Origin of the sequence: Parabacteroides caeci, assembly GCF_023656795.1 — a bacterium.
GTDB classification, from domain to species: Bacteria; Bacteroidota; Bacteroidia; order Bacteroidales; family Tannerellaceae; genus Parabacteroides; species Parabacteroides segnis.
In genome coordinates, this window is the sequence record NZ_JAMOKT010000003.1 from 57,672 (window position 1) to 115,342 (window position 57,671).

Consider the following 57,671-nt stretch of genomic DNA (forward strand, 5'->3'; position numbering starts at 1 on the left):
CCGTCTTTCACCCGCATCAGTTCCTGGTGGTCTTTACTGATCAGCCCTTTGAAATCATCACGCATTTTTTCCTTTATGCTGTTGTTCTCGGTGGTGAGGATTTGCAGGCCTTCTATTTTCCCTTTCAGGTTCATCAGGTTGAGGCCGTTCGTTTCAATCTTGGGCATCATCTGGAACATGGCTTTTGAGATATAGACGGAGGTGACGTTATCCATTTCGGAATATTTGTCGAAAAGTTTGTTCTGTGCAAAGCAAATGCTTGTGCAGCACAGAAAGAGAATGAGCAATATATTTTTAGTTTTCATCTTGTTAATCTTTTAAATGTTTATTCAGTATTTCGTTTACTTTATTCATTTCCTGCTGGGCTTCGTTCACCTGTTCGATTCCCTTATTCAGGTTTACAGACATGAAAGCGAGTGCTTTCTGGGCGGCAATGGCGGCTTCTTGTGGATTGGTATACGTATCTGCCAGTTGATGTTCCTCATTGGGGATAGTAAACTGGAAGATGCCTATGCATAACAGTGCTACGGCAGCGGCTCCGCTGAGCCAATAGAGAGAACGGCGGCGGAAAGATGAACGGAGCGTCTTCTTCTTTTCGGCGGCGGCCCAGGCATCTATCTGCTGCTCCAACCGTTCGGAAAGTCCTTCCGGTAACGTTTGATCCTCCCGGAGGACCTTGTTGATTAATTCATCTATCTGTTTATCGTTCATATTCGTATAATTTTTCGAATTGTTCCCTGATAACTTTTCGTGCCCGGGAAAGCAGCACGCGTATGTTTACGGCATTCAGGCCGGTTATCTGTTCTATTTCATCCATCGAGCAATCGTTGATTCCCCTGAGGCGGAGTACCTGCCGCTGGTTTTCGGGTAAACGGTTGATCAGCTGCCGGATTTGTTGTTCCTTGTCTTTCGTTTCCAGTTCCTTTTCCGGTGAAGAATCGGTTGCCAGCATAAATACACTTTCTATTTCTTCTTCCCGCCGGTTGGCACGTGGGGAACGGAGGAAATCGAGAGAGAGGTTCTTGACCAGGGTGACACAGAAGGCTTCGGGATTCTCTATGTCGGGCAGTTCGTCCCGTTTGTTCCATAATTTGAAGTAAGCATCCTGAAGGATATCTTCTGCATCGGCTTTATTCTCAACAAGTGCGTAGGCGATCCGGAAAAGCTTGGGGTGGAAGGAGAGGAACTTTCGTTTGAAGTTCTCAGCATCCATTCCCATGATCTTTCATCACTTTTTCTATATCGGATGGTTTGATCTTGCCTTTGATGCGTACCAGGGCATTGCTGTTGCCGGTGGTGAGGACTACCATTTCGCGGATCATGTCTTTTTCGATACGTACCATGACCTTTGTGCGACTACCTTTTTCGTTGGAGGTGACCATTGTCTCGAAGTCGGGGTCTTTCAGTTCCTTGATCGCTTTCTCGAAACGTTGTTTTACATCGCTGTTACAACTGCCGAACTCGAGGACTTCGATGCCGTTTACCCCCATCGTTTCAGTGAACAGGCTGGCAAGTTTCATAGTGATATTGCCTATTTTGACATGGTTGATCTGTTCTATTTTCGAGAATTCGTTGAACAATTGGTTCATTGTCTGGCTGTTTCCTGCCTGGCAGATCAAGATCAGCGCCAGGATAACAAAGTATCGTTTCATCTTTCTATTGTATTAAATGATTACTAATTCTGTTTGTTCCGGCCTTTCCTCGTGCGCACTTCGGAGAGGCTTCATAAGGTAGACGGGAATCAAGAATAAGTTGTTACAAAGAAAGAGAAAAAAATTATCTTTTATCCTTGCTTTCCGCTATTTCAACGAAATAGACGCTCGAACAGATCAGTGCGATGGCGATCATCTGATACCAGCTGAAACGGTCCTGCCCGATGGAAAGGGAGACGATGGTGGCAACAATCAATATAATGTAGCCGTAGAGGGCAACCAGCGTAGTACTCAGATATTTCAGGCCTATCGGAATGAGTAGATAACTGATTGTGGTGGGGAAGATAAGGACAAACATCAGGACAAGGAAAGGCGTCCATTCGAAATGACTGAACAGATGGCCGTCGAAACCGGTAAAAGCCATCACGATCAGAGAGGAAACAGCTGCTCCGAGGAAACTATAGCGTAACATATTGAGTGAACTGACTTTTCCCAATACTACATTGCTTACGATCAGATAAGCAGCATAGGCTATAGAACTGATCAAACAGAGCATATTACCCGTAAAAGCATCGGAAGCCAAATCGTCGCTTTTCTGCGTCAGGATGCAGAGCAGTGCGCCGCCCAAGCCGATCGCGATACCGATTATCTTCATCGTCGTAATACGTTCCCGTAGGAAAATGACGGAAAGGATGAATACCCAAATCGGTTGCAGGCTGCTGAACAGCGAACTGGAGACCGGTGTTGTTTTGCTGACTCCAAGCAAATAAAAGAACATGAAACCATATAATCCGATCGCTCCCAGCAGGAACAGGGTTATCTTCTCCCGCCGGGTTGTTTTGTCCTGTTTCCAGAATATACTGATGATCCAGAACACAATGGCAGCGAATACACAACGAAACATAACTCCTGTCAGCGGAGCAATCCATAAGGGTAGGAGATATTTGAGGGCATTCGCATTCAAACCGCTGAAGGTTTTGGATACGATCATACTCAGGTTGGCTTCTGTCTTTTTATTCTTCATAAGCTTAGCGTTCTTTTATATTTTATCGTTAAACAGGAACGAATCCTGTTTGATATAAGCCCAAACAGCAGCAGCCAGTGCAATGATCATATTGAATATGAAGGCAAACTGTTGTGTTTCTATGTGGAGTATATCTTTGAATACATTTATAATAAACGGGCATAACAGGATAGCTAGATAATTCATAGCCATCACGAAAGCTAACGCCAGCGTTACTTTCGATGGAATAGCCGTGCGGGTCGTCTTGTCGTAAGCGATTGGCTGGATAACGCCATAGGCAAATCCGGTAAAGATACAGCCTAAGCCGATCAGCCATTCCGTTCTTGAAATCAGGATCAGTAGCATACCTAGAGCGATCGAGAGCAAACAATAGAATTTCGTCTTTTTGCCCAGGAGGTCGACGATCTGGTTCAAGATAAATCCCGGAGCCATGATAGCCAGGAAAAACAGCGAGATCATGATACCTGAATTACCGCTGGTGAAATGGTATTCTTTCATCAGGAAGGGCAGGTTGAAGCTGACTATGATGACCAAATAAGTTGCCAGCCCGTAGAACCCCATGATCTGCATCAGGTGTTTAACCTGTATGCCCAGTTTTCCGAATGCGGGATCAGCAGTAACAGTTTTGTCTTTTTCCGAAACTGTTGCATGGACGGGTAGGGGATCGATATTCTTTTTCAGATAGAACGACAGTACGATCGAGATCAACGGAAATAGATAAACCAGGAACGGCAGATGCCAGTTCACCTCCGCCAAATAACCGGTCAGGATGGTTGCCAGCACCAGTGTAACGTTGGTGATGGCAGAACTCAGACCGAACTGCTTTGTCCGGTATGCCCCGACGAAAAACCGTGAAATTAAGCCGGTCGATAGCGGAACAATCAATCCCGAACCGACGCCCAGCAAGGCGCTCACTGCAATCAGCTGCCACATCTTGGTTGACAGCAGATACAATACCCCGCTGACGGCGAAGATGCTCAATCCGATTTGTAACAACCAGATATTGTTGACCTTTTCCGTCAGCTTCCCCGATAATATAATAAAAGGTATAATCAGCAGCGAAGGCAGGGATGATAACATTTGTATATCCAGCTCCGTCGAGTGGGGGAATATGGCGGACAATTTTCCCAGGATAGGAGAGACTGCCAATCCCGGCAGCGCATTCAGCGCCGAAATCGACCATATACCTATTAATGTAATAAGGGGTATCGTCCCCTGTCCGGTTTTTATTCTCATAATTAAATAGCTGTTTTATAAGACAAAAAACAATTCTTATGGCTGAATGTTCATTTTAACAGAATTGTCATCTGCGTGCCATTAACGAACTTATTACTGTTTTCTCTCATTTTAAATAACATTGTTTTAATAAACCCCAAATATTCCCTCATTAACCAAAATCGAAGAACAATTCTTTTCAGAGGCTGTTTTTGCACTACAAATCGACGCACGAATGTCGGTTGCGCCAATTCTTAATAATTTAAAAACAAAAAGACATGAAAGATTCAAGTTTTAGAGAAGGTGATGCCAAAACCGCGATTTTTGGCTCGAATGCAATGTTGCATCCCGCTCCAGTAGATGTAATCCCTGATGGTCCGACCACTCCGGAGATTGCTTATCAGATGGTAAAAGACGAAACTTTCGCCCAGACACAGCCCCGTCTGAACCTGGCTACATTCGTTACCACCTGGATGGATGATTATGCAACAAAGTTGATGAACGAAGCAATCAACATCAACTATATCGACGAAACTGAGTATCCGCGTATTGCTGTGATGAATGCTAAATGTATCAACATCATGGCTAACCTGTGGAACAGCCCCGAACAGGCACAGTGGAAAGCCGGAGCCTTGGCTATCGGTTCTTCCGAAGCATGTATGTTGGGTGGTGTTGCAGCCTGGTTGCGTTGGCGTGAAAGAAGATTGGCTCAAGGCAAACCGACCGACAAACCTAACTTCGTTATTTCTGCCGGTTTTCAGGTAGTATGGGAAAAGTTCGCCCAGCTGTGGCAGATCGAAATGCGCCAGGTGCCCCTGACACAGGAACACATCACGCTCGACCCGCAGGAAGCCCTGAAGTATTGTGATGAAAACACCATCTGTATCGTCCCCATCCAGGGTGTTACCTGGACAGGTCTGAACGACGACGTGGAAGCATTGGACGCTGCACTCGACGCATATAATGCAAAGACAGGCTACGACATTCCTATCCATGTGGATGCCGCTTCCGGTGGTTTCATCCTGCCGTTCCTGAAACCGGAACTGAAATGGGACTTCCGCTTGAAATGGGTACTTTCCATCAGTACTTCCGGCCATAAATTCGGTCTGGTATATCCGGGTCTGGGTTGGGTTGTCTGGAAAGATAAAAAATACTTGCCGGGCTCCATGTCTTTCAGTGTAAATTATTTAGGTGCAAACATCACTCAGGTTGGTTTGAACTTCTCCCGTCCTGCCGCTCAGATTTTGGGACAATACTATCAGTTCATCCGTCTCGGATTCCAGGGTTACAAGGAAGTACAGCAGAACAGTATGGCTGTAGCCGACTACCTGCATGCTGAAATCGGCAAGATGGCTCCGTTCCAGAACTACAGTAAAGATGTTGTGAACCCATTGTTTATCTGGTATCTGAAACCGGAATATGCTAAGACTGCCAAATGGACACTGTACGATTTGCAGGATAAACTGAAACAGAGCGGATGGATGGTTCCGGCTTATACATTGCCTGAAAACCTCGAAAACTGGGTAGTTATGCGTATCGTTGTCCGTCAGGGCTTCAGCCGCGACATGGCAGACCTGTTGCTGGGCGACATCAGCAATGCGATCACCGACCTGGAAAAACTGGAATATCCGACCCCTACCCGTATCGCACAGGACAGACAACAGGCTGTAAAAGGCTCTGTCTTCACTCATACCGGCTGTCCTAAATCAACTAAATAATTTGTTTGGGTATGGATAAAAAGATTTCCGTTTCACAAATAAAAGAAGTGGCCCAGGAAGCCTATGAAATGTTCAAGACGAACACAGGCGGTAAGAATGCCGATTACATTCCTTATCTGGCAAATATAGATAAGAACTTGTTCGGTATCAGTATCTGCCTGATGGATGGGACACTTATCCAGTTGGGCGATTCCGAATATCGTTTCGGTATAGAATCCGTCTCAAAGGTACATACCGCTGTGTTGGCATTGCGCCAGTACGGTGCACAGAAATTGTTGGAAATGATTGGTGCCGATGCAACCGGACTACCTTTCAACTCCATCATGGCTATCCTGCTGGAGAAAGACCATCCGTCTACTCCGTTGGTCAATGCCGGTGCAATCACTGCCTGTAGTATGGTTCAGCCAATAGGCGACTCGGCTAAGAAATGGGATGCCATCGTTGCCAATATTACCGACCTTTGCGGCAGTGCGCCTCAGCTGATCGACGAATTGTACAAATCGGAATCGGCTACCAACTTCAACAACCGCTCCATTGCCTGGTTGCTGAAGAACTACAACCGTATCTACGATGACCCGGATATGTCGCTCGACCTGTATACCCGCCAGTGTTCGTTGGGAATCACAGCTGCCCAATTGTCTGTCTGCGGAGCAACGATTGCCAACGACGGCCTGAACCCGGTATCCAAAAAGCAGATATTCGACGGTTCATTGTCACCGAAGATTACTTCGCTGATTGCCACCGTAGGTTTCTACGAACATACCGGCGATTGGTTGTACACTTCCGGTATCCCTGCAAAAACAGGTGTAGGCGGTGGTGTGATGGGAGTGATGCCCGGCCTGTTCGGTATCTCAGCCTTTGCCCCTCCAATTGACAGCGCGGGTAATTCTGTAAAAGCACAATTGGCCATCAAATATATAATGAATAAACTGGGTCTGTCCATTTTCAATGGCGACCGGGTTACAATAACTGAATAACAAACAGTTTATTCTTTTAATTGGCAAGCCTCTTCGCCCCTCGTTCAAAGGGCGGGAGGCTTGTTTTATATGAATAGAATGCGTTTTGTAGATTTCGTTATTTAGGTTTAATAAATCCTATCGGGTTACGGGGTTTATTGGACAGTTTGTTTTGTACCTGCAATTCTGCTAATGTTTTATTTATCAATTCCAGTTGTATACGGGTATCTTCGTTTATATCGTTGTAATCAATAAATACTTCTTCAATGTATTCTTTTAGTTCTTTCAATTCATGTTGAAGTTCCTGTACTTTATTTGCAGGAGTATCAATTATTAATTGTCGGATAGCAACAAAAGCACGTGTTATCAGAATACTTGTTTGTACAGCGATATTACTGCGAAGTACACTTGACAGCATTACTACACCATGTTCGGTAAAAACAAATGGAATAGCTGATTTTGGGCGTTTGGTATGTGATGTCATCACAATTTGTGATGACATATTCTCCCATTCCTGACTTGTTAATTGAAACATGAAATCTTCGGGAAATCGATCTATATTACGCTTTACTGCTTGATTTAATACGCGTGTTTCGACTTGATACAATTCAGCCAGGTCGCTATCGATCATGACTTTACGTCCTCTTATTTCATAAATCTTGTTTTGGATTAATTGGAATTCTTCTTTGTTTTTCATAATTAATATATTTTGATTATTAAACTATACCAACAAAGGTATAATTTTCAATTAATATACAATACGGTTTAATTCAGATTCTTTCTATAGTTACTATTATTATGCTTATGACAACAACCTTCTTCACCTACGCCGATGCGTTGGTGAAACGTAAACGCAAGGCGGGCAAATATTCGACCGCCGATCTTTACCGCGCTTCCTCCAACTGGTTGCTGCGGTTTTGGGGGACCGACAAACTTTCGTTTGACGCGATAACCCCTGGTATGATAGACCGGTTTTATGACTGGCTTCTGGCACTGGGACATCTGAAAACAAATTCGGTGAACAGTTACCTCAGCAGTTTCCGTGCTATCTATCACACTGCTGTCCGTGAGGAACTGGCGCCGGCCGACCGCCTCTCGCCTTTTGCCCACCTCAACCTGCGGCAGGAGGAAACGGCCAAACGCGCCCTCCGTATTCAGACAATGGAAGAAATTGCTCGGATGGACCTCTCTGCCGAACCGGAATTACAGGCAGCGAAGGACTTCGCTCTTTTCTCCTTCCTTGCCTGCGGGATGCCGTTCATCGATTTGGCACACCTTACCCGCGATAATATTGTCGATAATGAACTGGTCTACAACCGTTGCAAGACGGGGGTTCTGGTGCGTGTCGGTATTACTCCCGGCATGCAACGGCTATTTGATAAATATGTATTGTCCGACAGCCGCTATCTTTTTCCTGTGTTGCCCGAAAAGGCGGAAGGCGAACGGCTACATGAGGCCTATAAACAGGCATTGCACCATTACAACGGTTGTCTGGTGGAGATTGGATTGCGCCTTTCCGTCCCGGTTTGCCTCACCTCGTACGTCTTTCGGCATACCTGGGCGACGGCAGCTTTGTACAACGACACACCGGTAGCCATCATCAGCCAGGCACTCGGACATACATCGGAGCGGACGACACGTCACTATCTGGCTGCACTCGATCAGTCGAGACTCAATTCAGCCAATGAGATTATTACAAAAGGATTGGATGTCCTGGTAGGAGTGAGGGTGTAACCTTATTTGTGAAATAAGGGTGTTTTGTCCCGTTTGATACAAGCTGTGAAAAACAAAGTTTATACTAGTGTGGGGACGGGGCAAATATAGGGATTTTATTTAAACAAGGACAAACTTATCTGCTTATAATTAAGTGGGTGGGGGACAATTTAGGCAAAAAGGTGAGATTCAGGCAGTTTTTGGTGAGATATGGACATAGCGGGGCGGAGGGTATCTTTTCCCCTCTTGAGAGGGGGCAGGGGGTGTGTTAATACTCTAAATAAAGACTATCCAGATAGAAAATCACAGATAAAACAGTTAAATATCCGCGTCAATCTATGTAGTTCGTGCTTTAGTACAACAATTTACACACCCCCTACCCCCTCTCGAGAGGGGAGGAAGTTACTCTCTGTTATGATAATCATAAGATAAACTGATACCTTATTTCACAAATAAGGTTACTGATCACACAGGTAACGCCTTGTCCAACCAACAGGCTTAATTATTTATTATTATGGCTGAAAAAATCATTTTGACTGCCGATCTTTACGACAACGCCGTCACGGAGCGAAAAGGCGATTACACAGCGAAGCCCCGTATTACAGGAACAGTACGAAACCATCAGATTGCCGAACGCATCCTGGCAAGAGGTTCTGAATTGCGATTGGATACAATCGAGTATATCCTGGGCATGGGCGATCAGGAAAAGGTAACGGCTATTGCCGAAGGTAAAAGCGTTGTTGACGGTGTAGGCCAGTACATGGCGAACCTCACAGGTCCTTTCGAAGGTGAAAAAGCAGCTTTCGACCCTTCTAAAAACAAACTCACCGCCAGTTATGTACCCGGTAAATTACTGCGTGACACATTGAAAAACGTAGTGATTGAAACCCGCCCTGCTGTCACGGGCCCAATCATCAATTCGATTACCGATTCTACCACCGGCGAAATGAATACCCAACTCACTTCTTCCGCCCCTGCCGTTATCAGCGGCTCTAATATCAAAGTGGCAGGTGATGATGCCAGCATAGGTATTTTCTTTACAAAAACAGGCGGTACTGCACAGAAATGTCCGTTGCTAGTTCATAACAATCCTTCTGAACTAACCGTCATGATGCCAACCCTCGAAGATGGCGAATACACGTTGAGTATCGTTACCCAATACGGGTCAAGCAACAAGCTGGTGAAAGAACCTCGTACTTATCTATTTCCGGTATTGCTCTATGTTGGTAGTCAGCCATCAGGCGGTGGCGGCGATCGTCCTGAAATAGAATAACAATGTATCGGCTCGTCCTCTTTAGCGACTATGGCTAGCTAGCATTGGCGATACAATCTCGCTAACGGTAGCGACTTTCATTCGCCAACTCCAGCTAGCCTTACTCGCCAACGTTGGTGAGTCGATGCGCCTAAAATATGTTAAATGTAAATAAACATACACGTAGATTATGAATATGTACAAGAATTTGATTGGTTTCTTATTTATTCTTTTGGTCTCTTTTTTGGGGACATCATGTTCTGACGATGAGGATAACGATTATGGAAATGAAAAAGATGGATATGCTTTAAAAATAGCAGAAGGACATTCTTTTCAATTCTATAATAGTAAGTCTAAATTGATTTTTAAGGTAGCTATCTCACAAGGTGATATTATTGCTGTAATTAATAATGGTGCTATTCCTTATGGTGAATCGACGTTTGATTATACAAAAACAGGAGATAATAAGGCTGAATGTTGGGTTTCAATAAGGTATCAATTTCCTTTAGGTGATTATATCAGTTATGGTGGGTATATAGGACGTGTAGAAATGGTTTTTACAGGTCCTCAAAAAGGTACCTATCGTATATACGATATTACAACTGACGAATATAAATCATCAGGTGCATTCACGATTGATGATAACGCTATTTAATAATCTAATTTTTATTGTCATCACTGAGTAATCAAACGCTACAACATTTATATAAGTTGTAGCATAATAATTCTATAAAAATGAGAAAGTGTAAATTCTATTTTATTGCGTCGTTTTTTATGTCTTTAGTTATTTCTTTGCTATCATGTAGTAAAGATGATGAAGGTAATAATAAACATGAAAATACATATGACGAGTCTCTTTTAGTCGGTAATTGGGTTTTAACTCATGTTATTTATGAAGATGATGAAGAATATGAAGAAGATCATTACAGCACATCTGAAGAATACGATATTATAAATTTTCAGGAAGATGGTTATTGCCGTAATTTTTGTGACTCTTGGGATGATTCCGGTCGCTGGAAGTTGAGCGGAGATGCTTTAACCCTTTTCTATTATGGTGAAGGCAGAAGGACTGTAACTATAACAGAATTAAGTTCGTCTGTACTTTCTTTTGAAGACCATGGTATTTTTTCTGATGGCAGTATGGAATATACTTACATTATGACCTATCGAAAAGTCAAATCAGTATCCACTCCTGTAGATCCGGATAAACCTGTAGATCCGGATGATCCCGATACCCCCGATGATCCGGTTACTCCCGATGTGCCTAATATTCCATCTGCTACAATAAAATCAAAGATATATGAAGTTTATGAGGATAAAATTATTGTTGATTTTACTTTAGATAAGGAATATATTTCTAAAATGAGACAAATGGGATATTGTTGGAGTACAAAACCGAATCCGACAGTTTTTGATTCGACAGAAGGTAGTACCTTGAATCCAAATAAAGAATCTGGTAGAGTAACATGTGAACTTAAAGAGGCTGCTGGTACTACTTATTATATTCGTGCTTACGCTCTAGTGGGATCTGAATTTGTTTATTTTGATGAGATGAAGGTTCAGAGTGTGGGAAGAGATATAAAATTATCGGCTTATTATTCCAAAGATAAAGATAAGATAGCTGTGGATTATAATATAACGAGAAACGATGTTTTTACATTATACTTTTATGCTCCTCTTACTTCTGGTTTCGGACGAGTAGTAAATGATGATTTGGGTATATTAGGTAAAGAAAAGGGAACGAAATATGTTATTAATTATTCCTGTTACTATTATTATGCTTATTTGGAAGATGTTTTAACAGGGATAAGGTATTGCTCTAATATTGTATATAAACATGAATAAATGATACACAACCCTAGGTATCGTTTGTATTAATCATTGCTATAATAGGGTATAGCATAATAAATTTCAAACAAATGAAAAAGCATGTATTTACATTTATGACATTCTTTGTAGTGTGTATGACCTTAATGATGGTTTCTTGTAGTGATGATGATAAAGAACTGAGTGAGGAAATATTGGTTGGAAAATGGGTAATGATTCGTTATGAATGTGAGGACAATACTGGTGATAAAGAAATTAAGAAATATTCAATTTCTGATGAATATGATATTGTTGAACTATACGAAGATGGTACATGTCATAATTATTGTAAGCTAATTGATGAATCAATTTATCATTGGGATAATTATGGAAAATGGATATTGAAAGATGACAAACTTACTTTATTATATTGGGGATTTGGTGAAGAGTATGAAGTTCAAATAATTGAGCTATCATCATCGCTTTTTACGATTGAACACTCTTTTATTGATGATAAAGGACCGGAAACTCTTTTGGGAACGGAAACGTTCACTTACCAAAAAATTGATTAATATGAAACCCCGCTGGTTTTATATTATTAAACCAGCGGGTAAATTATCTCTTTTTAATCTGAAGTTAATTTAATGGCTTTCCCTTTCTCAGTAAGGTAATATCTCTGTTTGGGATGATTTGGCTTTGGATATTTAGGTGCAATTAGTTCGGCTTGCAATGCTGGGTTCAGATAATGTTTGCGGAAATAAGTGCGATGATTAAGTGAAAGTCTTTCCATTATTTCAGTAACCAATAATGTTTCTTGACCAATAATAGATAATAGTGATTTAACTTGGTCACTAACTTGGTCACTAACTTGGTCACTAACTTGGTTACTAACTTGGTCACTAACTTGGTTAGCATATCGGAATATAACCCACACGAAATTACCGTTTGTATGAAATTCAGGTTCCGGAAGTTCTACTCTTTTGCATTCGTTTATCATTAGTCCGATGCCACGTCCCCAACTTTCCAGTACTTTTCTTTTATATAGAACATCTGCGATCAATGGATTTTGAGGTTCGGAACGATGTTCGGATTTTAGATTCTCTATGCTTATATCTGTAGGGAAAGTACCTATGTTTTCTATTTCTATACGGTCATCATAAATAGCAATTCCGACAGATCCGCCCGGAGAATGGTATTGCCTGTGACAAAGAGCGTTGATAATACCTTCTCTTAAAGCTTTCACCGGAACATTTAATTCTTCTACCCGTTCTACACTATTTATCTTTCCGGATAAAGATAAATGTTTGAAAAAGAATGCCATTGCAGCATCTAGTAGTTTGAAAATATTACCGTATATGCGTTGATTGTCAATAAATTCATCTTTGTTTATACCTCTAAATCGAGCCATTCTCAATAGGCATTGTGGATAGTTGGAGGTATCATCAGCAAACAACACTGCTGCAGCGTTTTTTAGTTGCCCATTTTTAGACAGTTTTAATTTCTCCAAAATAATAGTTATATCTGTCAGTGCTGTAGATTCCGGTAATCGACCACTTTCAATGCCTAATCGTACAGTTTTTAAAATCTCGTCTTTATCAAGGTCTTCTTGTTTTAAGTCTTCATTTATTAACGCTTCCCAGCCAAAACGAACCTCATCGCGTTGCATGAGTAATTGATTGTATGTCGACTGGGACATTGTAGAAGTCGTACTTTCTATTCGTATATATGGACGACCTTTGTAGGTAAATGGGCGGGTATATCTTTGTTCTTCAACATGGATAACTATGATTTTCTTTTCAGAATTATCGGGTAGTGGAATATAACTTATTTCAACAGCTGCTAAAGGTTCAAGTCGTTGAAGCGCATCTGCAACTATGCGTTTAGTTTGATCGCTGACTTCCTGCCCGATAATTTTTCCTTTGTCTGTAACTCCGAATAGAATAGTTCCGCCTTTTCCATTTAAGAAGGCACATAAAGTCTCCATTGCCCGTTCTAATTGTCCGGTTGTTTCCTTAAACTCTATTTGCCCGGTTTCTGTTTGGCTAACTAATTCCCTGATATTCTCGAGTGTTAATATTTCCATGTTTGTGTATTTCATATTCTAATCATTATAAAATGATTGATTTAAGTTGATTACAAAGATAACTTTTATAGTGAAGCGGGCTTGTTTTCTATGATGTTATTTTCCCCCCTTCCGCAGGTTTCGATGCCGTCTGTTTTGCTGCTTCCGGTTGCGGCGTATTATCTTCATTATATAATTCATTCTTCCGTTTATTCGCGTTCTGTACGAGACTGGTTACATAAACGGTGAAGATCGGGAACATCATCATTCCCAGTGCAGCCAGCAGAACCGATAGTATCCGTCCTGTCGGTGTGACGGCGTAAATATTTGAGCCAACTGTCGTAACGTCCATAAAGGCCCACCAAAGAGCATCATCATAACCGGTGACCTGCGGATTTACCTTATGTTCGATCACGAAGAATATCAGGCTGGAGAAATAAACCGTTGCCAGCAACATGGTCAGGTAGGATACGAATAGTCCTGAAGCCTTGTTTGAAGATAGCCATCCTACTACGATAGCCAGTGCATATCCGCTGCGTGCCAACGGGATAAAACGCAGGAAATAGGTGATTTCCGGGGAGAATTCAATTCCGTAATAACTGATAATATTAAGATAAGGAATAGATACGATTAAGAAAATAAAGTGGGTTTGCAGATAATATAATTTACGTTTTGATAAGAAAAACTCCAAAACGAAATCGGCAATAAAGAACATGCAGATCCAGAACTGTATCTTCAGATAGGAACCCTGTGTCATGAAAGGGATGTTCTTAAATGTATCGACTGAGATGACTACAATAAGGAAAAGGGAGAGTAGCAAAATAATAACATGCAAGACTCCGTATATTCCTCTTTTCTCGTAAATAATGTCATTGAAAGCAGACTTCATTGCGTTTAATAATTAGGCGTTTAGACAGAAATATTTTAGATTATCTAACAAAGGATACCGCGATTTTGTTTTTAACACTATTCTGTTAATTAACCTAGTTTGACATCTTGTTGACAAACTAACACAATAACGATTTGTTTTACTGACATATTTAAAGCGAAACTAAACAATACAAAATTCACATTTAAACAGTAAAATTCATGGCAAATGTAGGAAAAGCAGTAAAACTTGGAGTTTTTACTCTTGCAATTATGAATGTTACGGCGGTAGTGTCTCTCCGCGGACTACCTGCCGAGGCTGTATACGGATTAAGTTCAGCCTTTTATTACTTATTCGCGGCAATCGTATTTTTGATCCCTACGTCGCTGGTGGCAGCCGAGTTGGCAGCTATGTTCCAGGATAAACAAGGTGGGGTTTTCCGATGGGTGGGGGAAGCCTACGGTAAGAAATGGGGGTTCCTCGCTATCTGGGTACAATGGATTGAAAGTACGATCTGGTATCCTACCGTGTTGACCTTCGGTGCTGTTTCCATCGCCTTTATCGGGATGAATGATGCGCATGATATGACACTGGCTTCAAACAAAATGTACACGCTGGCTGTGGTATTGATCATTTACTGGCTGGCTACTTTTATTTCGTTGAAGGGGTTAAGTTGGGTTGGTAAGGTTGCTAAAGTGGGTGGTATTGTCGGTACGATCCTTCCGGCTGCCCTGTTGATCATCCTCGGAATCGTTTACCTGTCTATGGGCGGTCATTCAAACATGGACTTCCATGGTGATTTCTTCCCTGATTTCTCTAAATTCGACAACCTGGTGCTGGCCTCCAGTATCTTCCTGTTTTATGCAGGTATGGAGATGGGAGGTATCCACGTAAAGGATGTGGAAAATCCCTCTAAGAACTATCCGAAAGCCGTATTTATCGGGGCGTTGATCACTGTTCTTATCTTCGTATTAGGTACTTTCTCTCTGGGTGTTATTATTCCTCAGAAAGATATCAACCTGACACAGAGTCTGCTGGTCGGTTTCGACAATTACTTTAAATTCTTATCAATTTGATGGATTAATTTGAAAGACAAACGCTTATGGAAGTTCTGAAAAGTCTAAGGTAACGATTTGGAGATTGTGCTAATTTCAGTACTTTACAGTCTCATACTTATGAACAACTTTTATAGGACAAAGATACTATTTTTTTTGAATAAGAGAATAATTTCACAGGAAAAATAGAAATTTTATGGGGAAGTGTTCTGATAGCATGTCGTTGTAGATTGTAGGGAGGGGATGTAAAACGGCAGGCACATAGAATTTCCGATATTCAGAAAGCCGTATTCCCAAAATAGAGATTATTTTTGAAAGAATCACATAATCCGCTAAGAATAAAAGTTTATGCGGATCATCAAAAAACGAGGTAACGAGTTGGCAACCGTTCTGGTTTCTACATACTTGCATCAATTGCGTTGATGTGCAACTCACTTTATGTAAAGGTACGATTTTTTACGGAACATGCAAAACACCTTTGATTTTTCTTTTTTAGCAACCGTCAAAAACAATCTTTCGGTTTCATATCCCGGTCACAAAGGCGGTACAGTCTCTTTATGGAAAGTAAACAAAGGTCAGGCAGGATTGAAACAGACTGTTACGAGAACAGTCAGAAAAGGATTGCATACAGGAATTACAGTCTGATACCGGGCAGGGGACGACTTTGTGCCAAAGTCCAAAAAGAGGTTCTTTTTCCAGACGGCAAACTCCCTCACCTCTAAAAAACAGTCTGTGGCTGGCGCACGCAAACGTCCAGCCTTTATGCGGACAGTCTTAATGCCCGCAGCCTGTACAAGTGCGTAAAAAACAGGTAAATGGAATCTTCATCCGCTTCCCCGCGCCTTGCCGACACTCCTATATTCCCGTTCCAACACCTGCTCGATCTCGCTCCTCTTGTACAAGACCTTGCCACCAAGTACATAGTAAGGCAGCGTGCCGTTGCTCCGATACTCGCCCAATGTCCTGCGGCTGACTTTCAGCATACACGCCACCTCACTGTCGCACAGGTACACGTCTTCTTTTGGCGGAACCGCGCCATCTCCGAAAATGCCGTCAATCATCGCCGACAGCCGGTCGATACGCTCGTGGATGGACTGCATCCACGCATCGTCTTTCGTTTTCAATTCATTAAACATTATATAGATTAATTTGTTATATGACTCATTTTGTGACTGATTCTGAAGTTGTGTAATCCACAAGCAATAAGAATCACCATATCTTCGAAACCGAATTTATGGCATCTGAATCGTTCTTTGACAATACGGCATTTTTTCATACCACCTATGGCATGCTCCACTTTAATCCTAACTCCGGAAATCCGCTTGTTCTCTTGTTTTTCAACACAAGTAAGCTCTTTCCCTTTAGGTTTCTTTTTGGGCATGCATATTTCAACTCCATCCGGTTTGTGTCCGATGAAACCTGTATCCTGCCAGAGCCTAATACCTTTGGGAAGTAGAAGAGGTTCTTCATCACAAATCTTTTTGTCATGGACATGACCTTTGTATGTGGAGCTCAACCATACAATCCGAAGATTGTTAGTACATAACAGGTTATTCTTTATGCTATGAGTTTTTTTTACCACTATAGCATGCAGACTGCCAGTCTTCATCCAAAGGACGCTGAATAGGTCGCTCGGTTCCGTCCAACAAGACTTCTTCGCACCCTTGAAGAATGTGTATCAGACGTTTGGAGTTACGGTCAGGCAATTCACCAAGCGTTTTCAATGTACGCCGGAGAATCTCAGAAAGAAGGTGAATCCATCTATTGGCCTGGGGCTGGGTCATCTCAAACTGAATAGCATGGAGTTCCTGAAGGGGATTGGTCTTCAGATATACCAATATGAAGAACATTTTGTCCTGAATCAGAGACAACACTGTTGTAAGATATACGTTGGCGCACTTTACCTTCCAAGGTAAAATGGCTGTAATATTCATCCCAATGGTACTTGAAAGTTATTAGCAAAGCGTCAAACTCAGCAGGAGTTAATCCTGTCGCAGCAAGCACTTGGCTATGACGGTGGCGAATCTTGTCGTAATACATCAATTGAACTTTTTAGATCACAAAGATAAATCAAAGAACGCTTTAATCAATTATTCGATATAAACTCTATTATACATACTGCTCATTTGTCTTTTGTTGATACTTCAGTTCAATTCCTTCAAATGGTGTGCCCCCTGTAGCGTGCATCCTTGCGTCTGTCCTCCACTTTCGTGACGATACGCTCCACGTCTTCCGGCAGGTAATAGGTACGGTTGCCTATCTTGGTATAGGCGAGCGTGCCGTTATCCCGCAAGGTCTGCAAGGTGCGCTTGCTGATTTTCAGCTTCAGGCAGACATCCTGGTGGTCGAGCCAGCCAGCCGTCCTCTTCACGCCTTTCAAATCCAGATGGGGATTCCCTCCACCCTATGTATGAACCGTTCGATTTTCATGGCAAATTCCTCGAACGCCTTCCTTTCAAAACATACGGTTTCCATAACAATCCGATTTTATGTTGATACTTCAAATTCATACCATCCGGAGAAACGGTCACTCGTGGTGCCGGTATAACAGCGCATGGAAGAATTTAATCTGAAAACTGACCGTGCAGATGTTATTGTTCCCGCCGCTGAGATATTTCTGATAATTGCAGGTATTGTCAAAGCTGAGTATATCCATGTTCCGGTCATTGGCTTAGCAGATGGTATTATTGACAATTTGTATGCCATATACCTGAAAACGGAATAAAAGGAATTGTGCATAGCTGTTTTAACTAGGGGATATTCAGTAAATCCTATAAAATTAGCCAACTAATTCATACTAAAAGTATTGCGAATTAGTTGGCTTTTTGTATCTTTAGGTATTTCCCCTAAAATTTTGAAGAACGATTGACAAATGCTTCAGCGGAGTCGTTCAATGCTAAAATCAAAGCTCTTCGAAGCCAGTTTAGAGGGGTGGCTGATCTGAAATTCTTCATGTTCAGACTGGCTAGGCTATACGCTTAAAGGAAAGCTTGCCAACCGGAAAAATCCGCTGCCCCTGGAAAAAGCAGCATAGCCAAAAGAAAATATAGCAGAACTGTAAAATATAAAAGAGTTTGTGCCAACGTTTTGACACAAACTTAGCAGATTACTATTCAGCTGATACCTATTCTGAAAGATGTAAACAACTTGTTTCTTAGATAGCCTTATAAATATTCTACTACTTATTACAGTTCATTTAGAAATGTTATTCTCACTTTTATTCCTCCGCTTTTTCACTTGCTCCACTGCTTCAGATATGATTCCCTTGTTTTCAAAACGCTGCGTGTAATTAGTGTAATCCGGGTGAATACGTTCGTAAGTTGGGTCAGTGAATAAGGGACTCGTAATAATGTGGTCCGCAGTCGAACGGTTACAGCAGAAAACAATATTTTCAACTCCAGCCAGTCTGGTCAATGCTTTCACATCCGTATCATGCGGCTGTAGTGTCATCGGATCTGTAAAAAAGAACAGATAGTCTATTTCTCCTTCTACGATCCGCGAACCAATTTGCTGGTCACCTCCTAAAGGACCAGATTTCAGGATTGTGATATCCCATTTGATTTCAGGATGTTTTTCTTCAAGGGCTTTTTTAATTAGTGTACCGGTTGTACCCGTACAATAGAATTTATGTCCTATCAGACGTTCCGAGTTCCAGAGAACCCACTCTATCATGTCTTTTTTCATTGCATCGTGTGCAACAAGTCCAATTCTACGAACAATTGTTTCCATAAAGCTAAATTATTTTATTTTTATATGATAATTATAATAACAAAAAAACTAATTCTATTGAAGGCCGGAGGATGACCGGATAAATCTGAGCAATTCTTTGTTTGCCTGGCTATCCATGACGGTTTCCCGTTTTTCTTCAAAAAGATTGAGTGTTGTGGAGCATTCCCCACAGATGTCAATGCCTACTACCTGTTCTTTCTGAAGAATAACAGCCAGCAGTTTCTCCAATTCCCATAAGCTGAGAGAACCTTGATCCCAGTTTGTTGCTGCCGAAGCCGGATTCAAGACATCCTTGTCTATGGAAATGTAAACCGGTCCGTTGATATGTCCGGAAGAAAAGTTCTGCCAACCCTCTTCGTGCATGAGCGTAGTTTCACTGTAAAACCGAACTTGTCTTTCATATCCTTTCGGCACAGCCTGTATCAGTTTGTCTGAAGAACCTACGATAATTACTTTCTTGCAGTTGTTGTTATGGTCCAATATATCCTTTACCCAACTTCCGCAAGAAAGTATGTTGTCAAACAACGGTGGCTGCATATCGGGATGGTGGTCGAACACAATCAGCGAAAACGGAGTTTCAAGTTTGTCTGTCCAGAATTTAGTCAAATAATGATAATTGCCTGAATCGATGAAATGGACTCCCTCCGCCGGATAATCAGCAATCATCCCCTTCAAAGCCAAAGCCCCCTCCCTGTCACAGTAGCCATCTGTACCATAAAGATGACGACAATCCAGCCATATAAATTTATTGTTCCGGGCAAACGCCTCGTAGTCATACACTCCCGTGAAGTTCATGATGATGATCGGCCATGCTATCCGTTTATCTGTTTTTTGATTTTGCCCGCTCATACGTTGTTTTTGCATATCCTTTTACTGTTCATTAAAACCATCGTACATAACAGAAATCTTGTCGGTGAGGTAACAAAGCATTCTTGGGATACATACGGAAGGCCTGCTTGAAGCTTCCAGCGTTGAAAATGCCGGATGTCGCCTTAAAGGTATATAAATTCCCATTCTTGGAAACCGGCAAAAGGGGAATAACCTCATATATGTGATCCTGACCGTCTTCACGCCTGATAATGACCGATTCTATTCCGATTGCGTCATCCAGGCCTTTCTCATCAACGACAACCGTCACCTCATATTCCTTTCCGGCTTCAACCGTGGCATTCAGCCCATTCCCTGCCTCTATGGATTTGATTTCTATGGCATCCCATCTGCTTCGGACGTTTGCTTTCCAGTCAGCCATCATTTTCGCCTTCGCAAAGTTGTCGGCTGCCAGAATGTGGAAATGCTCTGACAGTTTGTTATAGAACCTGTCATAGTAGTCGTCCAACTGTCTTTTCATGGTAAAATGGGGAGCGATTTGTGCGATTGAGTTCTTGATATACTTGACCCAGTCTTCCGAATAGTTCTTCCCCCCATGCTCGTAATACAGTGGCAGGATGTCATGCTCCAACAAATAATAGATGGCTTCGGCATCCAGCTGGTTTTGGTACTGTTCATTCTGATAAGTCCTTTTATCAGTCAGTGCCCATCCAGCATCCTTACGGTATCCTTCATACCACCAACCGTCCAGCACGGAGAAATTAAGCACACCGTTCATCAATGCCTTCTCGCCCGACGTACCCGAAGCTTCTGCCAACCGCGTAGGGGTGTTCATCCAAATATCCACCCCCGAGATAAGATGGCGTGCCAGGTCCATGTCGTAATTCTCCAAGAATATGATTTTACCTAAAAATTCCGGACGCCGGGATATTTCCACGATTTGCTTGATCAGCCCCTGCCCGGCACCGTCATTGGGATGGGCTTTGCCTGCAAAGATGAACTGTACCGGATATTTCGGATTATTCACAATCCTGGCAAGTCGGTCTATATCCGTGAACAGAAGATGAGCCCTCTTATATGTAGCAAAACGGCGTCCGAAGCCTATTAGAAGAGCATCGGGATTGAATCTCTCAAAAATGGAAACGCTCAATGCCGGATCAATCTGAGTCCTGAGCCAGTCCTTGCTGCATTTGCTTTTGATATAGTCCAGCAATTTTGCTTTCTGTTTTAACCGGGTATTCCATATCTCTTCATCCGGGATGCCATAGACGGCCTCCCAGATTTTCTGATTGGACTGGTCGCAGAAAAAATTCTCATCAAAATTGTCCTTGAAAAGCTTTTTCCATTCTGCCGCACACCAGGTAGGCAGATGTACCCCGTTGGTTACATAACCCACATGGTTCTCTTCCGGGAAGTATCCCTTCCAGATCGGCGCAAACATTTGCTGGGATACCGATTTATGCAACTTGCTGACACCGTTTACCTCCTGGCAGGTCTTGCAGGCGAAGACAGACATGCAGAAACGTTCCTCCTTGTCTCCCGGATTGTGACGCCCGAGATCCATCAGGTTATCCCAGGTTATACCCAACTTGCCAGGATATCCCTTCATATATTTATTGAAAAGCCCTTCGTCAAAATAATCATGACCAGCGGGTACGGGAGTATGTACGGTATAAAGTGAGGAAGCACGTACCAGCTCCATGGCCTGCCCGAAATTCAAGCCGCCATTTATGTAATCACAAAGCCGCTGGATATTGATCAGTGCGGCATGCCCCTCATTACAGTGATATACATCTTTCGTTATACCTAAAGCTCTCAGCGTTATCATCCCGCCTATGCCAAGCAGTATTTCCTGTTTTAGCCGATTCTCCCAGTCGCCTCCATACAGATGGTGAGTGATAGGGCGGTCAAACTCACTGTTGAGTTCATTGTCCGTATCCAGCAGATAAAGGGGAATACGCCCCACACTGGCTTTCCAAACATTGGCATGTACCACAAAACTGTCGGCATAGGGGACGTGGATTACCAGTTGTTTCCCATCCGGTTGCATTACCTTTTCAATCGGGAGCTGCCCGAAATTCTGCGCTTTATAATTGACTGTCTGCTGGCCGTCCATGGAAAGCGACTGGTCAAAATAACCGTAACGGTACAAAAGTCCTATGGCACAAAGGTCCACATTGCTGTCCGACGCCTCTTTCAGGTAATCCCCCGCCAACATTCCCAAACCGCCGGAATATATCTTAAGGACTTCATCCAAGCCGTATTCCATGCTGAAATAAGCTATTGACGGGCGCTGGTGATCCGGTTCCACATCTACGTATTTTTTGAAGGCGGAATAGACGGCATCCATTTTATAGACAAAGTTCTCATCATGTGCCAGCGCTACAAGCTTCTCATAATTTATCCGCTCCAGAAACAATACCGGATTCTGTTCCACCTCTTTCCAAAGTTCCGAATCCAAATCACAATACAGTTTCTTTGCGTCATCATTCCATGTCCACCAGAGATTATGTGCGATTTCTGCAAGTTTTCGCAGTTCTGCAGGAAGATGTGAACCTACTGTAATCTCCCTCCACTGAGGGGTATTTACATTATAACTTGAATATTCCATGACATTTTAATTAAATAAGTCCTAATCTTTATTCAGTCCTTTTATTATTTTTCGTTTACCGACAATCCATACCGTATCATTCTCCTTGAAAATTGTATCAGGGTCTGGATTCATAATATTCACGGTACTCCTCTCTATTCCGATAATGATGCTATCCGATATGTCTGCCTCCCGGATCGTCTTTCCGATCAATGGTGAACCTCCTTCGACAGGAAATTGCCCTATTTCCATCTCATCCTGCGAGGATGTTCCGTTCCCGTTCCTTTCTACCTTCTTTTGCTCCATGGATGTCCGGAAGCTTTCCAACTGTCGGTCCGTACCTACGACCGTAACCTTGTCATATGGATAGAGATGTTCTTCCCCTTGTGGTATATCTAGGCGTTTTTCTCCACGGGTGATTGAAATCACATTTATCTGAAACAAGGTGCGCAAGCTGCTTTCTTTTAATGTTCTGCCCACATATATGGAATCAGGGGATACTGTGAAATCCGCCAAATGTAATTCCTTGAACGGGATATTGCTGCCAAAGGTGGAGCCTGTATCACTTTCTGTAGAAAGTCCATTCCCGTCCGTCCCCTGAAAGTTTGCCATAAATTGTCTCTCTATAGTCAGCGACCGTTTCTTGATCCGCTTGGAAAAATAAATGACGGCAATGATAATGGAAGAGACTACCAACCCGGCTCCCAAGGCAACATTGAAAAGATGGGTAATGATACTCATCATGATAATCGTGCAGATCAGTATTTTGACAAGTACTATTGATACCAAAGGCCCTCTGTTGAACTTGTTGTCCGTCCAGAGTTTACGGAACTCGGTTGAATTGTTCCTTTTCATGATGATGGCCCATAGAAACGGGGATATGACAAGAAAGATGATGATGAAGCCCAACAAGTTCCCTTCCATTCCCGGCAGACTTTTCCTAATCAAAGGATGCACATAGGAAAAATATAAAGTGATGAAAAAAACGCATACGACCAGATAGAGTGTGACAGACACCAGCATAGACCGGATCAGTTTATGCCAAGTACCCTGGTGTTTTACAGTCATTGCCCCGGACGTATAGTGTACGAGATAATCTTTCAGGGATTCAGGCATGTGGATGTCTATAAACCGGTATGCTGGTTCCGAAAGCCATATCATATAGGGGGTAAGAAAAGTCGTTATGACAGATACTGCCACTATGACCGGATAGAGATACTTGTCCGTAACATTCAGACTGACGCCTAAAGATGCGATGATGAATGCGAATTCACCGACCTGTGTCAGTGAAAAGCCGGACTGTATGGCAATTTTCAACGGCTGGCCGGAAAGCAAGACACCAAAGCTCCCGAACAGTACCTGACCGGACAGTACTAGCAATGTCAGGATGAGAATAGGGACGGCATATTCCCACATCATGGCAGGATCGATCATCATTCCTACCGACACGAAAAATATGGAAGCGAACAGGTCTTTTACCGGCTGTACGATATGTACGATTTTTTCCGCTTCAACGGTCTCTGCCAGCAGGGACCCCATGACAAAGGCTCCCAATGCGGCAGAAAATCCCGCTTTTGTCGCAATCATCACCATTCCCAGGCAAAGTCCCAGAGAGGTTATCAATAAAATCTCGTTGCTGGTGAAACGGCGTATCTTCTTCAGCAGGGTAGGTATCAGATAGATACCCAATGCCGACCAGAAAATCAGGAAAGCGGCCAGCTTCAATATACTTTCCAGCATCTCCTTCCCTTCAAAATGTTTGCCTACCGCCAACGTGGAAAGAACAACCATCATCACTACAGCCACCAGATCTTCGATAACAAGAATCCCCAAGACAATGCCAGTGAATTTCTGTTGGAGAAGTCCCATGTCATTGAAGGCCTTGAATACGATGGCCGTGGACGACATGGACAACATTCCACCCAGAAAAATACTGCTCATGTGGGAGAACCCCATTGCATTCCCCGCTGTATAACCTATGAACATCATGCCACATACAATAGTGACAGTGGCAACGATAGCCGTAATGCCCACATTTATCAATTTCTTGAACGAAAAGTCCAGTCCCATCGCGAACAGCAGAAAAATGACACCGATGTCCGCCCATATTTTGATATTGGCAGGATCGGAAACAGTCGGGACCAGAGAAACGGAAGGACCCGCCATAATACCGGCTACAATGTAGCCCAATATGACCGGTTGCTTCAGCCACTTGAAAATGACGGTTACAATACCGGCAATAATCAGAATTATGGCAAGATCCGATATTAAAGGAGCAACTTCTGACATATTAACGGTTATTTTAGATCGATAATTCGTTAAGGACCCGGATCAGGCTTTTGTCAATAGGCTTGTCCTTTTTGATTGCCTGGACAAAAGGAACATAAACAATCTCGTTGTTCCGTATGCCTATCATAACATTTCGCTGGCCTTCCATTAAGGCCTGGATTGCGGCTTCACCCAGCCGGCTTGCCAGTATACGGTCATTGGCACTCGGAGCACCACCCCGTTGCAGATGGCCCAGGATAGAAACCCTGACATCATACCCGGGATATTCCTTCTTTACCCGGTCGGCGTAATATATGGCACCTCCATTCTTGTTTTCAGGACTTTCGGTCACAATTACGATGCTGCTGTTTTTCGTCTTTCTGAATCCGCGCCCGATGAATGTTTCCAACTGGTCCACGTCCGTCCTGTCCTCCGGGATGATGGCCGCTTCAGCACCGGAAGCTATTGCGCTGTTTTGTGCCAGGAAGCCCGCATCACGCCCCATCACTTCGACAAAGAAGATACGGTCATGGGAGGTTGCCGTGTCCCTGATTTTATCCACGCATTCCACAATGGTGTTCAATGCCGTATCATATCCTATGGTAAAATCGGTACCATATAGGTCATTGTCAATGGTGCCGGGCAATCCTATGCACGTCACATCATACTCCTCCGCAAAGATACGGGCTCCCGTCAGGGAACCGTCTCCACCGATAATTATCAAAGCATTGATGTTCTCTTTCTGTATGACCTTATAAGCTTTCTTGCGTCCTTCGGGAGTGGTGAAAGTCTCGGAGCGAGCTGTTTTCAGTATGGTGCCTCCCCTCTGGATAATGCTACTTACATCTTCCGTCGTGAGTTCTTTCACTTCACCGGCAATCAGCCCCTCGTAACCTCTATAAATTCCTTTCACTTTAAATCCGTTAAAAATGGCGGCGCGGGTCACGGCACGGATAGCCGCGTTCATTCCTGAAGCATCCCCTCCGGAAGTCAGAATTCCAATATACTTGTTATCCATAATTTGTTTTTTATATTTTAATTAATCAGGCAAAATTAGAAAGCAACTGTTTTAGCCTTTTTCTGCTATAAAAGATACGGCTTTTTATCGTACTCAGTGACACTCCTATCTTTGCGGCTATTTCCCGATATTTGACTCCGGTACAACATAAAAACGACATAATGCGCTTTAGGCAATGTTTTAAGGGCTTCCCTTATCTCTTTTGCATCATGCCCGTTATCCACGAAAATGAAAGAGTCGTCCCTTAACAGGAAATGATATTCAGGTTCTGATAATACATATAAATTCCCTCGTATTTTCTTTGTCCGGCAATTATTGATAAATGCATTGCGCATGATGGTATACATCCAGCCTTTAAAATTCGTACCGGAATCAAACTTATCCTTATTATCCAACGTCCTCAACATTGTTTCCTGCAACAAGTTTTCTGCTTCATCCTTGTCAGCAGTCAGTTTATATGCAAAACAATGCAGTTCATTCTGAAGGGCTACCAGCGCTTTATCGAAATCAAATCCTCTCATTATATTTATTTTGGAATTCAAATATCCGGGTGAAGGCATTCCCTGATAATAAGAAATGCCTTCTGTAGAGTCTCATCAAGATATCTTATTTGACATCAATAGTTTTGGTGGTTTCCTGAACCTTCTTATCTACGACTTTGGGAATATCGATAAACAGGACCCCGTGTTCCACTTTGGCCGAAATTTTATCTTTTTCCACATTATCCGGCAGCAGGATACTCTGCTGGAATCGGGAATAGGAGAATTCACGGCGCAAGTATTTTCCGTCTTTCTTCTCCTCCTTTTTCTCGTCCTTTTTTTCCATGCAGATTACCAGATTGTTGCTTTCATCCACACTTACCTTAAAATCATTCTTGGTCATTCCTGGAGCTGCCAGTTCTACCTTGTAGTCCTTTTCATTCTCAATCACATTGATGGCTGGAGCCGTAGCGTTTGCTCTTGCCATCCATTCATTGTCAAAGAAATCGTTAAAAATACTCGGTAACCAATTCTGGTTTGTTTTTACAGGTACCATTTTTACCTCCTCTTTAAAAGTTAATAATTAAAACTTAAAAAAAAGCATCTGCTTGATAGACAGATTTTTATTTTTTAGCCATCCCTTGTTTGGCCACAGCTTCTGCCCGTTTCCGTATCTCTTCCGGGTTTCCAAGGTAGTAGTCCTTGACAAGAACCAGCCTGTCGTCAAATTCAAAGACATAAGGAACTGCCGTAGGCAGGTTCAGGTTGGAAATATCCGTATCGGAAATTCCTTTGAGATGCTTGATGATTCCGCGCAGGCTGTTACCATGGGCGACTACCAGCAGGCTGTCCTTATACATCAATGCGGGAAAGATGATGCATTTCCAGTAAGGCATGACACGCCCAATAGTATCTTTCAGGGATTCCGTACGGGGAAGTTCGCTATCTGGTACACCGGCATAGCGGATATCCATGCCCGGATTACGGGGATCATCTTTGCCTACCGGAGCGGGAGCCACGTCATAGCTTCTTCGCCAGATGTGTACTTGTTCTTCACCATATTGGACCGCTGTTTCACTCTTATTCAGTCCCTGAAGCATACCGTAATGCTTCTCGTTCAGCCGCCAGGTCTTTTCAACCGGAATCCAGTCTTTATCCAGCCGGTCCAAGACACAGTTCAACGTTTTTACGGCACGTTTCAAGTAAGAAGTGTAAGCTGCCTCAAAAGAAAATCCAGCCTCCCGTAATGCATCGCCTGCCTTGCAGGCTTCTTCAACTCCTTTCTCGCTTAAATCCACGTCCGTCCATCCAGTAAAACGGTTTTCTTTGTTCCATAGACTTTCGCCATGACGTAATAACACTATTCTTTTCATGGATACTTCTTCTTTATGCAATGGTTATTGAAGAATCCAGATATACGTCCTGAATGGTGTTCAGAAGTTGAATTCCGTCTTTCATCGGTTTCTGGAAAGCCTTACGACCGCTGATCAGCCCCATACCACCTGCACGCTTATTTACTACTGCCGTTACGACAGCATCATGCAGGTCGGATTCCCCATGGGATTCACCGCCCGAGTTAATCAATCCGACACGTCCCATATAGCCATTCGCCACCTGATAACGGCAAAGGTCTATCGGATGGTCAGTGGTCAGTTCCGAATACATACACTCGTTTGTCTTTCCGAATCCGATAGCCTTGAAACCGCCGTTATTGGATGGGAGCTTCTGCTTCACGATATCGGCTTTAATGGTAACCCCGATATGGTTGGCTTGTCCTGTCAAGTCGGCAGCGGCATGATAGTCGGTACCATCCTTTTTGAAGCTGCTGTTTCTCAAATAGCACCACAGAATAGTAGCCATTCCCAGTTCGTGGGCATATTCAAAAGCCTGTGACACTTCCACTATCTGGCGGCGGCTTTGTTCCGAACCGAAATAAATGGTAGCACCGACAGCTACGGCTCCCATGTTCCATGCCTCTTTCACCGTACCGAACATTACCTGGTCGTAGCTGTTCGGATAAGTCAGCAACTCATTATGGTTCAGCTTGACGATAAAAGGTATCTTGTGTGCATATTTGCGTGCCACGGCGCCCAACACACCGAATGTGGATGCCACGGCATTACACCCTCCTTCAATGGCCAGCTTTATGATGTTTTCGGGATCGAAATAAAGCGGATTGGGGGCGAAAGACGCTCCTGCAGAATGTTCTATGCCCTGGTCTACAGGCAGAATGGATACATAGCCCGTATTGGCCAGACGTCCATGTCCGTATAAAGCCTGCAAACTTTCCAATGTACGGATATTCCTGTCGGAATTCATCCATACCTTATCTATCATATCCGGTCCCGGAATATGGATAAGTTGTTTGTCTATCGTCTTACATGTATGGTTCAGGTAGTACTCAGCCTTTCCTCCCAATAAATCTACTATTTTCATTTTATTTATTTTTATTGATTATTCTGGTTTATGACTCCCGTTCACCCAGTTTTGCATCCATAAAAAGGATAGCACAGTCTCCGGCTTTCCTCAGATGACTAACAATATTGAGTACATTCGCTTCATCTTCTACTTGCTCACGAACAAATTGCCACAAGAAGTCCTGAGTGGCATTGTCTTTCTCTTCGGATGCTACCTGTACCAACTCATCAATCAGTTTGGAAACATGTTTTTCATGCTCCAAAGCATGCTCGAATACTTCAACAGGGTTACCCCAACCTTGTGGAACCACATCGACCTTGTCTACTTTCGGGGTTGCCTCACGCTTAATCATGTACCCGGCAATGGCATATGCATGCCCGGTCTCTTCTGCAGACTGTTTCTGCATCCAGCGAGCCATTCCGGAAAAGCCCTCTCTTTCCAGATAAAAAGACATTGATAAATACAGGTTGGCAGACCATAATTCTGCTGTGATTTGCTCATTCAGAGCATTTTGCAATTTTTCAGTCATGATGAATCAAACTTTTAATGTTAATAATAAATCCAAATTATCTCTCTTCTTTAAGAACAAGCATGGGCTTGTTTCAAGATTTCAATTAATACCGGACGTATCCCGCTGATAAAACATTCCACGGCGATCACCATTAGAATAAGTCCCATCAGTCTCATCATCACATTGTTTCCCGTCTCTCCCAAGATTTTTAAAAGCTGGGTGGACGCGCACAGAATAAAGAAGGAAAGAATGCAGACCAAAGCGATTACGCCAAGCAATACTATTTTGAAAGTATATTCCGAAGCATCTTCCATCAATGTTATTCCACTGGAAATCGCTCCCGGACCGCATAACATCGGAATGGCAAGAGGTGTGATGGTTATATCTTTGGAATATTCTTTTCGTTCAGTTTCATTCAGTTTCACATGGGTAAAATGTGCCTGCAACATATCATATCCGATTTTAAAGATGATGATACCTCCCACAATCCGGAATCCGTTTGTTGAGATGCCGAAAAAATGAAACAGAAACCTGCCCGATAATGTAAAAAGGACTAATATGATAAATGCAATGGTACATGCTTTCAAGGCGATATATCTGCGTTCTTTCGTATCCATTCCATCAGTCATTTGCAGGAATACCGGCATCACTCCAAGAGGGTCCATCAAGGTGAATAGCGAAGTGAAACACAATGTTAAATATACAAATATATCCATGATGACATATAGTTTATTATCGATTATTATATCGCAAAAAACATACCAGATAGCATTCTGCAATATTAAATTTTGCATAACATCAATCTTAAATCCATACCGTCAAAAATAAGGTAGTTTCCGTTCGTTTTCCTTGGCGAGGATACGTAACAATTCCATAAATGCCGTACTTACATATATACGGTCTGCATACAGCCCGCTGATGAAAGAATGGAAGGACATGCTTACATTCCAGCATAATATGAGAAATGTGTTTACCTGACGTGATATGTACTGCTCATGTTCAAGCAATTCATTCAAGGCATTCAATGGCGTTGTCCATTCATGTGTATCCCGTTTCATTTCATTGATTACAACACATCCTCCATCATGGCATATCCGATTCATCATCTGATAAACCTTGTTCATATTGTCCTGTGCTTGGGAGTTCAGCCAGGAGCTAAGTATTGGAAGCCGTTCATCTTCAAAATAAACCTGCAATGACAGGTATAAACCGGTTGACCATATTTCTGTATTGATCAACTCATTCATGGCGTTTTCTATTCGTTTATCCATTATCACTCTGAATATTGAAAATCCATTACTAATATCATGTGTTATTCTCAGTATATAAAAATTCCATTCGATTGTGGGTAACCCATAAAACGGAATTCTTAAACGAGGCTTAAATAATAGGATAACTTATCGGTGTAGACAAATTGTCATAAAAAATAGCACTATGATGTCTTTTTGTCTTGCCTCCCTTGCAGAATATCCAATAAGACATCCAGTTCTCTTTCTATTCCTTCAATCTTATCGGAAATACAGTCCAAAGTATTATGGTGCAGACTAGCTTTACACTCCTGCAACTCTCTTGACAGAGAAAGTATCTGTAACCAAAGTTCTTCCTCTATGTGATAGGGGGAGTTACTATTATCTAGTACCATAGCAGGAGAAGGCAGAAAAGTGCTTTGGCATGTAATTTGTATGATAATGAACGGTATGTTCCGAAAGAGACAGGAATGGAAATGAAAGGATAGAATATTCCACAAAAGACAGTAACAAACAAAGGGGGAAAGTCGTTGGAGACAGTTGTCTCGCTTTTAAAACAAGTTGCTTTCATAATGTTTATTATAAGCCAACCCTGTTCCCTGGAGTTGTGTTTATATAAAGTTAAGCGTGGGAACTTTGGTATTACCGTTCAGAAGTATCCCCATACTCAACAACATATAATACACAAAGCCCCACGTCTATATATAACAAAAATCTATATAGATAGAACGTGGAGCGTCCAATGTATTATCCAATTGTTGTTTCGAAATTGGGGATTTCCTGAACTTGGATAATGCCTTAACGCTTTACTATAAATCTTCTATTTTCAAAAGACTAATACAAATGTAATAAAAGAAATGAATTCTTTGAAAGGAAATATCTCTTTTTTTTAAGGGGTGGCTTAATTTTTCTTTATTTAAAGTCTTAGAATTACTGCCCACCAAAGCCCGTCACGAATGTTTTGAAATCCTCAAGCTGTACATTAAGCTCTATATAGTATAGCAGAATAGCAGAAAAACAGACCATGATACCGCAGGTATATAGGTCATAACCCACTCTTCCGTAAGTATCTTATCTATTTGACAATAATAAAAATGTAAAGGAGGATAATGACATGGACAATATTCGTATCCCAATACATATAGGTTAACATATAAGGGAGAATGGTCACGGAGTCCACAAACCATAGAATGAAAAAATATATTTCCATCGTGTACGGTTTATGTCTCTATCCGGATATTTGACCGGTGCCGCAAATGCGCAATGCATACTCCACAAAAAAACACCAGGGAGGAAAAATAAGTCATACTGAATAACGCCTGTCTGTAATGGGCCATGGATACAAATGAACTACAGATAATAGCTGCAATAGATATAACGATACAAGCACAAAATAATGTACGAACGTGTCCATCAGTTGCATTTGGATGAAACAGTACCACTTTATGCAATGTTTGGTTAGATTGAGTCTGAACATAGGACCTTAAAAATTAGACGGATATAAATTTACTAAAAATCTGTGGAAAAGAGGAATAGAAAGGCGGAAATGTTTTTAAAACGGCTATGAATAAAGCGTTTGTGAGGACAAATGAGGACAAAGGCATAAAACGAGGTAACGCAAAAAAAAGTAAATTTATGAAGTAGAAAGGTTGCTAAATCATTACCCCGTGAAAGGTGGTTTTTGATACTCCGTGCTGAATTTTTCTCCGTATGGCTTCGGTTGGTTTACAAGGCATAACTCATTGATACTTAATTTTAAACTTAAAAAACGAGTATGGCAAGAAGTACATTCAAAGTGCTGTTCTACGTGAACGGCAACAAGGAGAAAAACGATATTGTCCGCATCATAGGACGGGTAACGATTAACGGGATTGTGACGCAGTTCAGCTATAAGTAGAGTATCCCGAAAACGCTTTGGGACGTGAAAGGGAACAGGGCGAAAGGCAAGAGTGCGGAAGTACGTGATATCAACCTTGCCCTTGACAACATCAAGGCTCAAATCATCAAGCACTACCTGCGTATATTCGACCGTGAAGCGTTCGTGACGGCTGAAATGGTGAGCAATGCTTATCAGGGTATCGGCAGTGAGTATGAGACACTGCTCAAAGCGTCCGGACGTGAGAACGAAGTATTCAAGAAGCGTGTCGGAAAAGACAGGGTAATGGCAACCACCGTTCACGGGTGGTGGCAAGAAACCATGTGGCAGCGTTCATCAAGTCTTTTTACAGACGGACGGATATGTTCATGCTGGAGATTAAGCCCGACTTCATCAAGGGGTTTGCAGCCTACCTATCAACGAAAGCGGGACTTCACAACGGGACGATATGGGAAAAATGCATGTGGCTGAAAGGCGTTGTCATGTGTGTGCACTTTAACGGACTAATACCGAAAAAAACGTTTGCCCAATTCCACATCAGCCCTAATGTGACGGAACGTGAGTTCCTGACGGAAGATGAACTGAAAACGTTGATGACGCACGAGTTGGGGATGTCCAACTGTTCTATATTCGTGACATTTTTGTTTTCGCCAGCTTCACTGCCCTCTCTTTCGTGGACATCAAGGAACTAACCAATAGCAACATCGTAGAAGTGAATGGTGAGAAGTGGATATTGTCCAAACGGTACAAGACAAAAGTGCCGTTCCAAGTGAAACTGTTGGATACTCCTTTGCAGATTATCGAGCGTTACCGACCCTGTCAGGAAGACAATCTCATATTCCCTAATCTCAACTACTGGTCTATCTGCAAATCTCTGAAAAAGGGGATGAAAGAGTGCGGATAACAAAGGATATTTCATTTCAGTATTAAAACTATTAAACGGGCGTAATTTAATTCGACAGAAAATCCGGCTTCTGACAGCCATTTTTTCACTTCATTCCGAGAGTTTGCAGTTTGACTGCCATAAACAGCAATATTTCAGCATGGGGACATAGTTTGCGGATATTATCCACACTTTGTGCTGTTCCGCTTCCTCCATGTGTACAGAATGGGAGTATCTTTTTCCCGGACAAATCATAACCGGACAGGAAACTTTTTACAGGAGAAGACAGAAGACCACCCCAAATAGGACTACCGATAATCAATGTATCATAATCATCCATATTCTCTACTTTTGTACGCAGAGCTGGAAGAATATGATTGTCTCTTTCATTTTTGAAACGGTCAACCACTTCATTATATTCATCAGAATAGGGTTCTTCCGGTTCAATCTCCACCATGTCGCATCCAATAAGTTCATGGATAATGTTGGCTACAGTTTGCGTATGTCCGCTCCATGAGAAATAGACTATCAATGTTTTCCCCGGCTCTGAGTGAGGCAACGAATCTATCTTATCTTCAACAGCCGGAGTGTTGCTGCACGAAAGGGAAGGTTAAGAGCAGCATTGCCAATAAGCACTTCAGTTTCATAACTATTTTTATTTAGGTTTTGGGGTTATCCTCTGTTAATTTCTATCTGTCCAGCTGTTTCTCATACAGCCACTTCGACAGCAGGTCAGCTACTTCCACATTGTTCAAATCCGACATCGGGAAGTGCGTATTCCCATGCAGACCGACATCGGGCAGATGAATGACCGTCACGTCACCGCCCAGCTTATTGAGCATTTCGGCCCACTTGCGCATGAGATGCAGACGGCGTGTCCATTCGTAAAGTTCCGGATGTTCGTCTGTTTCGGGCAGGTTATCCCCATAGTAAATGATGATGGGAATTTCCATGTATCTCTTGAAAACTGCCATAGGGACTTCTATTCCTTCTGTTTTTTTAGACCGTGTCAAGACTTTGCCTTCTTCGGGAACTTGACCGGTTGGGAAGGGTACACTTCCACCGGGTTCGTATGCTACAATGGCTTTGATGTTCTTCGTTTTGAGCAAAGTAAACCAACCCACCGGACCGCCTTGTGAATGAGTGACAAATATGGCCGGACCGATTTTGTCAAAAAGAGCAGCATAGGCATCGGAATAGACATCGAAGTCCAAAGGTCCGATGGTCGGCGTCATCTGCCGGAAGTACTGGTTTAAGACTTCCCGGTCGCGACTGAACTGTACACCCTCGAAATAATCAGGATAGATTTCCACACGGAAACGGTTGAACCATTCTTCTTCATCGAATACCGGTTCCAGTGTGACAGCTTCCGTACTCCGTCCGGCATTTCCCCGGCGAGGCTGGTCGACAAGATAGGTGGAGAAACCTTTGCGAAGAAATATATTCTGAAACCCTTCGCGTCCGTCAGGAGTGGTCTCCCATGTTTTGGAAAACTGGCCGACACCATGTGCAAAAACAAGCGGATATTTCCGTGCATCAACCGGTTTCTGATAAAATACATAAGCATGGTCGCCGTGGTATTTGTGTCCCAATGAATCGGTCAGTACGGTGCCACCTACGGCAAAACTGCCTTGTTCCTCTATTTGCAGAATATTCCCTTTGTAACAATTACAGCCCGACAGTAAAGCGATGAACGTCATGTAAAATATCTGTTTCTTCATACACGGATTATTTTGGGATTTTAGACTCCTGCAAGGCATCGTAGCGGCTACCCACCACAGGAATGGCAGCTACGGCTGTTTCCAGTTCTTCTATCTCTTCTGCCGTGAAACGGATGTCGCAGGCACGAAGGTTCTCTTCTAGATGAGAGAGTTTGGTGGTGCCCGGAATAGGCACGATAAAAGGCTTCTTGTTCATCAGCCAGGCCAAAGCTATCTGTGCCGGGGTAATGCCTCTTGTACGGCCGAAAGCGTTAAGAACTTCCACAATACGATAGTTGGCGCGTATGGCTTCGGGCTGGAAGCGTGGCAAGGTCTGCCGGTTGTCGTTGGTAACATCAAACTTGGTATATTCATTGATCATACCGCCCAAAAAACCACGGTTCAGCGGACTGTATGGAACGAAACCGATGCCCAAATCCTCGCACAGCTCCAACACTCCGTTCGTCTCTACCATGCGGTGCATCAAGTGATATTCGCTTTGGATTGCCGTAACCGGACATATCTTGTGCGCACGGCGGATGGTATCAACGTTTACTTCACACATGCCCCAATGCAGGATTTTACCTTCCTTGATGAGTTTGCTGCATGTTTCAGCCACCGCTTCAATCGGTGTGTTCGGGTCTATGCGGTGCTGGTAGAACATGCCCAATGTTTCAACTCCGAGATTGCGCAACGAGTTTTCACAAACCCGGCGGATGTTGGCCGGAGTGCTGTCCTCTTCGGTTTTAATCTGCACACCGTTTACAAACTTATGTCCGAACTTCGATGACACAAATACCCGGTCGGTATATCCTTTCAAGGCTTCGCCGACCAATTTTTCATTGATGTGGTAGCCGTAGCTTTCGGCTGTATCGAAAAGGGTCACCCCACGTTCAACAGCTTCATGCACCAGGGCGATTTCTTTTTCCCTGCTCGGGTACTGGCTGCGGTTATGGTTCAAGCCCATACAGCCATATCCCATTGCAGAAACAGTGAATGCCGTATTTCCGTGTCCCAATGTTCGCCGAGTGCGCACCGCCGCCATGCCTGCAGGGATGTTGTTTGCAACTTGTTGTTTCCCCATCCATACCCGTTCTGCTGCCGTTACCTTGTTCAAGGTAGGCCCGACACACATGGCAGCTCCTGTCAATGCCGCCATTTTAAGGAATCTCCGGCGGCTCATATCCTTGTCTTTATCCATATTTGATAGTCTTTAAATTATTTCTGTTGCAAAGTTAACGTGACAGAATTGATAAACTTTTTTTGATATATATCATCTAAGCTGAATGATGTATTATCCTGTATTCCAAGCGATATTTATAGGCAACTATCTTTCAAAATCGTATATATTCAGGCCTAAATCTGGATTATATGTGCGACTTATCCGCTCGCTATAATCTTCCACCACGAACTCCCCTGCACCATTCTGTATTGCGGAAAGTAGATGTCCGGCTAAAGCGGAATAGTCGCTCCTGCCGACGGTTATATGCAAATGAAGATATACCTGCTCATTCATAGATGATATATTCCCTGTAAGGTTGGATATTTCCATTTGCTCCCGGAATGTCTTATCATCATATGCTTTTGTCTTGGGATTGAAGAAACGGAGGGTCAGCTCTCCGATAGCACCAATCCCGTTGATAGAACCCGACAGAATTCCTTTCTCCTTGCAGAAAGCATTCAGGGCTTTCACAATTTCAGTATGATTGTTAATGCTGACAATATACTTGTTGCCAATTTTCTTGTACGAATACATATTCTTTTCGTTTTGTGCGTTTGCCGGAGCAATCAGTACCCCGACAAACAGCAAGATAAACAATAATTTCTTTATAAAATGCCCCATCAGTACACTTATGACTGTCTCTGTTTTGATTAATCTTACCATAATAGATAAAATTATCCCACATCAGTGCTTTCCACTTTTGTTTTTAATCTGCACACCGTTTACGAACGTTACCTTGTTCAAAGTTGGCTCTTCCTTCTTATTTTCCATATTCTTCCATTATATCACGCGGAATTTCCCATAAAACACTGTTTTCTACAGCATCCATCATAAGATGTGTTGGCTCTCGGTTAAAATAGCTGTCAATACACCAGACAACATTTTTTTCACATGCTAAATGTTCTATCACATCCTTATCATGCTTTAGGTAGTGCTGTCTAATAAATCCCTTTTCTATATAAAATAGGCAATTACAGATATCACCTTCATTTAGAATTATATCACCTTTTTGATATTTCTTAGGCTGAATAATATCTGCAAAAAGGCGAATATTCTCCAACTTAAGTTTGCGATTAGGGCATGTTTCAGCTATAATCTGTTTTGCAATGTCAAATTGAATACTCATAGGCTAAAGTTATTTATATCCAACATTTTGTTTCAATTTTGGGTTCAAGTCTATACTTTTTTGTGGAATAGGAAAAACTGTGGTATACCCATTTTTCTCATCAGCCAGTTGGACTCGCTGATCGTATGATTTGTGATAAACTCCAAAACGCACCATATCTTGTCGTCGCCAGCCTTCCCATACTAACTCCAACAAACGCTCTTTCAATATGTTCTCAAGCGTAGCTTCTCGATATGGCATACCAACACGACCTCGGACTTCGTTCAACTCCAACGAGCCATCCTCACCATTACGTACCTTTGCCTCGGACTTCATCAGGAGAGCATCGGCATAGCGGAATAGCACGATGTCGTTATCCGGTTGTCTACCGTCGGAATGTGAGGTCCTATCAACCTCATATTTTGCCATACGAGCACCAGCTGTCTTGACATAGGAGCTTCCCGTAAGATTCAACTTTAGCTCCAATGGGAAATACTCCAACTGCTGTCCATTGTCCATCATTACAGGCTTTCCATCAACCTCTACGATGCCGGCATAGAAGTTCTTTTCAAAGCGAGCATCTACATCATCTGTGCCGTATCCGTTGGCTAAGACTGTTGAGATATTGGCACTGGTACCATTTTCCGATGAGCCACCCAACGCACCGCCATGGTTGTAGTGTCGTGATCGGAAGAGATACCAGAACTGCGCAGCATAGAGGTTCTTATCCAACGGAATGGTGAATATGTTTTCGTTGGAGTTCTCGTTATGCACAGAGAAATTATAGCTATAATCGTCCTCCAACCGATAACCTACCTCGGCAAGTTTATTGCAATATTTGATACAGGTCTGCCAAGCGTTGAGTTTCTCACCATCGACGGTGAAAAATATCTCTTTACCGTTCCGTGGAACGCCATCAGTCCAATTATCATCACAATATATCTCGGCATTAAGAGCCAACTTAGCCAAAAGGAAATTAGCTACAGGTGTTGTTATACGACCATAGTAGTTACCCATCTTATTACTACGCTCATTTGGCAACAACTCGGCAACCTCCTGCAACTCATTCACGATAAAACGGAAAACCTCGCTACGCTCGCTCTGCACAACTTCATCCTGCGGTTGTTCATAGGATGTTACGATGGGCACTCTGCCATACATATCCATAATGTAGTAGTAGAAAAGTGCTCTCAGAGCTCGCACCTCAGCTTCGTAGGCCACTCTCTGCTCCTCAGATAGGTTATGGCTATACTTATCGATGATATGCAGAGATTTGTTCGATAACACAACAACCTTGTAGAGGTATTTCCAAGTATTGTAGAGTGGTAAATCATTAGGACTCCACTTATGCTGATACATATTCGTCCACAAACCTCCATCGTACCAGTCGCCACCACGAATAGGTATCATGGCTTCGTCTGTAGTAAGTGTGTTATAGTCATAAATCCCACGACAGGTCCCCTGTAAACCCTCACTGTCTGCACTGCCACCAATGTAATTGTAGAGCACAGCCACTGCATTAATATATATGTTGTTGGCATTGTTGTAAATGTCTTCTTCATAAAGTTGATCTCTAGGGTCTTCAGTAAGACAAGAGGTCATCATCGTTGCCAAAGCAACCATCAATATGTTTATATATCTTTTCATAACTGTAAGCGGTTAGAATTGAATACTAAGACCTAACGAATAGGTACGATATAAAGGATAGGTGCGTTTGTCGTCAATGCCCAAAGTGTTGCTTACTACATAACTGTTTATCATTGGAGTAAGACCGCTATAGCCTGTGATTGTTGCAAGGTTGCTAATGCCTGCCGAAAGACGCAATGACTTCACAGCCTTGGATTTCATTGGAATATTGTAGCCTATGGTAATATGTTCAATATTTACATAGTCACCTTTTTCCAACCAATAGTCTGAAACATTCTGATCAATAATATTTTTTTCAGGAGCACCCTTCAATACATTGTAGTCAGGGAATATAGACATATTGGTATAAGCCAAGCCCGTGCCATTGAATATCTTATGACCGAAAGCACCATTTATCTGCATGGCAATATCAAAGGACTTGTAACGGAAACTGATGTTTGATCCAATAGTTACCTTGGGGGTTGCCTGACCTGCTATATACCTGTCTCCGCCATCGCTAAAATCAATCTCGCCATCATCATTCAAATCTTCAATATCGTAACTGTAGCCACCAAGTTCATTTTCTTTAAGCCCTTTGCAGTGAGGTAGATAGAATACCCCCAATGGCTGACCTACAATCTGATATACTACATTATTATCTCCACCGTTCTGACCTGCACCATAAAGCGAGCCAATCGGAGTAATATCTGAAGCTGTCATATGCATACCATTATACTCTCCACTAAGCGAAAGTAACTTATTCTTCTGGTAGGACATATTGAAGTTGATATTCATCTCCATATCCTTTCGTTGAATGGGAACTACCGAGATTCCTAGTTCGACACCCTGGTTAGACATCGAGCCGATATTTGCCATCAGTTTATCGAACGCAAAGGTCGGAACGGGAACATCATACTCATAGAGCATATCCGTTGTCTTTGAGTAATATAATTCCGAGGTAAGCATCAACCGATTATCCCATATACCTAAGTCAAAACCGATATTAAATGTTGAACGAGTCTCCCACTTAAGGTCCGGATTCGTGTTGCGTATACTTCCCATTGTTACGGTAGGTGCACCGTTGATGGATACGATACCATTCTCCTTTACGGTATTAAGTGTTGTATAGGATGTTATACCTCCAAGATTTCCTGACCGACCATATCCGGTTCTTAGTTTCAACATTGTTATAAAGTCAGTATCAGAGAGGAAGCCTTCTTTTTTTACATCCCAACCCAGTGATACTGATGGGAAGAATCCGAAAGTATTGTTATCGCTTACCATTGAAGAGCCATCTCCACGGAGTGCTGCCGCAATAGAATATCTATCCTTGTAACTATATGTGACACTACCCATTATTGAAGCAAGTGACTGGTCTTCATAGCTACTGCTCGTACCACCGAAAGGACGCGATGATGTTGCTCCGATGTTATTATAGGAGAAATCATTTGTTGTTATTCCTTTTGCCTGCACCCATAAACCAGTCCTTACCTGTTTAAGATATTCTGCGCCAACAACAGCATCAAGGTGTGAGTCTCCCCAAGCATTGTTATATGAGAGGGACACATTTGTAAAGTAGTCTTCACCCTTGAACTCTCCACGATAAACATTGCCTTGCGCCCACACCCATGTAGGACAAAATTGAGCATTTCCCGTAGATGAATATGAATAAGAGCCGAAAGCCGACAATATCAAATTGTCAAGGATATTAAATTTCAGCCCCAAATGTGTATTGAAATTCCGTTCTTCGGAGTCATTTTTCTCATAGAGGAGTGCTCCGGGGTGGTTGATGTGTGATGCAGCCGAGTTCTTCACCCAGTTGCCATTAACATCAGTTCCTGCTGGATATGTAGGATTCTGTGCAGCTGCCGAGTAAAACAGCATTCGTGTATCGAAAATGTCGTGTATCTTTGACGAGTAGCCATATACACCAAAATCGCCAACTAAGCGACCATCGAAAGCCTTTTGTGTAGCATCAAGTTTTACCACTAAATTTCGGTAATCGTTAACTTTGACAATTGTATTATGATCCATAAAACCGAACGATGCTCGATAGTTTGAGTTTTCCGAACCACCGCTAAAAGCCAAGTGATGCTGATGTATCAAGCCCGTACGAGTAATTACATCGTGAAAATTGGTGTTGTAGCCACCATTATTGTAATCTAATCCAAGTGCCTCTGCTGTAGCTATATACTCCGGGCCGTTGAGCATTTGCAGATGTTTATACATTGACTCGAATCCGTAGTTGCCATCATATGATATTTCGAAACCTCGCCCCGTTCCTTTCTTGGTCTTAATCTCAATTACACCTGAAGCACCACGGGAACCGTACATTGCCGTTTCGGTAGCATTCTTCAAAATAGTGAAACTCTCGATGTCTGCGGGATATATGGTAGATAGCGTAGCGATGTCAGATGTCACTCCGTCAATAATTACTAACGGGTCATTGCCACCCATAATGGATGTGGTACCACGCACACGGATACTATTCAGCATAGCGAGCCTGTCAGTCCCATTAGTGGTGACGTTCACACCGGCAGACTGACCACTCAATACATCCAAAGCATTATTCAATGGTCCCTTCTTGATATTCTCGGGCCTGATATGCTCTAATGATTTAGTCGCCGAAATGGTATCTTGTTTCTCTCTGATATTCTGTACTTGTGCATCAATTTTTTGAGCACTACAGATGAAGAACATTATGACAAGACAAAGACTGACTCTTCCCATCTTGATTCGTTAAATCTCTGTAGATTCCCCAGACCAGACAGTTAATAAATCTTATACGCAATGTATTATAAAGAGGGGGATTGGGAATCTGTACTATTTCCCTGCCTGTCCGTCCGCTTAGCCATTGTATATTTTTTTTGTTATTTCATATCAGTGATGCTGATAATCCAAACAAGAACAGAGTAAACATCTACCTCTTTTATACATAAATCCTTTCCAAGGACTTTATAAGCGCAACCATTAACTACATTACATTACAAAGGTAACAATAATTTGTCATTTGAAGAAATTTAGAAAAAAGAAAAAGTCATTATGCGTGATATTTTTTATTTAATTACGACATTTATCAAACACAAAAAATCATAGAAGGACAAAAATCTTTAAATGATTTGATTATAAACAAACTTTAAATAGTTAAATTGCAATAATACTATACCATGGTTGTTCTTTACCTTAATGTAATACTACTGTTATATATCTGGTCATTTATCTCCTTTTGTCGGATGCAAAGGTTGCCAAACCTCTTTTAGAAAACGAAAAGTTCAAGCGGTAAACCATTTGGAGCAGTTTCGTCCTCCGTTGGAGAGTAAACAGCTCCAAAACCTTTTCTTATTCATCGGCTTGGCTGAAAACTGCATCCGGCAACGGAGATAAACGACTGACGAAATAATAGCATAAAACAGCATAGCCCCCCCTTAATAAGGCAATTTTATCAATGCTGTTTTCATTCTTTTCAGAGGACTATTATTTTCGACAGAGAGAAATTTGGCAAGCGGCAGATTTCACTCCCTCAAAAATAATAGATTTGAATTGCTGTCCTCTTGCCTTTATTGGAAATTGTAGTACCTTTGTAGTGGCTTGTGCGAACGAGCCAAGCAATGTGGAAAGATGGGAACATCGAACCATCAATAAAGTACCGAAAAGAGGGAAAATACCCTCTACCACCGCTCTTTGAGTGTTAAGAAATAATAAAAAGGTTAAATCTTCACCTTTTAGAATGTACCCCTAAAGGTTATGCCCATATTTCTGACTTATAACTCACAAAATATTGAGTAATAACTGGTTGCAAATACTATAATCTTTAAATTGTTTCTGTTGCAAAGTTACCCTCCTGCGTATTCGCTTTGCTGTATCATAATCACGGATAGCATTACCATTTTCATCTGAATTACCGCAAAGCATACCAGAAGAATTCCGAAATTTTTTCGAACGGTATCTTATCCATCCGGTCATACAAGTCTACATGATTGGCTCCGGGAACGATATACAGTTCTTTCGGTTCGCTGGCTTCTTGATAGGCATCCTCACTGAAATAGCGCGAATGTGCATGCTCGCCTGCAATGAATAGCACGGGGCGTGGTGAAATCTCTTTAATCATGGCAAACGGATAGAAGTTCATCAATGCCGCCTGACTGGTAAAGCGTATACCTTGATAGCGCGGATGATAGCCACGCAAGGGGTTGCGATAGTAATCGAAAAACTCCTTCTGCACGGCATTGGCATTTCCCAGCAGTTTCTCCGGTGTGCCAAAGCGGATACGTGCTTCTCCCGTTTCTGCTTCCTTCCAACGTTGTTCGGCAACTTCATCCAACAGTTTGCGTCTTTGTTCATCCGTCATCGAATCCCCCAAACCGTTACGGGTGGCACGCCCCATATCATACATGCTCACGGTTGCCAATGCCTTGATGCGGGGGTCGAGAGAAGCCGCACAGACAGAGAACCCGCCGCTTCCGCAGATGCCAATCACACCGATACGGTTGCGGTCAATAAACGGTTGTAGTCCGAGCCAGTCTACAGAAGCACTGAAGTCTTCCACCAATGCGTCGGGCGATACCGTGTGACGCGGTTCTCCTCCACTTTCGCCTTGATAGGAAGCATCAAAAGCCAGAGTCACGTAGCCTCGCCGTGCCATTTCCTGTGCATAGAGTCCGCTACACTGTTCTTTCACAGCCCCGAACGGGTGTCCGATGATGAGGGCTGCATAGTGTTGCGCTTCATTGAAATCCTTCGGGAGGTACATTTCGGCGCAAAGCATGATATCATACCTGTTTTTATAAAAGACCTTACGGACAGTAATTGTCGGATCTGTTTGAAAAGTCTTTGCCGGTTCATCGGATTCAGAAAGCACCATTCCGTTCCGACAGCGTGCCGCCATGATAAGTACTTCGTCTATCTGAGCCTGTGTCACGCCGTTGTGCTTGGCATGGGCAATGTGAGTATTCAACTCATTCTTCACGCCGTCCAACACCGACAAGGCAGCCACAGTAGACAGTTCACGGGTACGCCAGTCGAGATTGTCACGGCTGAATATGTCACCGAACAGATGAGCTTTCAGAAATTGGTCCAATGCCGGAGCAAATGTCAGCACTTCTCCTAGTGCCGGACGACCGAACAGTTTCAGCTGGTTTTGTCCACCGACAACAAACATATCCGAACTCTTTACCGGAGAAGGCTCCCGTCCGGCTTCATCCTTTATGCCTTGTGCTGCACGCTCTTTGGTGAGATTCATCAGCGTAACCAATGCACCCATGCTGCGTGGAAAGCCGCAATAGGCATAGAGCTGGGTAAGTACTTCTTTTTCTTCGCTCACGGTCAGCCCACAGTCAAGTCCTCTGGCAAGGATCACTTTGAGGCTGTCCTGATTGCCACGTGCGGCATACATACTGATGGCGGCAATACTTTGTTCTTTCTTGCTTAACATATTGTTCTTGTTTTGTGCCTGCGTATAAACGATACAGCATATCAGGCAGGCGATGGTTGTAATTAACTTGTTCATATTGCTTTCTGTTTAGTGATGAATTTATAAGAACTTGACAAACGCCGGTCTTTCCAGTCGGATATTTTTTCCCGTATTCTTCAGTAACCCCGTATTTCGGTTTCTTTCGAATATCTGTATGCAGTTGGCATCCCTGCAAACCACTGCCAAATAGCAACCATCCGGAGAGATGGCAAAACTTCGCGGATAAAGACCTGTTGGCTGAAATCCTATTTGAACCAATGTTCCTTTTTGGGAATCAATGGAATAAACAATTATGCCATCTTCTTTCAAGTGCTTGGAAGCATAGAGGAATTTGCCATCGGATGAAACATGGATATCTGCATTTCCCTCTGCAACGAAAGGGTCGCAGACAATTGTTTGTAAACGTTCCAACTTGCCTTCATTATAGGAGAATACAGTTATTTTACCCGAGAGTTCACTGATGAGATAAGCAAATCTGCCATTCGGGTGAAAACATATATGTCGAGGTCCTGAGCCGGAATCCATCTGTATGCGGACTACTCTTGATTCATCCAACAGAGAATGAGCCTTACCTGCTTCCGGTCGTTTGCCTATCGGAAACAGATAGATACAATCTGTTCCCAAATCGGTAGCAAGAAGGAATTTGCCATCAGGTGTAAAGGTCACGCAATGCAGATGCGATTGTTCCTGCCTTTTTTTATTCGGCCCATTTCCAGCAAAACGAATTATTTTTGTATCACGTTGCAACTTTCCTTTCTTATCCTGTGAGAATACCGTGATGCTGCCACCCTTATAATTTGCTGTCAGAACAAAGTATTCCTTTGGACTGAGAGTAATATAAATAGGAAGTTCACCGTCTGTAGATTGCGAGTTAAGCAGAGACAGCAGACCACTTTCCTTATCAAAAAGCAAAGCATTGGCAGTCGAACTTTTCCCTTCATCATCGCCTATGGCATAAATTCGATTACCAGTGCTATCAGATGTAAGGAAAGCAGGATTTGAAATCCCTCTCAGCCCACACGGATAGTCGACATCGGCAGTTTGTCCGTCAAACCGGTACATTCTGACACCTTCTTCGTCTGGCTTCATATAACATCCTACCAACAGAAATTTTGCATAAGTTCCCTTATCCGGGACATCTTCGGTTGACCGCGCTTGAATCGTAGTGAAGCTAAGCCATAAGATTAACATGACAAATAAAGCTTTTGGTTTCATCTTATTTACCTTTTTGGTTTCACTTGCAAAATTACAGCATTCACATACTGAAGATTAGACCTCAATCACTGATAAAATTACCACTTTCATCGGGCTTGGACCGGGTTAAATGTTATCTGTGAAAATGGTAAGACAGTCTGTGATTAGGGTTATATGTTCGTTGATTGAATGAACTAACTTTGTCGTCATGGAATAAAATAAATAAGGGATAGAAAAGAAACAGCTGTTCCTCAGACAGCAATGTCAATATAAATACTTATTTTTGTAAAAAACAAAAGGATGGTTATGGGAGATATAACAAGAATAGATACAGTTCAGCAGTACTGCGACCTTTTCGAAGTCGAAGCTCTGCACCCGTTGGTCAGCGTTGTGAATTGTTACGAGGTGCAGCCCATCAGACACTCAAAGAAACTGTACAACATTTATGCTGTGTTGCTGAAAGATACTGACTGCGGTACGATGAATTATGGACGGAGCCTCTATGACTATGAAAAAGGCTCCATGCTGTTTATCGCTCCGGGGCAGGTAATGGGTTCTGACGATGATGGCAGTCTGCACCAGCCGGCCGGATGGGCCCTGATGTTCCATCCCGAACTATTGCGCGGTACTTCCCTTGCACATATAATAAAAGAGTATTCTTATTTCTCATATAATGCCAACGAAGCACTGCACCTGTCAGAACAGGAGCGCAAAGTAGTCATTGAATGTATAAACAATGTAGCAGAAGAATTGAGGCATCCTATTGACAAGCACAGCCGTTCTTTGATTATTGATACCATGAAGCTTCTCCTTGACCGCTGCATCCGCTTTTATGACCGCCAGTTCATTACAAGGGAAAATGCCAACAACGATTTGTTGGCGCGTTTTGAATTGTTGCTCAATAATTACTATCATTCTGCCTTGCCAACGAGTAAAGGTATTCCGACGGTACAGTATTGCGCTGACCAACTGTGTCTTTCCACCAATTATTTCAGTGACCTGGTAAAAAAGGAAACCGGTATGTCAGCAATCAAGCATATCCAGCAAAAAATTATGGATATAGCCAAAGAGCGCATCATGAACACGCAAAAAAGTATCAGTCAAATCTCAGATGAAATGGGTTTCCAATACCCGCAACATTTCACACGTTGGTTCAAGAAGATGGAAGGTTGCACACCGAACGAATATCGCAATGAAATTATAAAACAAGCGATAAACTAACTGGTCTTATCATCATTTATTCGTAGAGTCTCTTACAAATAATACTCTGGATATAACCAACAAAGCAATTAATGAACAACTTTGAAATCTTGAACCGATAAACAAAAAAGTTTGATGATCTCCTGCATACACTTTTCCCATCGGATGAACAGCTGTTGTCCGGTCTTTTTCCTGCGGTAAGTCAGGATTCCGTTCGCAATGTCTCCCTTTTTCAGATAAGCCATGTCCACAAAGGACATCCCCCGTGTGTAAAAGCAGAACAGGAACATGTCACGTGCGAAATCAAGGTGGGGTTTCAGGGACAAGTCCAGTCTTTTGATACGCCTGATATCATTTAAATGAATGGCCCGTTTCAAGGTCTTTTCCACACCTGTATAAACAGACTTGAACAGGTTCCGCTGTCCGGTCAGTCCGTTCTCCACCGCACGGTTGTAGACCGCTTTCAGAATGCGCATGTAGAACGAGATTGTATTGGGTGAGTTCCCCCTGTTTTTCAGATAAGCCTCGTATTCCATGAGCAAGTCAGAGCTAAGTTCGCCAAACAGTATATCGCTACCTTTCATAAAACTGCTGAAACTTTTGAGCGCGGCTGTATAGGTTTCAGAGGTCCGTATCTTTCCCAAACGTTTCAGCCTTACTATCTGTTGCCGGATATAGTCGTTAAACGAAGGTTCTTGTCCGCTGTCATGGAAACGTATGACGATATCATCCGCTGTAAACGGACCGGATTGGCTTAATGTCCTGATAGCCTTTTCCAGTCGGATTTTGTCCCGTCTTATCCGTTCCCCTACCGATAGAAGATAATTGTCCCGTTCCATCCCTGCAGGGTGTTGACAGGGAATGACCGCTTCGGAACGTTGGTCCCATTCCGAAGCGAAAAGTTTGTATCCGGTACTGATCTGCCTGACCACACGGTTATGAATCACCTGATAATACAGTGCGCCCTCCCTGCCTTCCGCGGACGAGGACCTGAATTTGGTTCTGATTGTTGCCATAGTGCAGTCATTTTGAATTGGGATTGTCCAGTTGCTTCCTGATTTCCTGTGCCTCCCTGAACAGCCGGTGCGCCAGACTGTCCTTGTAGGCTGCCATTTCATGGTTACGGATGCGGTTCCTGACCGAGTCCTCAAAAGCGGTCACCAGCCTTTCCACACGCCGGATCTTTTCCTCGTCCCGCTTGATGGTGAAATGCTTCTCAAGGAAGGCGATGTCGGGATCATCCCCCGGCAGGCAGATCCTGATGGCTCGGTATTTCAAATCGGCATCTTTCAAAAGCCGGTTCGTGCGGTACTGGTTGCAGTTGGTCCAGACGGAAATGATCAGTGCCAGGATCAGTGCTGAAGCTGTCGTTACCACTGCCTTGGATGCGCTTTCCAGACGGTAGGTCACCAGTCTGCGCTCCGGTTCCTTTTTCAGCAGGACCATTCTCTCATCCAGCCGTCTCACTGTCTCCTTTACAGCTTGGCAGTCTTGACTCAGGCAGTATCTAATCTTTTCCATCTCCCCGGCAAACGTTTCGGCAGACAACGGCCAGCCTTCCGACAACCGGACGGTATGGTTACGTACCGCTGCTATTTCCAAGCCGTTTTTCTCCACCGCGGATTGCAGGCGTTCCAGACGGATTTTCAGTTCCGCAATCCCTTCCGGGGAACTGGTCCGGTTTCCAACTGCGGGGCTTGTGCCTTCCACGGGCAGCGTCTCCACTTTCTTCTCGATCCTTTCAAGGCATCCGTAGATGCCTTCCAGATAATTTTCCTCTTTCATCTTTCAAAGTTTTTTGTTATACATATGGTTCACAAACTCCTTCCTTTCCTGCGCTTCTTCTTTCTCCGCAGGCGTTCCGCCTCTTTCTCGTCCTCCGTCGGTGCCACCGACGGCATGAACACGCCACCCGTACCGGTGACTTCGACCAGGTTATCAATAACAGAACCATGACTTTGTTCATGGTACGGTTGCTTTTGGGAAACGTCATTTTCCAGGGACGTGACATGGTTATGGTCCAATGCCGCATCCAGCCTTGACCAGCTGAAACTGCGGTCAATCCCACTTCCCTTGAATGACAGACCGTTCTTTATAAAGCGGATGCCCTGCACTTCATTAGTGTTTTCCTTGTACTTGAATTCCATTTCCACGCCCATTTTTAAGAGCTTATTTTGAAATTCTTTCCATGTATCTGCACTCCTCAAAGCTTCCTTGACCGCACGGTATATTTCGTATTTCACCTTTTCGGAAGCATGCAGCTTTTCCGTTTTAACGGACTGTTTGCCTTCGGAATAGGTGAGCGAATACTTGTCCTTAAGCATTTTTGTCACTTTCTCGTTGCGCTTGAAATCGTTGCTGTCGGAAATCACCTTCCCGTCGAAGTTCACCCGGTTGAAGACGATGTGGCAGTGCGGGTTGTCCGTCCCGTGATGCCTCACCACGATGAACTGCGTGTTCCGTATCCCCATCAGCTCCAGGTATTCCTCCGCCAGCCTTGCCATGAACGCGTCGGTCAGCCTCGGTGCGTCCTCCGGCTTGAAGCTGAGCGCAATGTGCCCCACCGGTTTCGCCACGTCCGGATTCAGCAGGCATTGCCACCGGAAACTGCGTGCCGTCTCCTCCACCGTTCCCAGCAGCACGCCTTCCGAGGCGATGATTTTTGCGTCGTCCTTCTGCGTCACGTAGCGTATGCAGCCGCTGAACGAGCGGCCTTTCCTGATCTTCCCTATCATGAGGCTATCCTCCTTTCGGCCTGTAATCATCCATGATCCGCTTCAGCTTTCCCAGCAGCCCCTCTATCAGCAGCCTTGTCCTGTAAAAGCCGGTCTGGTGCGAGAGCTTTGTCAGCTGGTTCAGGTTGTTCGCCATTCCCGCCAGGCTGCGCAACAGTGCGTTCTCCTCCGGTGTATGCCTTGCCGTAACGGTGGCCGCCAGTGCTGCCTCCCTGATATAGACCGCCAGACTCCGGCCGGACTTCCCTGCCCTGAACCTGAGAGCCTCGTAGCTGACGGGGGAGAACTTCACCGTCACGCCTCTGGTCAATTTACGCGTCCTGCCCAGTGCCGGACGGCCACATTTTTTCTTCATCCCATTCACATCGTTTGTCATATGTTTTTTCTTTTTCGTCCGTACTTCTTTCATTCCAAAATCTGCGACCGGCGGGAGCGGATTTGCCCTCCCAGCAACCGCCGGGCGCGGGGAGCAAGGGTTTTCGGGAATCCGGAAACATACCCTTGCTCCCCCCACAGAAAAATCCCCCCCCGCATTTTCCACATTGAAGCGGGTATACAGGGAACAGTGCATACATCGGGTATACTCCACGCCCGGTAACAGGCTGTCAGATTTTTCTCCACTGCTCGATGTCCCCACGGTAGGCGGCAAGATGCTCCCTGGCAAGGTTCTCCAGCAGTCCGGAAACGCTCATGCCACGCCCGCCGAGCCTGCGGACGACGGCGTCCAGTTCGTCCCTCACATCCTCACTGACGAACACCGTCTTGCGGTTCCTGATCTTCGGGACGGTGAGGTACGTTTCCCGGTACTCCTCCAGCGAGGCCCTGCGTTGCCTGCCGCTCGTTCTTCTTCTCACGGGGTCTTCCGGTTCCGGCGGGGTGTCCTTTCTTCTCGCCTCCCCGGATACCTCCTCCGCAACGAGCCCGGATGGAATCATCGATTCCGTCACGGAAGCATCCGTACCGGCGGATTCCCCCGGACCGGGTTCCATCATGAGTCTTTCCCACCACTCGTCGTGGCCGGCTCCGGGACTACGGCCGTTCTTTCTGTCTGCGGTTTCGGATACCGCCATTTTCTTCCCTTTCGTTTTTTCAGTCGGTTCACTTTTCATTGTACATGGATTTTAGATGGTTGATACTGTGGGCACGGTCTACCCGTTTGCCCGATTGTCGGAAGCAAATAAAACGATAATAACAAGTGCTGTGAAACGGACGGGTCCGATTGGCGGGGTTTGCCGTGTTATTCATATTGTTGGATCAGTCTGACGGTGATGACTTCACAAATATACGCACCGGAAATTTCCCACTCTTCGGGAACGGATCTGAACGTCTGTTTACTAAAAGCAAATGAATATTAAAATCCGATTTCCATGACATCTGATGACATATAATGACATCTGATGAAGGGGCGGAACCATATCCGGGAACAATCATTTACTTTGCAGATGAAACAAGTACGCATATGGTGTCAAAGGTAGTCATCCTGTCTTGAAATTCAGGACGTTCCGCCGGGATTCACTAAATTGCGGAACGGAATCCGGATCCGAAAAGAGAATGAAACAGATGTCAAACCTGAAATTACAGTGATTATGGAAATAGTGAACATTGAGGCAAGGACCTTCGAGGCGATGCTCTCGGCCTTCCGGACGTTTGCGGACCGGCTGGACACCCTCTGCCGGCTGTACGGCGACATGGAGGAGAAGAAATGGCTGGACAACCAGGAGGTGTGCCTGCTGCTGAAGGTCAGCCCGAGAACCCTGCAGACCCTCCGTGACAACGGCACGCTGGCATACACACAGATCTGCCACAAGACATATTACAAGCCCGGGGACGTGGAAAGTATCATCCGGATAGTGGAGGAGCGCCGCAAGCGGGCTGAAAGTATGGGAAGGTCGATCTGAAAGGCCATGAAAAACGAATGTCGAACAAAAAAAAGATCAAGTCATGATGAATACCGATAACCGTCTGCTCACCCGTGAGAGCAGCGAGCATATAAGAGAGTTCTTCTCCACCGTCGAACGTCTCTCCGTTTCCATGGAGCGTCTCTTTGCCGGCAGGTCACCGGCGATGGCGGGCGAGAACTTCTATACGGACCGCGAACTGGCTGAAAAGCTGAAAGTGAGCCGCCGCAGCCTGCAACAGTACCGTGACAGCGGTCTGCTTGCCTTCACCCGGCTGGGCGGCAAGATACTGTACCGTTCTTCCGACATCGAGAAGCTGCTTGACGGCTGCTACCGGGAGGCGAGAACCAGGCCGGAGGAACTTTAGAAAAGTTCCGTACGGGATCGTGAATGAAGGGGCGGTCGGTTGTCATACCGGTCGCTCCTTCATTTTCTTTCCACCGGATGAACGACTTTAATTTGCTCGTAAAATACCTATACACAGAGTGTTTTTTTCTTTATGAATTATGATCCGGTGACAACATTGGCATAACATGGCGGGACATGGAAACATTTTTCCGATATGGCAATAAGATACGGGGATTCCATTATAAAAAAAGACTCTTATTTTATTATGTCATTATGTTATTCTGAAATTGGGGCGGGCCGTTCGTGTACCGGTGGGACGATCCGTTTCCGTAATGGCGGCACATTCCGTACTGGTATCATTATCCTCCGGCAATGCCGTTTCCCGGTCTTTTCGGAGTGACCTTATGCCGGCCGGTGACAACCGCATGTCCGTGTGTAAACATGGCGGCGCATAAAAACAGGCACATCCTCCGGGCTCCTGTCCCGTCGGATGCACCTGTCTCCGTCATGTCATATACAGCCGGACTCCTCCGGCCCATGCCTCTATCTGAGTATCGGATTCGAGAGCAGTATCTTGTAATAGGCCACTCCGCCAATCTCTACCGGCATCCTCGCCATCATGAACTGCACGCTCTTCCTCTCCACCTTCGCCTGCCGCATGAGTCTCTGCACGATAACCCCCGCCGAGAACCTTGCGCATCTTTTATCCTTCCAGACAATGAACCCCTCGCTGTCATCGGCCCGGCAGATGTACCAGTCATCCGTCTCGTCGTCGTGGGCGAAGTTCACCCGTCCGCCACCGAGGATTCCCAATTCGATTGACATCGTCTTTGACAGATAGACGGTCCCCCTGCTGTCAAGGTTGATGGTCCGCTTTCCCTTGTATGTGACTTCCTGCGGACGGGAGTTTTCCCTGTTGTATACTATCAGTGCCATAACTTTCTTACTTTTCCGTTAAACAATTTTTTCAATACATGAAGCTTTCCACCGCCAGCATCTGACTTCTCCATGCGAAACCGCTGTGGGTACGTACCGCGTCCACTATCCTGCATACTTTCTGCGATATGGCCGATGCCGAGATACCCATGCATTCCGCCAGTGCCTTGAACGAGAACTGCGCCTCATAGAACCTGAGCATGAACATCCGGTACTCCTCGTAGGAGAACTTCTGCCTTACGAAACGCAGTATGTCTCTTACCAGCCGCTCGCACCCGTTCAGGTCGTCCTCGGAAAGGAATTTTGCCTCTTCGCCACATCGGAGGAAGAAATCATCTTCAGGGTGTGCATACCGATTCTCCCTTTTAATCTTTACCAGGGCCGCCTTTTTGTAGCATCCGATGAAATACGCGTCATAGTCCGTTATGTCCTTTCCGGGAACCAGCACCTGCCTTCTTACAAAAAGGTAGGTGTCATGGAAATTGTCCTCGTCCAGCATTCCGTACCGGCGTAACGTCCCTCTCAACCTGTCATAGGATGCAGTGAACCACTCGTTGAACAGTCTTTCCTTTTCTGCGCTCTTGTCTGCCATAGCTTTATATTTTTTTGAGTTATACATGGCCTACACGGGTAGGCATTCTTATTTCTTGTGCTTCCTCCAGTTTGTTTTTCGGCGGTCTCCGGCAAGGCTTGCCGTGAAAAAATACGCTAACGCGAAGCGTGAGGAAGATTTTTTCACGTGCAACCAGCCCGAAGGGCCGCCTTGCGGGACCGGCCTGAAAAACAACTATTTTTGCCGCAAGAAATGAGGATGATGGATTCCTTCCTTCTATCTATTGTCTGTCCGGTGAGAATTTAGATTCCATGCAGCTTTTCTGTCTTTGGTATGTTTGGAGAAATATTCAAGGATACGAAATGAGAACGGCAATACGTGATGTTGCGGAAGGAGCAGATATGGGATTGGAAACAGGAAGCGTGCCCGGGCTTTCATGCAGTTTATACGGCGGTGTTGATTTTGGGGAGGATTACAGGGAAGTGACAGGAAAGTCGGCCGTTCCGGAGAAATTGTATGTGTACGTTGTTCCTTCCGAAATACGGAGTCTTTTAAAATCATGGAAGACCTCATTCGGGAGTGTGTCTCGATATTTGCCTGAGACAAAATTATAAGTCGCCTATTCATGGATAAGTATTTGGAATATATCAACGACATGCTACGATGCAATAAAGAGAATCGGAACGGCAGACTGAAACTCGCAATCTGCTGATAATGCGGACTATTCTAAAACAAGTGTGGAAAACTTGAAGACATCCGACGGAAAACCTTGGAAAAAGAAGAACCGGACAAAGTCTCCGCCTTCAAAATAATGCTCTATTATGCCACAGGTGCGGCATTACTTGTCATTCCGGATTGGCTTCCCATGAAATCCACCGCCCGCCATCAAGAAAACGGCCGGTGCCATATGGCAGGTAATCGTAGCGACAGCCTGTCTTTGGAACCCGTTGTCACCCTAAAGGATTTTACTGATATATTATTATGTCAGTCCTTTTTCAAATCAAAATACAGCAAACGGGTTTTCAAAGGTTCATCTTGCGGAATATCATAATATTGCTTTTCTATCACGTCTGTTTTATAGAGTGGAACGAAACCGTTTCTTTCATAATACCTGAGAATCTTTTCCTCATTGTATGCATCCACCACGATAAAACGGCATCCTGTCTTGTTGTCCTCATGACGGAACCAGTCTTTTATGAAAGCCATCAGTTGCCGTCCTACGTGGCTTGATGTACCCTGATATTCCAGATTGACCCCCAGTCTTCCTATCAGCACGGCCGGATAGCTGCGTCCACGTTTAGGATTTACAATATTGCGTTGCAGCCTGTTTTTATCATTGGGGGATATTAATCTGGTCTTGATACTGTCATTGGACAAGGTAAACAAGGCCACAATACGATGCGGGATTTCAGTCGTCACCCAACAATATGTTTTCCCAAGGAGTTCATCCGCATACAGATCGGCATCATTGAGAAAAAAATCATCAAGGTCATTCTCGCCACAAGTGAAAGGAAGGCAATTCCTCCGTACTTCCTTGTTATAGGCAAGCATGACACAATCATCATATAAAGAAATACCGTCCATTGCTGTTAATTGAACCGGAATGAACGGGATTTCTCCAATACTTTTCGCAACCGTTTCTTTGCCTCCACTGATAACCGGGGTGTTACCTTTGCGGCGTTCTTGTCTGCACTGCGTACGAAATCTTCCGCCGTAACGCCCTCCAAAACCGGAATGTTCTTGATAGTTATAGCCATAATATTATTTTTTGCAAAAATACAACTTTGTTGTTATACAGCCAAATAATAGCCCGTCTTCCACTCTTTTTTCCGGAATGTTCCTCCATATCCGGAAAAGTCTGTGTCACGCCACCCGTTGCGGTAAGCCGTTTTTCTCAAGGAAAGGGCAGGCAATACCGGCGGACGTGGATATGGGCAAAACAACCCGCATATGCAATGCAGAGGGAGCAGGAGAGCCTTCACCACAGCCGGAGAGAAAAGTGGTTTCATGCCGGGGTACGGCATGAAAAGGGGGCTCCCGGACAGTTCTTTTCCTTGTCGCACATGCACTACGTCGGTCGCAGTTTTCGCCTTCTGAATCCCTCTTACGTCCGTCCCTGCGCTTTCGGAGCGTTTTTCCGGCAGAAAATTTCGCCGTACGGAAATTTTCTGCCGGAAACCGAAGGGAAAACGCGGAGTCCCGCAGGGACGGACGAACTTTGATGAGGAAGGGGAAAATCATCCGTTTCATAAATACCATTTCCTCAGATGGCATCGCATATTTCCTTCTCCATCTTTTCCAGCTTATGGGACAGGATTTCCATGTCGCTGCTGATCTTCTGGTTGGTTATCCGGGCATATATCTGGGTGGTTTTCAAATCCGTATGCCCCAAAAGACGGCTTACGGTCTCGATGGGTACACCGTGCGAGAGCAGCACGGTGGTGGCGTTCGTATGCCGGGCCACATGATAGGTCAGCCGTATCTTGAAACCGCACTGCCTGCCAAGTTCCTTCAATATGGTGTTGCATCTGCCGTTGCTCGGTACCGGAAATACATGACCGTCCTTGGACAGTTCCTTATACTTCTCTATGATGCGCTTGGGCACGTCCAGCAGGCGGATGTTGGACTCGGTGTTTGTCTTGCGACGGCGGGTGATGATCCAGAGGTTGCCGTCGAAGAAGGTCTGGAGCCGGTCGGTCGTCAGTGCCTTCACGTCCGCGTATGCCAGTCCGGTGAACACAGAGAAGATGAAGAGGTCGCGTACCAGTTCGCAGGTCCCGCTTTTCACCGGGGTCTCCATCAACGTCTGTATCTCACGCTCCGTCAGGTAGCCTCGGTCAACGCTCTCGGGGGAATTGATGTACCCGGCGAAGGGGTTGAAGGGAAGCGCACCGCTGTTGCGGGCGATGGAGATGACGTGCTTGAGCCCGATCATGTAACCCCATACGGTATTGGTGCGGCATTTCTTCTCCGTACGCAGGAAATACTCGAAGTTGTTGATGAAGGTCAGGTTGAGTTCCTTCAGGGGGATGTCGTCACGGCGGTATACTTTCGGGACGAACTCGCAAAGGTGCCTGTATATGGTACGGTAGCGGTTGTATGTTCCCTGCACGCGGCTGTGTCCCACTTTCTTGATGAACTCCTCGTTGTGCTGCTCGAAGAGCTTCAGCAGCGTCTCGCGTTTCACGCCCAGCCCGAGGCAGGCGTCCCTCAGCCTGGCGGCGGTGACATAGCCGTCGGACTGCATCAGTTCCTGGTAACGGCGGTTCACGTCCACGCGTATCCGGTCAACCGCCGCATTGATTTTCTGCGCCTCGGCGCTCTTGCCCGTGGCACGTGCCGTTTTCACGTCCCAAAGTTTCGGGGGCACGTCCAGCTTGCAGCTGAACTGCTTGATTTCGCCGTCTACCGTAAGACGGCACATCAGGGGGAGATAGCCGTTGGCTCTCTCGCTGCCCTTCTTCACGTAGAAGAGGATTTTGAAGGTCGATCTGCTCATACTCGTTTTCATACTTTTTTGATCGTTACAAAGTTAATATCAAGCGAGTTGTCCTCAGGTATGAAAAACTGTGCAAATTACTGAAATAGAATCTGTTGTGCCGTTTCTTGTTCCTGTTATATCAGTAACGATATGGGAACTGAAGTCTTTCGCAGCTTTTATCGGACCTCCTTTTTCAGCTTATGCAGTATTATGAGTTAAACACCTAACCACTTAATAGACTGCATTTTTGCTGTATTATCATCAACCTTGCTTTTTCTTTCTGCGTTTACTTTAAATTTATCCATGCTTCCTGGTTATCTCCGATCATTGCCGTAGCTTTGGCATTCGGTGTGCTGGCAGGTGTATTGACATGGGTCGCCGGTCCGTCAAAAGGTATCTTTACCGTGGGTAAAGCAGGTTATCTGCCTCCTTTCTTCCAGAAAACAAATAAGATCGGTGTTCAGAAAAACATTCTGTTGGTACAGGGATGTGCGGTTACTTTATTGAGCCTGCTGTTCGTGGTAATGCCTTCCGTACAGAGTTTCTACCAGATCCTGTCACAGTTGACTGTGATCCTTTATCTGGTTATGTATCTGCTGATGTTCTCCGGTGCTATCGCATTGCGTTACCGGATGAAGAAGGCAAACCGTCCGTTCCGTATCGGTAAACATGGCAACGGATTGATGTGGTTTATCGGTGGTCTTGGTTTCTGTGGTTCGTTATTGGCTTTCATCTTGAGCTTTATTCCACCTAGTCAGATTTCTGTCGGTAGTAATACTGTCTGGTTTGCCGTATTGATTATCGGTGCTATTGTTGTTGTGGCTGCTCCGTTCATCATCTTTGCTTCCAAAAAAGCATCATGGGTTGATCCGAATGCACATTTTGAGCCTTTCCATTGGGAAGAAGCTAAAGTACAGGCTCCTGTAGCCGGTGCAACAGCTACTACTCAGACTGCCAATACAAATAGCACAACTACAACAACGAATACAACTAAATCGAATAATACACAAGCATAATATATACTTATGTAATTTC

56 protein-coding genes and 8 pseudogenes (1 of these 64 only partly in view) are annotated in these 57,671 nt (G+C 44.0%); 16 read left to right on the top strand and 48 right to left on the bottom strand.

Translation table 11 applies throughout. The features are described from left to right. The 6 genes from NBH15_RS02235 to NBH15_RS02260 form a co-directional block, all read right to left on the bottom strand. A protein-coding gene (locus NBH15_RS02235) for a DUF4252 domain-containing protein (protein ID WP_250821901.1) crosses the window boundary here: on the bottom strand, positions 1–305 show its 5' portion. The gene continues 157 nt to the left of window position 1, outside the view; 305 of the gene's 462 nt are visible here — the first part of the coding sequence; the start codon lies at positions 303–305; the stop codon falls past the left edge of the window. 4 nt (positions 306–309) lie between these two features. After that, positions 310–711, bottom strand: a complete 402-nt coding sequence (locus NBH15_RS02240; RefSeq protein ID WP_250821902.1) for a FecR family protein — start codon at positions 709–711, stop codon at positions 310–312. Beyond that, a complete protein-coding gene (locus tag NBH15_RS02245; protein WP_250821937.1) occupies positions 701–1,213 on the bottom strand; it encodes a GFO_1088 family ECF-type sigma factor in 513 nt (170 codons plus the stop codon). Before NBH15_RS02245 ends, NBH15_RS02240 begins: the two co-directional genes overlap by 11 nt. Continuing rightward, the gene (locus tag NBH15_RS02250) at positions 1,203–1,652 is read right to left on the bottom strand and encodes a DUF4252 domain-containing protein (RefSeq protein ID WP_048314890.1); all 450 of its coding nucleotides are present in this window, start codon (positions 1,650–1,652) and stop codon (positions 1,203–1,205) included. The genes NBH15_RS02245 and NBH15_RS02250 overlap by 11 nt, the downstream gene beginning before the upstream one ends. 124 nt (positions 1,653–1,776) lie before the next feature. Beyond that, positions 1,777–2,676, bottom strand: a complete 900-nt coding sequence (locus NBH15_RS02255; protein WP_250821903.1) for a DMT family transporter — start codon at positions 2,674–2,676, stop codon at positions 1,777–1,779. A gap of 15 nt (positions 2,677–2,691) precedes the next feature. Then, entirely contained in the window at positions 2,692–3,912 is a 1,221-nt protein-coding gene (locus NBH15_RS02260; RefSeq protein ID WP_128134918.1) for an MFS transporter, read from the bottom strand. Between the two features lie 257 nt (positions 3,913–4,169). On the opposite strand from NBH15_RS02260, the gene gad reads away from it, so the two are divergent. Further along, the gene (gad, locus tag NBH15_RS02265) at positions 4,170–5,609 is read left to right on the top strand and encodes a glutamate decarboxylase (protein ID WP_250821904.1); all 1,440 of its coding nucleotides are present in this window, start codon (positions 4,170–4,172) and stop codon (positions 5,607–5,609) included. A gap of 11 nt (positions 5,610–5,620) precedes the next feature. Then, the gene (gene glsA / locus NBH15_RS02270) at positions 5,621–6,586 is read left to right on the top strand and encodes a glutaminase A (RefSeq protein WP_009860470.1); all 966 of its coding nucleotides are present in this window, start codon (positions 5,621–5,623) and stop codon (positions 6,584–6,586) included. 97 nt (positions 6,587–6,683) lie between these two features. On the opposite strand, the gene NBH15_RS02275 is transcribed toward glsA, so the two are convergent. After that, entirely contained in the window at positions 6,684–7,262 is a 579-nt protein-coding gene (locus tag NBH15_RS02275) for an ORF6N domain-containing protein (protein ID WP_128134920.1), read from the bottom strand. A gap of 101 nt (positions 7,263–7,363) precedes the next feature. Here NBH15_RS02275 and NBH15_RS02280 point away from each other — a divergent pair, with 101 nt between their 5' ends. From NBH15_RS02280 to NBH15_RS02300, 5 genes are all read left to right on the top strand, one after another. Then, a complete protein-coding gene (locus NBH15_RS02280) occupies positions 7,364–8,299 on the top strand; it encodes a tyrosine-type recombinase/integrase (protein WP_244050494.1) in 936 nt (311 codons plus the stop codon). Positions 8,300–8,792: 493 nt separating this feature from the next. After that, positions 8,793–9,551: a DUF4469 domain-containing protein gene (locus tag NBH15_RS02285; protein ID WP_128134921.1), complete on the top strand. Its 759-nt coding sequence runs from the start codon at positions 8,793–8,795 to the stop codon at positions 9,549–9,551. Between the two features lie 169 nt (positions 9,552–9,720). After that, entirely contained in the window at positions 9,721–10,185 is a 465-nt protein-coding gene (locus tag NBH15_RS02290; RefSeq protein WP_128134922.1) for a hypothetical protein, read from the top strand. 80 nt (positions 10,186–10,265) lie between these two features. After that, positions 10,266–11,375, top strand: coding sequence for a lipocalin family protein (locus tag NBH15_RS02295; RefSeq protein WP_128134923.1), 1,110 nt, complete (start codon positions 10,266–10,268; stop codon positions 11,373–11,375). A 74-nt stretch (positions 11,376–11,449) separates the two neighbouring features. Beyond that, the gene (locus tag NBH15_RS02300) at positions 11,450–11,908 is read left to right on the top strand and encodes a lipocalin-like domain-containing protein (RefSeq protein ID WP_128134924.1); all 459 of its coding nucleotides are present in this window, start codon (positions 11,450–11,452) and stop codon (positions 11,906–11,908) included. Between the two features lie 53 nt (positions 11,909–11,961). Here the strand turns inward: NBH15_RS02300 and NBH15_RS02305 are convergent, their stop codons facing one another. Both NBH15_RS02305 and NBH15_RS02310 read right to left on the bottom strand, forming a co-directional pair. Further along, positions 11,962–13,419: an RNA-binding domain-containing protein gene (locus tag NBH15_RS02305; RefSeq protein ID WP_350472259.1), complete on the bottom strand. Its 1,458-nt coding sequence runs from the start codon at positions 13,417–13,419 to the stop codon at positions 11,962–11,964. A gap of 88 nt (positions 13,420–13,507) precedes the next feature. Next, the gene (locus NBH15_RS02310) at positions 13,508–14,287 is read right to left on the bottom strand and encodes a potassium channel family protein (RefSeq protein WP_009860472.1); all 780 of its coding nucleotides are present in this window, start codon (positions 14,285–14,287) and stop codon (positions 13,508–13,510) included. A 200-nt stretch (positions 14,288–14,487) separates the two neighbouring features. Between NBH15_RS02310 and NBH15_RS02315 the strand changes: the two are divergent. Beyond that, a pseudogene (locus NBH15_RS02315) lies at positions 14,488–15,333 on the top strand (amino acid permease); the annotation flags it as partial. 812 nt (positions 15,334–16,145) lie between these two features. Here NBH15_RS02315 and NBH15_RS02320 read toward each other — a convergent pair. From NBH15_RS02320 to NBH15_RS29300, 4 genes and pseudogenes are all read right to left on the bottom strand, one after another. Beyond that, positions 16,146–16,457 carry a helix-turn-helix domain-containing protein gene (locus NBH15_RS02320; protein ID WP_004295270.1) on the bottom strand — a complete coding sequence of 104 codons (312 nt, stop codon included), beginning with the start codon at positions 16,455–16,457 and terminating at the stop codon, positions 16,146–16,148. 8 nt (positions 16,458–16,465) lie between these two features. Further along, complete coding sequence (locus NBH15_RS29295) at positions 16,466–16,930, bottom strand: IS5 family transposase (protein ID WP_005650024.1); 465 nt, start codon at positions 16,928–16,930, stop codon at positions 16,466–16,468. After that, positions 16,884–17,255 carry a helix-turn-helix domain-containing protein gene (locus tag NBH15_RS02330; RefSeq protein ID WP_005641938.1) on the bottom strand — a complete coding sequence of 124 codons (372 nt, stop codon included), beginning with the start codon at positions 17,253–17,255 and terminating at the stop codon, positions 16,884–16,886. Before NBH15_RS02330 ends, NBH15_RS29295 begins: the two co-directional genes overlap by 47 nt. A gap of 224 nt (positions 17,256–17,479) precedes the next feature. Next, a pseudogene (locus NBH15_RS29300) lies at positions 17,480–17,796 on the bottom strand (helix-turn-helix domain-containing protein). Between the two features lie 73 nt (positions 17,797–17,869). On the opposite strand from NBH15_RS29300, the pseudogene NBH15_RS02340 reads away from it, so the two are divergent. Then, positions 17,870–18,046: pseudogene (locus NBH15_RS02340) on the top strand (Ppx/GppA family phosphatase); the annotation flags it as partial. A 128-nt stretch (positions 18,047–18,174) separates the two neighbouring features. After that, a pseudogene (locus NBH15_RS02345) lies at positions 18,175–18,303 on the top strand (transposase); the annotation flags it as partial. Positions 18,304–18,513: 210 nt separating this feature from the next. On the opposite strand, the gene NBH15_RS02350 reads toward NBH15_RS02345, so the two are convergent. The 14 genes and pseudogenes from NBH15_RS02350 to NBH15_RS29310 form a co-directional block, all read right to left on the bottom strand. Beyond that, on the bottom strand, positions 18,514–19,050 hold the full coding sequence (locus NBH15_RS02350; RefSeq protein ID WP_004295275.1) for a methylglyoxal synthase: 537 nt from the start codon (positions 19,048–19,050) through the stop codon (positions 18,514–18,516). Between the two features lie 54 nt (positions 19,051–19,104). Then, a complete protein-coding gene (locus NBH15_RS02355) occupies positions 19,105–19,914 on the bottom strand; it encodes an arginase family protein (RefSeq protein ID WP_004295276.1) in 810 nt (269 codons plus the stop codon). Between the two features lie 16 nt (positions 19,915–19,930). Continuing rightward, positions 19,931–22,489: an alpha-glucan family phosphorylase gene (glgP, locus tag NBH15_RS02360; protein WP_008765332.1), complete on the bottom strand. Its 2,559-nt coding sequence runs from the start codon at positions 22,487–22,489 to the stop codon at positions 19,931–19,933. 21 nt (positions 22,490–22,510) lie between these two features. Next, a complete protein-coding gene (locus tag NBH15_RS02365; RefSeq protein WP_008765333.1) occupies positions 22,511–24,757 on the bottom strand; it encodes a cation:proton antiporter domain-containing protein in 2,247 nt (748 codons plus the stop codon). 13 nt (positions 24,758–24,770) lie between these two features. Continuing rightward, positions 24,771–25,754, bottom strand: a complete 984-nt coding sequence (pfkA, locus tag NBH15_RS02370; protein WP_004295279.1) for a 6-phosphofructokinase — start codon at positions 25,752–25,754, stop codon at positions 24,771–24,773. 25 nt (positions 25,755–25,779) lie between these two features. Beyond that, positions 25,780–25,854 (bottom strand): annotated as a pseudogene (locus tag NBH15_RS29305) (RNA polymerase sigma factor); the annotation flags it as partial. Next, on the bottom strand, positions 25,820–26,314 hold the full coding sequence (locus NBH15_RS02375) for an RNA polymerase sigma factor (RefSeq protein WP_011107618.1): 495 nt from the start codon (positions 26,312–26,314) through the stop codon (positions 25,820–25,822). The gene NBH15_RS02375 and the pseudogene NBH15_RS29305, both read right to left, overlap by 35 nt. A 46-nt stretch (positions 26,315–26,360) precedes the next feature. Further along, positions 26,361–26,789 (bottom strand): Hsp20/alpha crystallin family protein, encoded by a 429-nt coding sequence (locus NBH15_RS02380; RefSeq protein ID WP_004295281.1) that lies wholly within the window; start codon positions 26,787–26,789, stop codon positions 26,361–26,363. Between the two features lie 67 nt (positions 26,790–26,856). Further along, a complete protein-coding gene (gene gpmA / locus NBH15_RS02385; RefSeq protein ID WP_004295282.1) occupies positions 26,857–27,606 on the bottom strand; it encodes a 2,3-diphosphoglycerate-dependent phosphoglycerate mutase in 750 nt (249 codons plus the stop codon). A 13-nt stretch (positions 27,607–27,619) separates the two neighbouring features. Continuing rightward, on the bottom strand, positions 27,620–28,669 hold the full coding sequence (locus tag NBH15_RS02390) for a class I fructose-bisphosphate aldolase (protein ID WP_004295283.1): 1,050 nt from the start codon (positions 28,667–28,669) through the stop codon (positions 27,620–27,622). Between the two features lie 28 nt (positions 28,670–28,697). Next, a complete protein-coding gene (locus NBH15_RS02395; protein WP_004295284.1) occupies positions 28,698–29,180 on the bottom strand; it encodes a ferritin in 483 nt (160 codons plus the stop codon). A 50-nt stretch (positions 29,181–29,230) separates the two neighbouring features. Further along, positions 29,231–29,878, bottom strand: coding sequence for a MarC family protein (locus NBH15_RS02400; RefSeq protein WP_005650034.1), 648 nt, complete (start codon positions 29,876–29,878; stop codon positions 29,231–29,233). 102 nt (positions 29,879–29,980) lie between these two features. Then, positions 29,981–30,433 (bottom strand): ferritin-like domain-containing protein, encoded by a 453-nt coding sequence (locus tag NBH15_RS02405; protein ID WP_005641945.1) that lies wholly within the window; start codon positions 30,431–30,433, stop codon positions 29,981–29,983. Positions 30,434–30,594: 161 nt separating this feature from the next. Then, positions 30,595–30,804 (bottom strand): hypothetical protein, encoded by a 210-nt coding sequence (locus tag NBH15_RS29310; RefSeq protein WP_004295287.1) that lies wholly within the window; start codon positions 30,802–30,804, stop codon positions 30,595–30,597. A 1,379-nt stretch (positions 30,805–32,183) separates the two neighbouring features. On the opposite strand from NBH15_RS29310, the pseudogene NBH15_RS02410 reads away from it, so the two are divergent. Then, positions 32,184–33,206 (top strand): annotated as a pseudogene (locus tag NBH15_RS02410) (site-specific integrase); the annotation flags it as partial. Between the two features lie 68 nt (positions 33,207–33,274). On the opposite strand, the gene NBH15_RS02415 reads toward NBH15_RS02410, so the two are convergent. The 9 genes from NBH15_RS02415 to NBH15_RS02455 form a co-directional block, all read right to left on the bottom strand. Further along, positions 33,275–33,727: a flavodoxin gene (locus NBH15_RS02415; protein WP_225011816.1), complete on the bottom strand. Its 453-nt coding sequence runs from the start codon at positions 33,725–33,727 to the stop codon at positions 33,275–33,277. A 130-nt stretch (positions 33,728–33,857) separates the two neighbouring features. Beyond that, positions 33,858–34,889 carry an alpha/beta hydrolase gene (locus tag NBH15_RS02420; RefSeq protein ID WP_011107622.1) on the bottom strand — a complete coding sequence of 344 codons (1,032 nt, stop codon included), beginning with the start codon at positions 34,887–34,889 and terminating at the stop codon, positions 33,858–33,860. Between the two features lie 7 nt (positions 34,890–34,896). Next, complete coding sequence (locus NBH15_RS02425) at positions 34,897–36,069, bottom strand: aldo/keto reductase (RefSeq protein ID WP_004295292.1); 1,173 nt, start codon at positions 36,067–36,069, stop codon at positions 34,897–34,899. 126 nt (positions 36,070–36,195) lie between these two features. Beyond that, positions 36,196–36,753 (bottom strand): PPC domain-containing DNA-binding protein, encoded by a 558-nt coding sequence (locus tag NBH15_RS02430; protein WP_005641953.1) that lies wholly within the window; start codon positions 36,751–36,753, stop codon positions 36,196–36,198. Positions 36,754–36,850: 97 nt separating this feature from the next. Beyond that, positions 36,851–37,216, bottom strand: coding sequence for a Crp/Fnr family transcriptional regulator (locus NBH15_RS02435; protein ID WP_008765336.1), 366 nt, complete (start codon positions 37,214–37,216; stop codon positions 36,851–36,853). 9 nt (positions 37,217–37,225) lie between these two features. Further along, positions 37,226–38,842 (bottom strand): RagB/SusD family nutrient uptake outer membrane protein, encoded by a 1,617-nt coding sequence (locus NBH15_RS02440; protein WP_005641955.1) that lies wholly within the window; start codon positions 38,840–38,842, stop codon positions 37,226–37,228. 12 nt (positions 38,843–38,854) lie between these two features. Beyond that, a complete protein-coding gene (locus NBH15_RS02445) occupies positions 38,855–41,551 on the bottom strand; it encodes a SusC/RagA family TonB-linked outer membrane protein (protein WP_008765337.1) in 2,697 nt (898 codons plus the stop codon). A 1,168-nt stretch (positions 41,552–42,719) separates the two neighbouring features. Beyond that, on the bottom strand, positions 42,720–44,327 hold the full coding sequence (locus NBH15_RS02450; RefSeq protein WP_008765338.1) for a carboxymuconolactone decarboxylase family protein: 1,608 nt from the start codon (positions 44,325–44,327) through the stop codon (positions 42,720–42,722). 24 nt (positions 44,328–44,351) lie between these two features. After that, positions 44,352–45,506, bottom strand: a complete 1,155-nt coding sequence (locus NBH15_RS02455; RefSeq protein ID WP_004295300.1) for a lactonase family protein — start codon at positions 45,504–45,506, stop codon at positions 44,352–44,354. Between the two features lie 279 nt (positions 45,507–45,785). On the opposite strand from NBH15_RS02455, the gene NBH15_RS02460 reads away from it, so the two are divergent. Beyond that, the gene (locus NBH15_RS02460; RefSeq protein WP_004295301.1) at positions 45,786–46,706 is read left to right on the top strand and encodes a helix-turn-helix domain-containing protein; all 921 of its coding nucleotides are present in this window, start codon (positions 45,786–45,788) and stop codon (positions 46,704–46,706) included. A gap of 68 nt (positions 46,707–46,774) precedes the next feature. Here the strand turns inward: NBH15_RS02460 and NBH15_RS02465 are convergent, their stop codons facing one another. The 5 genes from NBH15_RS02465 to NBH15_RS02485 form a co-directional block, all read right to left on the bottom strand. Further along, on the bottom strand, positions 46,775–47,701 hold the full coding sequence (locus NBH15_RS02465) for a site-specific integrase (RefSeq protein WP_005641960.1): 927 nt from the start codon (positions 47,699–47,701) through the stop codon (positions 46,775–46,777). A 7-nt stretch (positions 47,702–47,708) separates the two neighbouring features. Continuing rightward, entirely contained in the window at positions 47,709–48,470 is a 762-nt protein-coding gene (locus NBH15_RS02470; RefSeq protein ID WP_004295303.1) for a hypothetical protein, read from the bottom strand. A gap of 29 nt (positions 48,471–48,499) precedes the next feature. Further along, entirely contained in the window at positions 48,500–49,420 is a 921-nt protein-coding gene (locus NBH15_RS02475; protein ID WP_005944378.1) for a relaxase/mobilization nuclease domain-containing protein, read from the bottom strand. A 4-nt stretch (positions 49,421–49,424) separates the two neighbouring features. After that, positions 49,425–49,796 carry a plasmid mobilization protein gene (locus NBH15_RS02480; RefSeq protein WP_005650044.1) on the bottom strand — a complete coding sequence of 124 codons (372 nt, stop codon included), beginning with the start codon at positions 49,794–49,796 and terminating at the stop codon, positions 49,425–49,427. A 229-nt stretch (positions 49,797–50,025) separates the two neighbouring features. After that, positions 50,026–50,529 (bottom strand): DUF3408 domain-containing protein, encoded by a 504-nt coding sequence (locus tag NBH15_RS02485; protein WP_004320813.1) that lies wholly within the window; start codon positions 50,527–50,529, stop codon positions 50,026–50,028. A gap of 477 nt (positions 50,530–51,006) precedes the next feature. Here NBH15_RS02485 and NBH15_RS02490 point away from each other — a divergent pair, with 477 nt between their 5' ends. Together NBH15_RS02490 and NBH15_RS02495 are read left to right on the top strand one after the other, a co-directional pair. Continuing rightward, positions 51,007–51,318 carry a helix-turn-helix domain-containing protein gene (locus NBH15_RS02490; RefSeq protein ID WP_004295307.1) on the top strand — a complete coding sequence of 104 codons (312 nt, stop codon included), beginning with the start codon at positions 51,007–51,009 and terminating at the stop codon, positions 51,316–51,318. A gap of 43 nt (positions 51,319–51,361) precedes the next feature. After that, positions 51,362–51,685, top strand: a complete 324-nt coding sequence (locus tag NBH15_RS02495; protein WP_004295308.1) for a helix-turn-helix domain-containing protein — start codon at positions 51,362–51,364, stop codon at positions 51,683–51,685. Positions 51,686–52,025: 340 nt separating this feature from the next. On the opposite strand, the gene NBH15_RS02500 is transcribed toward NBH15_RS02495, so the two are convergent. Genes NBH15_RS02500 through NBH15_RS02510 form a run of 3 tightly spaced genes read right to left on the bottom strand, consistent with a single transcriptional unit; the run spans position 52,026 to position 53,194 of the window. Continuing rightward, entirely contained in the window at positions 52,026–52,205 is a 180-nt protein-coding gene (locus NBH15_RS02500) for a hypothetical protein (RefSeq protein WP_004295309.1), read from the bottom strand. Between the two features lie 4 nt (positions 52,206–52,209). Then, the gene (locus tag NBH15_RS02505) at positions 52,210–52,602 is read right to left on the bottom strand and encodes a hypothetical protein (RefSeq protein ID WP_008765341.1); all 393 of its coding nucleotides are present in this window, start codon (positions 52,600–52,602) and stop codon (positions 52,210–52,212) included. A gap of 31 nt (positions 52,603–52,633) precedes the next feature. Then, positions 52,634–53,194 carry an RNA polymerase sigma factor gene (locus NBH15_RS02510; RefSeq protein WP_004295311.1) on the bottom strand — a complete coding sequence of 187 codons (561 nt, stop codon included), beginning with the start codon at positions 53,192–53,194 and terminating at the stop codon, positions 52,634–52,636. Positions 53,195–53,517: 323 nt separating this feature from the next. Here NBH15_RS02510 and NBH15_RS02515 point away from each other — a divergent pair, with 323 nt between their 5' ends. After that, positions 53,518–53,769: a hypothetical protein gene (locus NBH15_RS02515; protein WP_224205373.1), complete on the top strand. Its 252-nt coding sequence runs from the start codon at positions 53,518–53,520 to the stop codon at positions 53,767–53,769. 370 nt (positions 53,770–54,139) lie between these two features. On the opposite strand, the gene NBH15_RS02520 is transcribed toward NBH15_RS02515, so the two are convergent. The 4 genes and pseudogenes from NBH15_RS02520 to NBH15_RS02535 all read right to left on the bottom strand — a co-directional run bounded on the left by NBH15_RS02520 (position 54,140) and on the right by NBH15_RS02535 (position 56,666). Continuing rightward, the gene (locus tag NBH15_RS02520; protein WP_004295313.1) at positions 54,140–54,739 is read right to left on the bottom strand and encodes a GNAT family N-acetyltransferase; all 600 of its coding nucleotides are present in this window, start codon (positions 54,737–54,739) and stop codon (positions 54,140–54,142) included. Between the two features lie 5 nt (positions 54,740–54,744). Next, a complete protein-coding gene (locus NBH15_RS02525) occupies positions 54,745–54,912 on the bottom strand; it encodes a hypothetical protein (protein WP_004295314.1) in 168 nt (55 codons plus the stop codon). 33 nt (positions 54,913–54,945) lie between these two features. After that, a pseudogene (locus NBH15_RS29315) lies at positions 54,946–55,429 on the bottom strand (hypothetical protein). Beyond that, complete coding sequence (locus NBH15_RS02535) at positions 55,419–56,666, bottom strand: site-specific integrase (RefSeq protein WP_008765343.1); 1,248 nt, start codon at positions 56,664–56,666, stop codon at positions 55,419–55,421. Before NBH15_RS02535 ends, NBH15_RS29315 begins: the two are co-directional and overlap by 11 nt. Before the next feature lie 248 nt (positions 56,667–56,914). On the opposite strand from NBH15_RS02535, the pseudogene NBH15_RS02540 reads away from it, so the two are divergent. After that, a pseudogene (locus NBH15_RS02540) lies at positions 56,915–57,652 on the top strand (amino acid permease); the annotation flags it as partial. Positions 57,653–57,671 lie beyond the last annotated feature (19 nt).

Coding starts and splice junctions, on each gene's coding strand:
- NBH15_RS02240 (WP_250821902.1), bottom strand. CDS start 711: ATGAACGATAAACAGATAGATGAATTAATCAACAAGGTCCTCCGGGAG.
- NBH15_RS02245 (WP_250821937.1), bottom strand. CDS start 1,213: ATGGATGCTGAGAACTTCAAACGAAAGTTCCTCTCCTTCCACCCCAAG.
- NBH15_RS02250 (WP_048314890.1), bottom strand. CDS start 1,652: ATGAAACGATACTTTGTTATCCTGGCGCTGATCTTGATCTGCCAGGCA.
- NBH15_RS02255 (WP_250821903.1), bottom strand. CDS start 2,676: ATGAAGAATAAAAAGACAGAAGCCAACCTGAGTATGATCGTATCCAAA.
- NBH15_RS02260 (WP_128134918.1), bottom strand. CDS start 3,912: ATGAGAATAAAAACCGGACAGGGGACGATACCCCTTATTACATTAATA.
- gad (WP_250821904.1), top strand. CDS start 4,170: ATGAAAGATTCAAGTTTTAGAGAAGGTGATGCCAAAACCGCGATTTTT.
- glsA (WP_009860470.1), top strand. CDS start 5,621: ATGGATAAAAAGATTTCCGTTTCACAAATAAAAGAAGTGGCCCAGGAA.
- NBH15_RS02275 (WP_128134920.1), bottom strand. CDS start 7,262: ATGAAAAACAAAGAAGAATTCCAATTAATCCAAAACAAGATTTATGAA.
- NBH15_RS02280 (WP_244050494.1), top strand. CDS start 7,364: ATGCTTATGACAACAACCTTCTTCACCTACGCCGATGCGTTGGTGAAA.
- NBH15_RS02285 (WP_128134921.1), top strand. CDS start 8,793: ATGGCTGAAAAAATCATTTTGACTGCCGATCTTTACGACAACGCCGTC.
- NBH15_RS02290 (WP_128134922.1), top strand. CDS start 9,721: ATGAATATGTACAAGAATTTGATTGGTTTCTTATTTATTCTTTTGGTC.
- NBH15_RS02295 (WP_128134923.1), top strand. CDS start 10,266: ATGAGAAAGTGTAAATTCTATTTTATTGCGTCGTTTTTTATGTCTTTA.
- NBH15_RS02300 (WP_128134924.1), top strand. CDS start 11,450: ATGAAAAAGCATGTATTTACATTTATGACATTCTTTGTAGTGTGTATG.
- NBH15_RS02305 (WP_350472259.1), bottom strand. CDS start 13,419: ATGGAAATATTAACACTCGAGAATATCAGGGAATTAGTTAGCCAAACA.
- NBH15_RS02310 (WP_009860472.1), bottom strand. CDS start 14,287: ATGAAGTCTGCTTTCAATGACATTATTTACGAGAAAAGAGGAATATAC.
- NBH15_RS02320 (WP_004295270.1), bottom strand. CDS start 16,457: ATGTTTAATGAATTGAAAACGAAAGACGATGCGTGGATGCAGTCCATC.
- NBH15_RS29295 (WP_005650024.1), bottom strand. CDS start 16,930: ATGAAGACTGGCAGTCTGCATGCTATAGTGGTAAAAAAAACTCATAGC.
- NBH15_RS02330 (WP_005641938.1), bottom strand. CDS start 17,255: ATGAATATTACAGCCATTTTACCTTGGAAGGTAAAGTGCGCCAACGTA.
- NBH15_RS02350 (WP_004295275.1), bottom strand. CDS start 19,050: ATGGAAACAATTGTTCGTAGAATTGGACTTGTTGCACACGATGCAATG.
- NBH15_RS02355 (WP_004295276.1), bottom strand. CDS start 19,914: ATGCAAAAACAACGTATGAGCGGGCAAAATCAAAAAACAGATAAACGG.
- glgP (WP_008765332.1), bottom strand. CDS start 22,489: ATGGAATATTCAAGTTATAATGTAAATACCCCTCAGTGGAGGGAGATT.
- NBH15_RS02365 (WP_008765333.1), bottom strand. CDS start 24,757: ATGTCAGAAGTTGCTCCTTTAATATCGGATCTTGCCATAATTCTGATT.
- pfkA (WP_004295279.1), bottom strand. CDS start 25,754: ATGGATAACAAGTATATTGGAATTCTGACTTCCGGAGGGGATGCTTCA.
- NBH15_RS02375 (WP_011107618.1), bottom strand. CDS start 26,314: ATGCCTTCACCCGGATATTTGAATTCCAAAATAAATATAATGAGAGGA.
- NBH15_RS02380 (WP_004295281.1), bottom strand. CDS start 26,789: ATGGTACCTGTAAAAACAAACCAGAATTGGTTACCGAGTATTTTTAAC.
- gpmA (WP_004295282.1), bottom strand. CDS start 27,606: ATGAAAAGAATAGTGTTATTACGTCATGGCGAAAGTCTATGGAACAAA.
- NBH15_RS02390 (WP_004295283.1), bottom strand. CDS start 28,669: ATGAAAATAGTAGATTTATTGGGAGGAAAGGCTGAGTACTACCTGAAC.
- NBH15_RS02395 (WP_004295284.1), bottom strand. CDS start 29,180: ATGACTGAAAAATTGCAAAATGCTCTGAATGAGCAAATCACAGCAGAA.
- NBH15_RS02400 (WP_005650034.1), bottom strand. CDS start 29,878: ATGGATATATTTGTATATTTAACATTGTGTTTCACTTCGCTATTCACC.
- NBH15_RS02405 (WP_005641945.1), bottom strand. CDS start 30,433: ATGGATAAACGAATAGAAAACGCCATGAATGAGTTGATCAATACAGAA.
- NBH15_RS29310 (WP_004295287.1), bottom strand. CDS start 30,804: ATGGTACTAGATAATAGTAACTCCCCCTATCACATAGAGGAAGAACTT.
- NBH15_RS02420 (WP_011107622.1), bottom strand. CDS start 34,889: ATGAAGAAACAGATATTTTACATGACGTTCATCGCTTTACTGTCGGGC.
- NBH15_RS02425 (WP_004295292.1), bottom strand. CDS start 36,069: ATGGATAAAGACAAGGATATGAGCCGCCGGAGATTCCTTAAAATGGCG.
- NBH15_RS02430 (WP_005641953.1), bottom strand. CDS start 36,753: ATGGTAAGATTAATCAAAACAGAGACAGTCATAAGTGTACTGATGGGG.
- NBH15_RS02435 (WP_008765336.1), bottom strand. CDS start 37,216: ATGAGTATTCAATTTGACATTGCAAAACAGATTATAGCTGAAACATGC.
- NBH15_RS02440 (WP_005641955.1), bottom strand. CDS start 38,842: ATGAAAAGATATATAAACATATTGATGGTTGCTTTGGCAACGATGATG.
- NBH15_RS02445 (WP_008765337.1), bottom strand. CDS start 41,551: ATGGGAAGAGTCAGTCTTTGTCTTGTCATAATGTTCTTCATCTGTAGT.
- NBH15_RS02450 (WP_008765338.1), bottom strand. CDS start 44,327: ATGAACAAGTTAATTACAACCATCGCCTGCCTGATATGCTGTATCGTT.
- NBH15_RS02455 (WP_004295300.1), bottom strand. CDS start 45,506: ATGAAACCAAAAGCTTTATTTGTCATGTTAATCTTATGGCTTAGCTTC.
- NBH15_RS02460 (WP_004295301.1), top strand. CDS start 45,786: ATGGTTATGGGAGATATAACAAGAATAGATACAGTTCAGCAGTACTGC.
- NBH15_RS02465 (WP_005641960.1), bottom strand. CDS start 47,701: ATGGCAACAATCAGAACCAAATTCAGGTCCTCGTCCGCGGAAGGCAGG.
- NBH15_RS02470 (WP_004295303.1), bottom strand. CDS start 48,470: ATGAAAGAGGAAAATTATCTGGAAGGCATCTACGGATGCCTTGAAAGG.
- NBH15_RS02475 (WP_005944378.1), bottom strand. CDS start 49,420: ATGATAGGGAAGATCAGGAAAGGCCGCTCGTTCAGCGGCTGCATACGC.
- NBH15_RS02480 (WP_005650044.1), bottom strand. CDS start 49,796: ATGACAAACGATGTGAATGGGATGAAGAAAAAATGTGGCCGTCCGGCA.
- NBH15_RS02485 (WP_004320813.1), bottom strand. CDS start 50,529: ATGAAAAGTGAACCGACTGAAAAAACGAAAGGGAAGAAAATGGCGGTA.
- NBH15_RS02490 (WP_004295307.1), top strand. CDS start 51,007: ATGGAAATAGTGAACATTGAGGCAAGGACCTTCGAGGCGATGCTCTCG.
- NBH15_RS02495 (WP_004295308.1), top strand. CDS start 51,362: ATGATGAATACCGATAACCGTCTGCTCACCCGTGAGAGCAGCGAGCAT.
- NBH15_RS02500 (WP_004295309.1), bottom strand. CDS start 52,205: ATGGGCCGGAGGAGTCCGGCTGTATATGACATGACGGAGACAGGTGCA.
- NBH15_RS02505 (WP_008765341.1), bottom strand. CDS start 52,602: ATGGCACTGATAGTATACAACAGGGAAAACTCCCGTCCGCAGGAAGTC.
- NBH15_RS02510 (WP_004295311.1), bottom strand. CDS start 53,194: ATGGCAGACAAGAGCGCAGAAAAGGAAAGACTGTTCAACGAGTGGTTC.
- NBH15_RS02515 (WP_224205373.1), top strand. CDS start 53,518: ATGAGAACGGCAATACGTGATGTTGCGGAAGGAGCAGATATGGGATTG.
- NBH15_RS02520 (WP_004295313.1), bottom strand. CDS start 54,739: ATGGACGGTATTTCTTTATATGATGATTGTGTCATGCTTGCCTATAAC.
- NBH15_RS02525 (WP_004295314.1), bottom strand. CDS start 54,912: ATGGCTATAACTATCAAGAACATTCCGGTTTTGGAGGGCGTTACGGCG.
- NBH15_RS02535 (WP_008765343.1), bottom strand. CDS start 56,666: ATGAAAACGAGTATGAGCAGATCGACCTTCAAAATCCTCTTCTACGTG.